The organism is Haloarcula sp. DT43 (genome assembly GCF_037078405.1).
In the GTDB taxonomy this organism is placed as follows: Archaea; Halobacteriota; Halobacteria; order Halobacteriales; family Haloarculaceae; genus Haloarcula; species Haloarcula brevis.
Genome location: NZ_JAYMGZ010000004.1, coordinates 502,736 through 558,044, shown reverse-complemented (window position 1 = coordinate 558,044; position 55,309 = coordinate 502,736). Strand labels below are relative to the sequence as shown.

Annotated in this window: 56 protein-coding genes and 2 pseudogenes (1 of these 58 only partly in view); 34 read left to right on the top strand and 24 right to left on the bottom strand. The window is 68.4% G+C overall.

The features are described 5' to 3' along the window. The 5 genes from VI123_RS17505 to VI123_RS17485 all read left to right on the top strand — a co-directional run. Window positions 1-17, top strand: partial view of an RNA-binding protein gene (locus VI123_RS17505; protein ID WP_336339347.1) — the end only. It extends 409 nt beyond the left edge of the window; only the last 17 of its 426 coding nucleotides appear in the window; its start codon lies off the left edge, out of view; it ends in the stop codon at window positions 15-17. Continuing rightward, the gene (locus VI123_RS17500; protein ID WP_336339346.1) at window positions 17-730 is read left to right on the top strand and encodes an RNase P subunit p30 family protein; all 714 of its coding nucleotides are present in this window, start codon (window positions 17-19) and stop codon (window positions 728-730) included. Before VI123_RS17505 ends, VI123_RS17500 begins: the two co-directional genes overlap by 1 nt. Window positions 731-956: 226 nt before the next feature. Next, window positions 957-1,442 (top strand): Rpp14/Pop5 family protein, encoded by a 486-nt coding sequence (locus VI123_RS17495; protein ID WP_336339345.1) that lies wholly within the window; start codon window positions 957-959, stop codon window positions 1,440-1,442. A gap of 2 nt (window positions 1,443-1,444) precedes the next feature. Then, window positions 1,445-2,218, top strand: coding sequence for an archaeal proteasome endopeptidase complex subunit alpha (gene psmA / locus VI123_RS17490; RefSeq protein ID WP_336339344.1), 774 nt, complete (start codon window positions 1,445-1,447; stop codon window positions 2,216-2,218). Between the two features lie 72 nt (window positions 2,219-2,290). Next, a complete protein-coding gene (locus VI123_RS17485; RefSeq protein ID WP_336339343.1) occupies window positions 2,291-3,019 on the top strand; it encodes a ribosome assembly factor SBDS in 729 nt (242 codons plus the stop codon). Window positions 3,020-3,025: 6 nt separating this feature from the next. On the opposite strand, the gene VI123_RS17480 is transcribed toward VI123_RS17485, so the two are convergent. Next, complete coding sequence (locus VI123_RS17480; RefSeq protein WP_336339342.1) at window positions 3,026-3,373, bottom strand: FUN14 domain-containing protein; 348 nt, start codon at window positions 3,371-3,373, stop codon at window positions 3,026-3,028. 182 nt (window positions 3,374-3,555) lie between these two features. Between VI123_RS17480 and katG the strand changes: the two genes are divergently transcribed. Next, window positions 3,556-5,751 (top strand): catalase/peroxidase HPI, encoded by a 2,196-nt coding sequence (gene katG, locus VI123_RS17475; RefSeq protein WP_336339341.1) that lies wholly within the window; start codon window positions 3,556-3,558, stop codon window positions 5,749-5,751. A gap of 162 nt (window positions 5,752-5,913) precedes the next feature. Next, on the top strand, window positions 5,914-7,224 hold the full coding sequence (gene hflX / locus VI123_RS17470) for a GTPase HflX (RefSeq protein ID WP_336339340.1): 1,311 nt from the start codon (window positions 5,914-5,916) through the stop codon (window positions 7,222-7,224). 1 nt (window position 7,225) lies between these two features. On the opposite strand, the gene VI123_RS17465 is transcribed toward hflX, so the two are convergent. The 3 genes from VI123_RS17465 to VI123_RS17455 are packed head-to-tail and all read right to left on the bottom strand — an operon-like array spanning window position 7,226 to window position 9,938. Then, a complete protein-coding gene (locus tag VI123_RS17465; RefSeq protein WP_336339339.1) occupies window positions 7,226-8,659 on the bottom strand; it encodes an NAD(P)H-hydrate dehydratase in 1,434 nt (477 codons plus the stop codon). Between the two features lie 40 nt (window positions 8,660-8,699). Then, complete coding sequence (locus VI123_RS17460; protein ID WP_336339338.1) at window positions 8,700-8,975, bottom strand: acylphosphatase; 276 nt, start codon at window positions 8,973-8,975, stop codon at window positions 8,700-8,702. A 54-nt stretch (window positions 8,976-9,029) separates the two neighbouring features. Further along, window positions 9,030-9,938 (bottom strand): DNA-3-methyladenine glycosylase family protein, encoded by a 909-nt coding sequence (locus tag VI123_RS17455; RefSeq protein ID WP_336339337.1) that lies wholly within the window; start codon window positions 9,936-9,938, stop codon window positions 9,030-9,032. 236 nt (window positions 9,939-10,174) lie between these two features. On the opposite strand from VI123_RS17455, the gene VI123_RS17450 reads away from it, so the two are divergent. Beyond that, window positions 10,175-10,618 carry a DUF555 domain-containing protein gene (locus tag VI123_RS17450; protein WP_336339336.1) on the top strand — a complete coding sequence of 148 codons (444 nt, stop codon included), beginning with the start codon at window positions 10,175-10,177 and terminating at the stop codon, window positions 10,616-10,618. A gap of 120 nt (window positions 10,619-10,738) precedes the next feature. Here the strand turns inward: VI123_RS17450 and VI123_RS17445 are convergent, their stop codons facing one another. Continuing rightward, entirely contained in the window at window positions 10,739-10,975 is a 237-nt protein-coding gene (locus tag VI123_RS17445) for a UPF0058 family protein (RefSeq protein WP_336339335.1), read from the bottom strand. 272 nt (window positions 10,976-11,247) lie between these two features. Here VI123_RS17445 and VI123_RS17440 point away from each other — a divergent pair, with 272 nt between their 5' ends. The 9 genes from VI123_RS17440 to VI123_RS17400 all read left to right on the top strand — a co-directional run bounded on the left by VI123_RS17440 (window position 11,248) and on the right by VI123_RS17400 (window position 20,667). Continuing rightward, a complete protein-coding gene (locus VI123_RS17440) occupies window positions 11,248-12,081 on the top strand; it encodes a VOC family protein (RefSeq protein ID WP_336339334.1) in 834 nt (277 codons plus the stop codon). Between the two features lie 148 nt (window positions 12,082-12,229). Next, window positions 12,230-12,868, top strand: coding sequence for an alpha/beta hydrolase (locus tag VI123_RS17435; protein ID WP_336339333.1), 639 nt, complete (start codon window positions 12,230-12,232; stop codon window positions 12,866-12,868). A gap of 102 nt (window positions 12,869-12,970) precedes the next feature. Next, window positions 12,971-14,065 (top strand): DUF3179 domain-containing protein, encoded by a 1,095-nt coding sequence (locus VI123_RS17430; protein ID WP_407067013.1) that lies wholly within the window; start codon window positions 12,971-12,973, stop codon window positions 14,063-14,065. Further along, the gene (locus tag VI123_RS17425; RefSeq protein WP_336339331.1) at window positions 14,055-14,663 is read left to right on the top strand and encodes a hypothetical protein; all 609 of its coding nucleotides are present in this window, start codon (window positions 14,055-14,057) and stop codon (window positions 14,661-14,663) included. Before VI123_RS17430 ends, VI123_RS17425 begins: the two co-directional genes overlap by 11 nt. Window positions 14,664-14,782: 119 nt before the next feature. Next, entirely contained in the window at window positions 14,783-15,967 is a 1,185-nt protein-coding gene (locus VI123_RS17420) for a vWA domain-containing protein (protein WP_336339330.1), read from the top strand. A gap of 35 nt (window positions 15,968-16,002) precedes the next feature. Then, the gene (locus VI123_RS17415; RefSeq protein WP_336339329.1) at window positions 16,003-17,241 is read left to right on the top strand and encodes a serine/threonine protein kinase; all 1,239 of its coding nucleotides are present in this window, start codon (window positions 16,003-16,005) and stop codon (window positions 17,239-17,241) included. Beyond that, a complete protein-coding gene (locus VI123_RS17410; protein WP_336339328.1) occupies window positions 17,238-18,407 on the top strand; it encodes a PP2C family protein-serine/threonine phosphatase in 1,170 nt (389 codons plus the stop codon). Before VI123_RS17415 ends, VI123_RS17410 begins: the two co-directional genes overlap by 4 nt. 60 nt (window positions 18,408-18,467) lie before the next feature. Beyond that, entirely contained in the window at window positions 18,468-19,412 is a 945-nt protein-coding gene (locus VI123_RS17405) for a double zinc ribbon domain-containing protein (protein ID WP_336339327.1), read from the top strand. A 40-nt stretch (window positions 19,413-19,452) separates the two neighbouring features. Further along, window positions 19,453-20,667 carry a zinc-ribbon domain-containing protein gene (locus VI123_RS17400; RefSeq protein WP_336339326.1) on the top strand — a complete coding sequence of 405 codons (1,215 nt, stop codon included), beginning with the start codon at window positions 19,453-19,455 and terminating at the stop codon, window positions 20,665-20,667. Between the two features lies 1 nt (window position 20,668). Here the strand turns inward: VI123_RS17400 and VI123_RS17395 are convergent, their stop codons facing one another. Genes VI123_RS17395 through VI123_RS17380 form a run of 4 tightly spaced genes read right to left on the bottom strand, consistent with a single transcriptional unit; the run spans window position 20,669 to window position 24,718 of the window. After that, window positions 20,669-21,217 carry a hypothetical protein gene (locus tag VI123_RS17395; protein WP_336339325.1) on the bottom strand — a complete coding sequence of 183 codons (549 nt, stop codon included), beginning with the start codon at window positions 21,215-21,217 and terminating at the stop codon, window positions 20,669-20,671. Between the two features lie 21 nt (window positions 21,218-21,238). Then, a complete protein-coding gene (locus VI123_RS17390) occupies window positions 21,239-22,927 on the bottom strand; it encodes a b(o/a)3-type cytochrome-c oxidase subunit 1 (RefSeq protein ID WP_336339324.1) in 1,689 nt (562 codons plus the stop codon). Further along, on the bottom strand, window positions 22,927-23,499 hold the full coding sequence (locus tag VI123_RS17385; RefSeq protein ID WP_336339323.1) for a cytochrome c oxidase subunit II: 573 nt from the start codon (window positions 23,497-23,499) through the stop codon (window positions 22,927-22,929). Before VI123_RS17385 ends, VI123_RS17390 begins: the two co-directional genes overlap by 1 nt. A gap of 4 nt (window positions 23,500-23,503) precedes the next feature. Next, complete coding sequence (locus VI123_RS17380) at window positions 23,504-24,718, bottom strand: halocyanin domain-containing protein (RefSeq protein ID WP_336339322.1); 1,215 nt, start codon at window positions 24,716-24,718, stop codon at window positions 23,504-23,506. A 167-nt stretch (window positions 24,719-24,885) separates the two neighbouring features. On the opposite strand from VI123_RS17380, the gene VI123_RS17375 reads away from it, so the two are divergent. The 5 genes from VI123_RS17375 to VI123_RS17355 all read left to right on the top strand — a co-directional run bounded on the left by VI123_RS17375 (window position 24,886) and on the right by VI123_RS17355 (window position 29,853). Beyond that, entirely contained in the window at window positions 24,886-25,062 is a 177-nt protein-coding gene (locus VI123_RS17375) for a hypothetical protein (protein ID WP_336339321.1), read from the top strand. A gap of 1 nt (window position 25,063) precedes the next feature. Further along, window positions 25,064-25,837 (top strand): sulfite exporter TauE/SafE family protein, encoded by a 774-nt coding sequence (locus tag VI123_RS17370; RefSeq protein ID WP_336339320.1) that lies wholly within the window; start codon window positions 25,064-25,066, stop codon window positions 25,835-25,837. Then, the gene (locus tag VI123_RS17365) at window positions 25,834-28,209 is read left to right on the top strand and encodes a heavy metal translocating P-type ATPase (RefSeq protein ID WP_336339319.1); all 2,376 of its coding nucleotides are present in this window, start codon (window positions 25,834-25,836) and stop codon (window positions 28,207-28,209) included. Before VI123_RS17370 ends, VI123_RS17365 begins: the two co-directional genes overlap by 4 nt. A gap of 605 nt (window positions 28,210-28,814) precedes the next feature. Beyond that, entirely contained in the window at window positions 28,815-29,126 is a 312-nt protein-coding gene (locus tag VI123_RS17360; RefSeq protein WP_336339318.1) for a hypothetical protein, read from the top strand. Window positions 29,127-29,391: 265 nt separating this feature from the next. Next, the gene (locus VI123_RS17355) at window positions 29,392-29,853 is read left to right on the top strand and encodes an SRPBCC family protein (protein ID WP_336339317.1); all 462 of its coding nucleotides are present in this window, start codon (window positions 29,392-29,394) and stop codon (window positions 29,851-29,853) included. Window positions 29,854-29,859: 6 nt separating this feature from the next. Here VI123_RS17355 and VI123_RS17350 read toward each other — a convergent pair whose 3' ends face one another. Beyond that, window positions 29,860-31,617 carry a MutS-related protein gene (locus VI123_RS17350; protein WP_336339316.1) on the bottom strand — a complete coding sequence of 586 codons (1,758 nt, stop codon included), beginning with the start codon at window positions 31,615-31,617 and terminating at the stop codon, window positions 29,860-29,862. A gap of 35 nt (window positions 31,618-31,652) precedes the next feature. Beyond that, window positions 31,653-32,261, bottom strand: coding sequence for a zinc ribbon domain-containing protein (locus VI123_RS17345; protein ID WP_336339315.1), 609 nt, complete (start codon window positions 32,259-32,261; stop codon window positions 31,653-31,655). A gap of 103 nt (window positions 32,262-32,364) precedes the next feature. On the opposite strand from VI123_RS17345, the gene VI123_RS17340 reads away from it, so the two are divergent. Then, window positions 32,365-33,102, top strand: coding sequence for a sporulation protein (locus VI123_RS17340; RefSeq protein WP_336339314.1), 738 nt, complete (start codon window positions 32,365-32,367; stop codon window positions 33,100-33,102). Here VI123_RS17340 and VI123_RS17335 read toward each other — a convergent pair. Further along, window positions 33,099-35,933: a DEAD/DEAH box helicase gene (locus VI123_RS17335; RefSeq protein ID WP_336339313.1), complete on the bottom strand. Its 2,835-nt coding sequence runs from the start codon at window positions 35,931-35,933 to the stop codon at window positions 33,099-33,101. The two genes, VI123_RS17340 and VI123_RS17335, sit on opposite strands and share 4 nt — an antisense overlap. Window positions 35,934-36,096: 163 nt before the next feature. On the opposite strand from VI123_RS17335, the gene VI123_RS17330 reads away from it, so the two are divergent. Further along, complete coding sequence (locus VI123_RS17330; RefSeq protein ID WP_336339312.1) at window positions 36,097-36,945, top strand: class 1 fructose-bisphosphatase; 849 nt, start codon at window positions 36,097-36,099, stop codon at window positions 36,943-36,945. Window positions 36,946-36,959: 14 nt separating this feature from the next. On the opposite strand, the gene VI123_RS17325 is transcribed toward VI123_RS17330, so the two are convergent. Genes VI123_RS17325 through VI123_RS17315 form a run of 3 tightly spaced genes read right to left on the bottom strand, consistent with a single transcriptional unit; the run spans window position 36,960 to window position 40,785 of the window. After that, entirely contained in the window at window positions 36,960-37,709 is a 750-nt protein-coding gene (locus VI123_RS17325; protein ID WP_336339311.1) for a metallophosphoesterase, read from the bottom strand. Between the two features lie 47 nt (window positions 37,710-37,756). Continuing rightward, window positions 37,757-39,508, bottom strand: a complete 1,752-nt coding sequence (locus tag VI123_RS17320; protein WP_336339310.1) for a hypothetical protein — start codon at window positions 39,506-39,508, stop codon at window positions 37,757-37,759. Next, complete coding sequence (locus VI123_RS17315; RefSeq protein ID WP_336339309.1) at window positions 39,505-40,785, bottom strand: Single-stranded DNA binding protein; 1,281 nt, start codon at window positions 40,783-40,785, stop codon at window positions 39,505-39,507. The genes VI123_RS17320 and VI123_RS17315 overlap by 4 nt, the downstream gene beginning before the upstream one ends. A 236-nt stretch (window positions 40,786-41,021) precedes the next feature. Between VI123_RS17315 and VI123_RS17310 the strand changes: the two genes are divergently transcribed. Together VI123_RS17310 and VI123_RS17305 are read left to right on the top strand one after the other, a co-directional pair. Next, window positions 41,022-41,486: a hypothetical protein gene (locus tag VI123_RS17310; protein WP_336339308.1), complete on the top strand. Its 465-nt coding sequence runs from the start codon at window positions 41,022-41,024 to the stop codon at window positions 41,484-41,486. 39 nt (window positions 41,487-41,525) lie between these two features. Then, window positions 41,526-42,185 (top strand): 2,5-diamino-6-(ribosylamino)-4(3H)-pyrimidinone 5'-phosphate reductase, encoded by a 660-nt coding sequence (locus VI123_RS17305; protein ID WP_336339307.1) that lies wholly within the window; start codon window positions 41,526-41,528, stop codon window positions 42,183-42,185. Between the two features lie 16 nt (window positions 42,186-42,201). Here the strand turns inward: VI123_RS17305 and VI123_RS17300 are convergent, their stop codons facing one another. Further along, entirely contained in the window at window positions 42,202-42,489 is a 288-nt protein-coding gene (locus tag VI123_RS17300) for a DUF7545 family protein (protein ID WP_336339306.1), read from the bottom strand. Between the two features lie 62 nt (window positions 42,490-42,551). After that, the gene (locus VI123_RS17295; RefSeq protein ID WP_336339305.1) at window positions 42,552-43,601 is read right to left on the bottom strand and encodes an NAD(P)/FAD-dependent oxidoreductase; all 1,050 of its coding nucleotides are present in this window, start codon (window positions 43,599-43,601) and stop codon (window positions 42,552-42,554) included. 100 nt (window positions 43,602-43,701) lie between these two features. Between VI123_RS17295 and VI123_RS17290 the strand changes: the two genes are divergently transcribed. The 3 genes from VI123_RS17290 to VI123_RS17280 all read left to right on the top strand — a co-directional run bounded on the left by VI123_RS17290 (window position 43,702) and on the right by VI123_RS17280 (window position 45,698). Then, complete coding sequence (locus tag VI123_RS17290) at window positions 43,702-43,986, top strand: DUF357 domain-containing protein (RefSeq protein ID WP_336339304.1); 285 nt, start codon at window positions 43,702-43,704, stop codon at window positions 43,984-43,986. Window positions 43,987-44,479: 493 nt separating this feature from the next. Next, window positions 44,480-45,451, top strand: a complete 972-nt coding sequence (locus VI123_RS17285) for a transcription initiation factor IIB (protein ID WP_336339303.1) — start codon at window positions 44,480-44,482, stop codon at window positions 45,449-45,451. A 67-nt stretch (window positions 45,452-45,518) separates the two neighbouring features. Continuing rightward, window positions 45,519-45,698 carry a DUF7836 family putative zinc-binding protein gene (locus VI123_RS17280; RefSeq protein WP_336339302.1) on the top strand — a complete coding sequence of 60 codons (180 nt, stop codon included), beginning with the start codon at window positions 45,519-45,521 and terminating at the stop codon, window positions 45,696-45,698. Here the strand turns inward: VI123_RS17280 and VI123_RS17275 are convergent, their stop codons facing one another. The 5 genes from VI123_RS17275 to VI123_RS17255 all read right to left on the bottom strand — a co-directional run bounded on the left by VI123_RS17275 (window position 45,699) and on the right by VI123_RS17255 (window position 48,646). Continuing rightward, window positions 45,699-46,103: a translation initiation factor IF-2 subunit beta gene (locus tag VI123_RS17275; RefSeq protein ID WP_336339301.1), complete on the bottom strand. Its 405-nt coding sequence runs from the start codon at window positions 46,101-46,103 to the stop codon at window positions 45,699-45,701. Window positions 46,104-46,237: 134 nt separating this feature from the next. Next, window positions 46,238-46,411 carry a DUF7556 family protein gene (locus VI123_RS17270; protein WP_336339300.1) on the bottom strand — a complete coding sequence of 58 codons (174 nt, stop codon included), beginning with the start codon at window positions 46,409-46,411 and terminating at the stop codon, window positions 46,238-46,240. A 161-nt stretch (window positions 46,412-46,572) separates the two neighbouring features. Further along, window positions 46,573-47,316, bottom strand: coding sequence for an FAD-dependent thymidylate synthase (gene thyX / locus VI123_RS17265; RefSeq protein ID WP_336339299.1), 744 nt, complete (start codon window positions 47,314-47,316; stop codon window positions 46,573-46,575). A gap of 75 nt (window positions 47,317-47,391) precedes the next feature. Continuing rightward, the gene (locus VI123_RS17260) at window positions 47,392-48,051 is read right to left on the bottom strand and encodes an RAD55 family ATPase (RefSeq protein WP_336339298.1); all 660 of its coding nucleotides are present in this window, start codon (window positions 48,049-48,051) and stop codon (window positions 47,392-47,394) included. 10 nt (window positions 48,052-48,061) lie between these two features. Then, the gene (locus VI123_RS17255; RefSeq protein ID WP_336339297.1) at window positions 48,062-48,646 is read right to left on the bottom strand and encodes a response regulator transcription factor; all 585 of its coding nucleotides are present in this window, start codon (window positions 48,644-48,646) and stop codon (window positions 48,062-48,064) included. Window positions 48,647-48,768: 122 nt separating this feature from the next. Between VI123_RS17255 and VI123_RS17250 the strand changes: the two genes are divergently transcribed. Then, window positions 48,769-49,344 (top strand): MBL fold metallo-hydrolase, encoded by a 576-nt coding sequence (locus VI123_RS17250; RefSeq protein ID WP_336339296.1) that lies wholly within the window; start codon window positions 48,769-48,771, stop codon window positions 49,342-49,344. Between the two features lie 30 nt (window positions 49,345-49,374). Here VI123_RS17250 and VI123_RS17245 read toward each other — a convergent pair whose 3' ends face one another. After that, complete coding sequence (locus VI123_RS17245) at window positions 49,375-50,199, bottom strand: ATPase (protein ID WP_336339295.1); 825 nt, start codon at window positions 50,197-50,199, stop codon at window positions 49,375-49,377. Next, window positions 50,196-50,465 (bottom strand): DUF5827 family protein, encoded by a 270-nt coding sequence (locus VI123_RS17240; protein ID WP_336339294.1) that lies wholly within the window; start codon window positions 50,463-50,465, stop codon window positions 50,196-50,198. The genes VI123_RS17245 and VI123_RS17240 overlap by 4 nt, the downstream gene beginning before the upstream one ends. A 140-nt stretch (window positions 50,466-50,605) precedes the next feature. On the opposite strand from VI123_RS17240, the pseudogene VI123_RS17235 reads away from it, so the two are divergent. The 4 genes and pseudogenes from VI123_RS17235 to VI123_RS17220 form a co-directional block, all read left to right on the top strand. Further along, window positions 50,606-51,541: pseudogene (locus tag VI123_RS17235) on the top strand (histidine kinase dimerization/phospho-acceptor domain-containing protein); the annotation flags it as partial. Between the two features lie 125 nt (window positions 51,542-51,666). After that, entirely contained in the window at window positions 51,667-52,884 is a 1,218-nt protein-coding gene (locus VI123_RS17230) for an RNA-guided endonuclease InsQ/TnpB family protein (RefSeq protein ID WP_336339293.1), read from the top strand. A gap of 44 nt (window positions 52,885-52,928) precedes the next feature. After that, window positions 52,929-53,111 (top strand): annotated as a pseudogene (locus VI123_RS17225) (hypothetical protein); the annotation flags it as partial. A 26-nt stretch (window positions 53,112-53,137) separates the two neighbouring features. Beyond that, window positions 53,138-55,246, top strand: a complete 2,109-nt coding sequence (locus VI123_RS17220; protein ID WP_336339292.1) for a beta-glucosidase — start codon at window positions 53,138-53,140, stop codon at window positions 55,244-55,246. Window positions 55,247-55,309 lie beyond the last annotated feature (63 nt).

Genomic DNA, 55,309 nt, shown 5'->3' with positions numbered 1-55,309 from the left:
TCCTAGAGGAGTTGTGATGTACGAGGCCGTCTACGCCCACCCCGACGGCGACAGCACCGTCGCTCGGCACGCGCTGACGGCCGCTGACTCGGGCTACGACGGCATCGTCGTCCGGAACCACGGCGACGAGTCCGCCGAGTACGACGCCGAGGCCATCGCCGACGAGTACGGGATAGACGTGGTCGAGGGCGTCGAGGTCCGGGCCGCGGACCCCTCGCGGGCCAGCGGCTTCGTCGGGAACTACCGGGACGACCGGTCCGTGGTCGTCGTCCACGGCGGGGACCGGCGCATCAACCGGTTCGCCGTCGAGCAGGCGACCGTCGACGTGCTCGCCCACCCGATGCGCGAGGACGGCGATTTCAACCACGTGCTGGCGAACGCGGCGGCCGACAACGGCGTCCGCGTCGAGTTCGACTTCGGGCCGGTGCTCCGGGCCTCCGGCGGCACTCGCGTCCGCGCTATCAAGGCCCTCCGGAAGCTCAGGGAACTGGTCGCAGACGCTGGCGCGCCCTTCGTCGTCTCGGCGTCGCCGAGCAATCACCTCCAGCTTCGCGCCCCGCGGGACGTCGTCGCCGTCGGCGAGACCGTCGGCTTCGACGCCGATGCGGTCCGCGACGGCCTGGCCGAGTGGGGCCGCGTCGCCGAGCGCAACCGCGACCGCCGGAGCGACGCCGTCGTCGAACCCGGTGTCCGCCTGGAAGACGCCGACTCGGACGGCGACACGGAGTAACGACCGACGGGCGCTCGCTCCGGCGAGGCTCCGGAGTTGCGACGGTCGCAACGCCTGCGGCGGTCGACCGCCGGACTGTTCGACGGAGGGGGTAGTGCCGACCACGGACGGCTGGCTCGCCCCCATCGACGTGCAAGCTGTACTGAGCGGGGCCGGTCAGTGAGCAGGCTGGGCCCTGCGCTGGCCCAACCACACCGCTCATTGCGTTCCGTCCCAACGTTGGGATATGAAACACCTCCCGAAACACCTCCGGCCCCGGTGGCGCTATCTCGCCGTCGGCATCGAGACGTGGCCGGACGCCGCCGTCGACCGCCGGGCGTTCCAGCGCGAGGTGTGGTACGCCGCCCAGAACCTGCTGGGCGACACCGGCAGCGCCGAGACGGACATGACCGTCCTCCAGTTCCGCGACTACGACGGCACGGCCGAGGCCATCGTCCGGACCAGACGCGGCCAGACCGACTCGGCACGGGCCGCGCTGACCTGCCTGAACAGCGTCGGCGACGACGAGGTTCGGGTCCGCGTCCGGGGGATTAGCGGCACCGTCCGCGCCTGTGAAGAAAAGTATATACGCGGGCCGCCGGAAGCCACTGAACAGAGACACGTCGTGTTCGAGAACGCAGACCGGAGCGCTACTGTTCGGCCGCCACGCTACGACGTCGAAACGGCCTCCGACGGCGCGTTCGTTGGCGCGACAGCACTCGATTTCCGATAACTATGCAGGGACAAAACCAACAGCAGGCCTACGACCGTGGGATTACTATCTTCTCCCCGGACGGACGCCTCTACCAGGTCGAGTACGCCCGCGAAGCGGTCAAACGCGGCACAGCAAGTATCGGCGTCAGGACGAGCGACGGCGTCGTCCTCGCCGTGGACAAGCGCATCCGGTCGCCCCTGATGGAGCGCTCCTCCGTCGAGAAGATTCACAAGGCCGACGACCACATCGGCATCGCCTCCGCCGGCCACGTCGCCGACGCGCGACAACTCATCGACTTCGCCCGCCGGCAGGCGCAGGTGAACCAGCTGCGCTACGGCGAACCGGTCGGCGTCGAGACGCTGACGAAGGAAATCACCGACTTCATCCAGCAGTACACGCAGGTCGGCGGCGCGCGCCCGTTCGGCGTCGCACTCATCATCGGCGGCATCGTCGACGGTGAGCCCCGCCTGTTCGAGACCGACCCCTCCGGGACGCCCTACGAGTGGAAGGCGCTGGCCGTCGGGGCCGACCGCGGTGACATCCGCGACTACCTCGAGGAGCACTACGACGAGGGAATGGACCTCGATGCGGGCGTCGACCTCGCGCTGGCGGCCCTCGCCTCTGTCACCGACGACGGACTCACGCCGGAAGGCATCGGCGTCGCCACGGTCGACGCCGAGACGGAGACGTTCGGGCAGTTGACCGACGAGGAGAAGCGAGCCCACCTCACGGAAGCCGACCTGCTTGCGGCTGCCGAGGACGCGGACGCGGACGAAGACGACACCGAGGAGTAACCGCCCCGGCCGCGGACCCTTTTCAGTCCCCACGCAGTAAGGCCTTTAACTGGCCCACTGCTACCGATGGGTATGATATCGCTTGACGAGGCGGTGACGGCGCGCCTCGAATCCCACGGCCAGCGGTTCGAGGTACTGGTCGATCCGGACGCTGCGCTGGCGATAAAGCGCGACGACTTCGACGGCGAACTCGAAGACGTCATCGCGGCAGAGGACGTGTTCGAGGACGCTTCGCGCGGGGACCGGCCGCCCGAGAACATGCTCGAAGAGGTGTTCGACACCACGGACCCGATGGCTATCATCCCCGAGGTCATCAAGCGCGGGGAGATTCAGATTACGGCCGACCAGCGCCGCGAGATGCAGGAGCAAAAGCACAAACAACTCATCCAGCGCATCACGCGCAACGCGGTCAATCCCCAGATGGACGACGCGCCGCACCCGCCCGAACGCATCGAGTCGGCACTCGAGGAGACCGACTTCAGGGTCGACCCGATGGAGCCCGTCGAGGCGCAGGTCGACGACGCCCTCGACGCGCTCCGGCCGGTCATCCCCATCCGGTTCGACGAGGTCACCGTCGCGGTGCAGGTCCCCGCCGACTACGCCGGGAGCGCACAGGCACAGATACGGCAGTTCGGCGACCTCGAACGCGAGGAGTGGCAGTCCGACGGCTCCTGGGTCGGCGTGCTGACGTTCCCGGCTGGCCTGCAAAACGACTTCTACGACGTGGTGAACGAACACACCAGCGGCGAGGCGGAGACGCGCATCATCAAAGACGAGGACGACATCAGTACGCGGGGCTGACGCCGCTTACCCCTTCTTGAACCCGACCAGGAACCCGGCCGTGAACCCGGCGCTGACCGGCAGCGCCGAGAGCAGCGACATGACCCAAGACGGCGGCTGCGCGGCCGCCGCGTCCCCGGCGGTGCCGGTCGCGTTCTGTGCGGCCCCGCCGATTGCGTTCCAGTTCACTTCGAGGATGCCCCGCGTCTCCAGGAATTTGAACAGCGCCAACTCGATACCGACGATGACGGCGATGAGCTTGGCGACCTTCTTGGCGGCGAACCCGATGATGCCACCGATGAGACCGCCGCCGCCGAACTCCAGCCCCATCTGCTGGAGGCCCAGCCCGTCCAGTTGCAGTACGAACTCGTCCATACCGCGTACCTGACTGTCTGCTTTTAAATCCTTTGTGCTCCATTCGGGAGCGAGCGGCGGCGGCAACGCGCCTCCGCTGGTCGGTGCCCGCAGAATTCAGGGATATCTTTTTGAGACGGTGCTATTTCTTTACTCATATCCAAAGATTTGTATCCGACGGACGAATCTTACTTACTGTTAAGATGGCGGAAACACCGAATACCGATACGGGAGCTACCGAAGACGGATACCCGAAGCGACCGAAGTCCAACCAAGAATGGTGGCCGAACCGGCTGAACCTGGAGATTCTCGACCAGAACGCCCGGGACGTCGGGCCGATGGAGGACGACTTCGACTACGCGGAGGAGTTCCAGTCGCTCGACCTCGACGCGGTGAAGTCGGACCTCGAAGAGCTGATGACGTCCTCCCAGGACTGGTGGCCGGCCGACTACGGTCACTACGGCCCGCTGTTCATCCGGATGGCCTGGCACAGCGCCGGGACGTACCGGACCGCCGACGGCCGCGGCGGCGCGGCCGGCGGTCGACAGCGCTTTGCCCCCATCAACAGCTGGCCCGACAACGCGAACCTCGACAAGGCCAGGCGGCTGCTCCTGCCCATCAAGCAGAAGTACGGCCGGAAGATATCCTGGGCCGACCTGATGATTCTCGCCGGGAACGTCGCCATCGAGTCGATGGGGTTCAAGACGTTCGGCTACGCCGGCGGTCGCGAGGACGCCTTCGAGGAGGACAAGGCCGTCAACTGGGGCCCCGAAGACGAGATGGACACCCAGGAGCGGTTCGACGAGCCCGGAGAGATACAGGAGGGGCTCGGTGCCTCCGTGATGGGTCTCATCTACGTGAACCCGGAAGGGCCGGACGGTAACCCGGACCCGGAGGCCTCCGCGAAGAACATCCGACAGACGTTCGACCGCATGGCGATGAACGACAAGGAGACGGCCGCGCTCATCGCCGGCGGCCACACCTTCGGGAAGGTCCACGGTGCCGACGACCCCGACGAGAACCTCGGCCCCGAGCCCGAAGCAGCCCCCATCGAGCAGCAGGGCCTCGGGTGGCAGAACAAGAACGGGAACAGCAAAGGCGGCGAGATGATAACGAGCGGTATCGAAGGGCCGTGGACCCAGTCCCCGACCGAGTGGGACATGGGCTACATCAACAACCTGCTCGAATACGAGTGGGAGCCCGAGAAAGGCCCCGGCGGCGCGTGGCAGTGGGCCCCCAAGAGCGAGGAGCTGAAAAACAGCGTCCCGGACGCCCACGACCCGGACGAGACGCAGACGCCGATGATGCTGACGACGGACATCGCGCTCAAGCGGGACCCCGACTACCGGGAGATAATGGAGACCTTCCAGGACAACCCCATGGAGTTCGGGATGAACTTCGCGAAGGCCTGGTACAAGCTGACCCACCGCGACATGGGGCCGCCCGAGCGGTTCCTCGGGCCGGAGGTCCCCGACGAGGAGATGCTCTGGCAGGACCCGCTCCCGGACGCCGACTACGACTTGGTCGGTGACGAGGCGGTCGCCGAGCTCAAAGCCGACATCCTCGACTCGGACCTCTCGGTCACCCAACTCGTCAAGACCGCGTGGGCGTCGGCGTCGACCTACCGCGACAGCGACAAGCGCGGCGGGGCCAACGGCGCTCGCGTCCGGCTCGAACCCCAGAAGAGCTGGGAAGTCAACGAGCCCGAAGAGTTGGAGACGGTCCTGGAGACGCTCGAAGACATCCAAGAGGCGTTCAACAGTGCGCAGACCGACGACACGCGCGTCTCGCTCGCGGACCTGATTGTCCTGGGCGGGAACGCGGCCGTCGAGCAGGCGGCGGCCGACGCCGGCTACGACATCGAGATACCGTTCGAGCCGGGCCGAGTGGACGCGACGCCGGACCAGACCGACGTGGAGTCGTTCGAAGCGCTCAAGCCGAAGGTCGACGGGTTCCGGAACTACATCGGAGACGACGTCGCGCGACCGGCCGAGGAAGTGCTGGTCGACAACGCGGACCTGCTGAACCTGACGGCCTCGGAGATGACGGCCCTGGTCGGCGGGATGCGCTCGCTGGGCGCGACCTATCAGGACACCGACCTCGGCGTGTTCACCGACGAGCCGGGGACGCTGACCAACGACTTCTTCGTGAACCTGCTCGACATGGGCACGGAGTGGGAGCCGGCGTCGGACGGCGGCCGCGTCTACGAGGGGTACGACCGCGACACCGGCGACCGCAAGTGGGAGGCCACGCGAATCGACCTCATCTTCGGGTCGAGCGACCGGCTACGGGCCATCTCGGAGGTCTACGGTTCCGCCGACGCCGAAGAGAAGCTCGTGCACGACTTCGCCGACGCCTGGAGCAAGGTCATGCGGCTCGACCGGTTCGACCTCGAATAGACCGAGGTCGTAGCCGTCGTTGGGTTGTCGGGCGGGCGTCGCGTCCTCCCGACCCGCCGTCGCCCGACGTATCCGCCATTCTGCCGTTCAGTCCGTTATCTCTCGACGGCTGTGTGCGCCTCCCGGGGGGTTAAATAATCGGACGCCGTAGTTCTGTAACGAGTGACGGCGACACACACCACGGAACGGGCGGTCATCGCGAAGCGCGTCGACAGCGGCACCGCCGACACCGAAGAGATACGGGACCTCGCCCGGGCGGCCGGCTACGAGGTCGTCGACGAGGTGACACAGACCCGGACGGAGGACCCGGCGTACCACCTCGGCGAGGGGAAGGTGACGCGGTTGAGCAACGCCGTCGCCCGCGAAGGGGCCGCCGTCGTCATCTTCGACAACCAGCTCGGTCCGTACCAGACGTACAACATCGGGAACGAGCTCCCGGAACGGGTGCGTGTCATCGACCGCTTCCGGCTCATCCTCGAAATCTTCGGCCAGCGGGCCCGGACGCGGAAGGCACAGCTCCAGGTCGAACTCGCGGAGCTTCGCTACGAACTCCCGCGGGCCGAGGCCAAGGCGAGTCTGGCAAAGCGCGACGAGCGCCCGGGGTTCATGGGCCTGGGCGAGTACGACGAGTCCCGCGAGGAGGACATCAAAAAGCAGATTTCCAACATCCGGGACGAACTCGACTCCATCGAAGAGACCGAGCGACACCGGCGGGAGCAGCGCCGTGAGTCCGGGTTCGACCTCGTCGCGCTGGCCGGCTACACCAACGCCGGGAAGTCGACGCTCCTGCGCCGCCTCGCCGACGACCTTGACGTCGACGAGAACGACGACTTACACCCTGACCTGGACACGACTGCCGAGAGCGAGGACCGGCTGTTCACGACCCTTGGCACGACCACGCGGCGCGCGGCGGTCGGCAAGCGCGAGGTGCTGGTCACCGACACCGTCGGGTTCATCCAGGACCTCCCTCACTGGCTCGTCGAGTCGTTCAAGTCGACGCTAGGGTCGGTGTACCACGCCGACCTCGTCTTGCTCGTCGTCGACGTCTCCGAGTCCGTCGAGGAGATCCGCGAGAAACTGGTGACGAGTCACGACACGCTGTACGAGCGCAACGAGGCCCCCATCGTCACGGTGCTCAACAAGACTGACACGGTCGACGACGAGGAGGTCCGCCGCAAGAAAGACGCCCTCTCCTCGCTGGCTCCGAACCCCGTCGCCGTCAGCGCCAAGCAGGGGCTCAACATCGACGACCTCGCCGAGCGCATCGACCGCGAACTGCCGGACTACGAGCGCGAGCGGCTCGTCCTCCCGATGACCGACGACACGATGAGCCTCGTCTCGTGGATTCACGACCACGCCAGCGTCGAGACGGTCGACTACGGCGACCAGGTTGTCATCGAGTTCGAGGCGCGGCCGGCCATCATCGAGCAGTCCCGGGCGAAAGCCGGTGACCTCGTCGGCGCGTCGGCCTGACTCAGTCTCGCTGCCACAGCACGCTCGGTATCTCCTCTAAGAGGTCCGTCGCGACCAGTCCGTAGCCGCGGTCTTCGACGACGCGGTCGCCGACGGTACCGACAGTGTAGGCAGCGATGGCGGCCGCGTCGAGCGGGGCCTGCACGCAGGCGAGCGCGCCCGTCACGCCCGCGAGCACGTCGCCGGTCCCGCCGACCGTCATCCCTGGATTGCCCGTGCGGCTGACGCGGGTCCGCTCGCCGTCGGAGACGACGTCGTAGGGGCCTTTGACCAGCAGCGTCTGGCCGACCTCCGACGCGAACGATTCCACGAGGTCCGCCCGCGCCCGCCAGTCCGCATCGGTTTCACCGCCCATGCCGCGGAGTTCGCCCTGGTGGGGCGTACAGACGAGTTCCGCGTCCGTCTCGATGTCCGGCACCACCGACAGGGCGTCGGCGTCGACGACTGCCGTGCCCTCGAACCTCGAGAGTAGCTCCGCGACCGCCTCCAGCGTCGCGTCGGCGTCGCCCAGTCCCGGCCCGACGACCAGCGTGTCGTGGTCCGAGGCCAGGTCGGCCAGGCGGTCGACGTGCGGTGGTGCGAGGTGGTCGCCGTCGAACGGCCGCAGGATGAGGTTCTCGCTGTAGGACTGTATCTCGCGGGCCACGACGGCCGGACAGGCGACCCGGACGAGGTCGGCCCCGCCCCTGAGCGCCGCCTGTGCGCTGAGCGCCGGCGCGCCGGTGTACGGCCCGCCGCCGACGACCAGCACCTCACCGTTGTCCCCCTTGTGGCTCGCGGGGTCCCGTTCGAGGCGGGTGAGGTCGCCCCGCTCGACGAACAACTCCGCCGCGTCGGGAATGCCGATGTCGGCGACGGTGACCGGCACGTCGAGGGCCGGCAGGCCCGGCTTGGTGTCGTGGAACGTGACGACGTGGTCGGGGGCGACGGCGTTGTCGGCCAGCCGTCCCGTCTCGGCGTCGAGACCGGAGGGCACGTCCACGGAGAGAACGGCCGCGGCCATCCCGTTCATCGCCGCGGCGGCCGTCGCTTCGGGCTCCCGGAGGTCGCCGGCGATACCGGTCCCGAGCATCGCGTCGACGACCACGTCGGGGGCGTCGAGGGCGAACGCCGTGGCGTCCCCGACCGTTTCCGTCGGGTACTCGGCGCGTTCGAGGGCGTCCCAGTTCTCCCTGGCAATCGTCGTCGAGATGGCGTCCGGACGGCCCAGCAGGAGGACGCGGAGGTCGTAGTCGTCGAGAAAGCGGGCGGCGACGAGCGCGTCCCCGCCGTTGTTCCCCCGCCCGGCGACGATAGTGACCCGGTCGCCGGGGGCCGCGAGGGAGCGAACCGCCCGGGCGACGGCGTGCCCGGACGACTCCATCAACTGTTTGCGCGGGACGCCGAGCGCGGCGGCGTTCTCGTCGACCACACCCATTTCGGAGCCGGTGAGCATACCCGCGGGTTCGCCCGCCAGCGAAGTAACTCTACGGGACTCACCACTTGACTTCGAAGCCGTCCAGCCCCTCGGGGTCCCCGTACTCGACTTCGACGTCGGTGACGTTCGCGCGTTCGCTCCCCTCGTGGCAGAACTCGACCATCGCTTCCACGTCGGCCTCGGGGCCTTCGAACACCGCCTCGACGCGGCCGTCGTCGAGGTTGCGGACCCATCCGTCGACGCCCTGTCCCTGTGCGCGCTCCCGCGTGGTCGCCCTGTAGTAGACGCCCTGAACACGACCGGAGACGAACACGTGTGCTCGCGTGCGAGCCATATCCGATGGGTCGCCCGCCGAGCCCGTTATACTGTCGGCTTCCGCAATACGTCGTCAGCTCTCGTCGCTGCCCGTCCGGAGGTAGTGGAACAGATACGTCTGCGTGTAGCCGGCGTACTCGCCGCCGAGCGCGGCCCGGATGGCACGCGACGTCTCGGCGTAGTTCCCCCGCTCGCAGTCCGGGTAGTACTCCTCGATGGTCGTCCGAATCCAGGTGTCAAGCGGGACCGCTTCGAGGTAGCCAAGCGAGAACAGCAACACGCAGTCCGCGACCTTGTCGCCGACGCCGACGAAGCGGGTGAGCGACTCCCTGGCGTCCTCGTAGTCGAGGCCGACGGCCTCCTCGGGGTCGGCGTCGCCGGTCGCCACCATCTCGGCGGTGCGCTGGACGTACGGCGCGCGGTAACCCAGCCCGAGCTCCCGGAGCCGTTCTTCCGTCGTTTCGGCCAGTGCCTCGGGCGTCGGATAGGCGCTGTACGTCCGGCCGTCGAACGCGACTTCCTCGCCGAACGCGTCACGTAGCGCCCGCTGCATGCCGTGAATCCGCGCGACGCGCATCTGGGCCGAGCAGATAAAGGAGATGAGCGAGCCAAACGGCGGGTCCTGCACGAGGCGCAGCCCCCAGAACGAGTCGTAGGCCGACCGGACCACGTCGTCGGCCGGTGCCGTCTCACGAATCGCGGGGAGGTCGTCCTCCAGACGGAGCAGCCGTCTGAGCGTCGCCTCGGCGTCGATTGTGGACTCCCATTCCAGGCCCCCGTCCCGCTGACGGACGCGGACGACCGCCGGCGACCCGTCTCGACGGACCGTAGTCCAGTACCACGCGTCGCCACCGGTCGCCCCCTCGCGCCCGTACATCCCCCCGTCCTCCCGGTTCCAGAGGTACGACTGCCCGCTCTCGACAGTTGCCTGCAGGTCGATACCGCCGGCCAGCGACCCAACGTCGATGACGCCCTGTTCCATCGTCCGTGTGGTATGGTCCCGGAAGTAATGGCGTTACGAGTTCCGCTCACGCGGGGCAGGTCCGCCCGGCCCGGTATCCACTGGCAGCTCTCCGTCGTCGCCTTTCGCCGTCGTGATGGGTCGGGTCGCTCGCGTGTGGACCGCCCGATAGCGCGTTCTACCGCCGAGTTACGCGGGGTGTGGCGACCCTCGTTTCGGGGCTAACCTTCATTATATTGGAAAAAGAACATACCAGTATGAATTGCCGAGTTGTCGTCGAGGCCGCAGTCCCAGTGTACGACGTGGCGTCTGCGGACGAGGCAGTTCGCATCGCCATCTCGAAGACGGGGGAGATGCTGAACCCCGACCTCAACTACGTCGAAATCAACATGGGGGACCGTCACTGCCCGCACTGCGGCGAGACACTGGAGCCTGCGTTCCTTGCCGCCGACGAGAGCCTCGTCGCGCTCGAACTGGAGATGACCGTGTTCAACGTCGAACGGGACGAACACGCCGCCCGAATCGCCCGCAAGGAAATCGGGCAACGGCTGGAGAACATCCCGCTGGACGTGCTCGAAATCGAGGAGATCCCGGAGGAGTCCGACGAGGACACCGATACCGAGGCCGACGACGAGTCGAGTCAATCGGCGGAGGACTCCGAGGACGTGTTGCCCGAGTTCGAGGAATTAATCGACGAATAACCCGGATACGCTGGACGACCGCCCGAACCGTACCCCCCTCTGCTGTGATTCTGACCGCCGTTCTCAGGTCGATAGCGGCACGGCTTTTCGGGGGAAACTGCGTAGAAACTACGGATACCGTTAGTCCGCGGCGGCAGAAACAGGCTCTTTGGCTTCGTCGGCCATCTCGGAGGCAATACCGTCAGCAATCGCAAAAACAGCGGCCTTGTGGTCGGTTTTCGACTTGTGAATCGATGTCGGCTTGACGCCCAGTTCCTCGTATTCGTCGTGGTCCACTTCGTTCCCGGATTCGGCTTCGTAGTGGTTCTGTACCTGTGCAAGCAGGCCGTGAAGGTGGATGAGCTCCTGCTTTTTCATAGTCAACCCAAGGTAACAACTCGAAGGTTATAGTACTACTCTGATGAAGGTTAACACACGACCCTGCCAGTACTACGTAATAGTTTATGATTATTTCTCGCGGCGAAATATGTTGGATTCGGATTAGGGGGCATTTTACTCCCTCTCTAAAGCCGTCGTCGCGTGCGACTGAGGCCCGAGCGGATGGGTCCGGTCGGACCGCCGCTGTCTCCCCGGCGCTGCTGTCGCCGACTGACGAACAGGGTTATGCACCGTCTACGCCTACCGCCCGTATGGACCGAGCGACACGTCCGTCGGAGACCGAAATCGGCCGGGTGGCGCTGACCGTCGCCGACCTGCCGCCGGTCGTCGAGTTCTACCGTGACGTCGTGGGACTGCAGGTCCTGGCGGCGGACGACGACCGGACGGTACTGGGCGCGGGCGAGGAGGAACTCCTGGTTCTGAACCATCGGCCGGACGCACCGGCGAGGGACGTGACGGGGACCGGGCTGTACCACGTCGCGTTCCGTGTTCCATCGCGGGCGGCGCTGGGCGATGCCCTCCGGCGTATCGACTCGGAGTGGACGCTGGACGGCGCGTCGGACCACGGCGTCAGCGAGGCGCTGTATCTGTCGGACCCGGCCGGCAACGGCGTCGAAATCTATCGGGACCGGCCCCGGGAGTTGTGGACCGAGACGCCGTCCGGCCACGTCGAGATGGTGACCGAGCCACTCGATACGCAGGGGGTCGCGGCCGCCGGGGTCGGCGACCAGTCGATGCCCGACGGGTCCGACATCGGACACGTCCACCTGGAGGTCTCGTCGGTGGCGGCCGCCCGGTCGTTCTACGCCGACGCGCTCGGACTGCGGGTCAGGGCCACGTACGACGGCGCGGTGTTCCTGGCGGCCGGCGAGTACCACCACCACGTCGGGGCCAACGTTTGGCAGGGCCGGTCCACGCCCAACCGGGGACAGGGACTGGCGTGGTTCGAGATGCGACTCCCCGACGACGCGGCCCTCGACACGGCAGCCGAGCGTCTCCGCCGGTCGGACTACGCCGTCTCCGAAACCGACGCCGGACTCGCGGTCCGAGACGGCGACGACATCGAACTCCGACTGCGGAGCTGAGGCGACGTTTCGGTCTACTGACCGATGTGCCAAGTCAAGTATCTCCGCGCGCTACCTGGGGTATGCACGCGACACGGCGGCTGGCGGCAGGTGCCGGACGAACGGGAACCGACGCGGACACGACCGGACGGGGCCGGGGAGGGCAGCGATGAGCGGCCCGCACCAGGGCCAACAGCTCGTGACTGCGGGGACCGCGCTGTCAGAGGCGAGCGCGGCGGCGGTCCTGGTCCACGGCCGTGGCGCGACCGCCCGAAGCATCGTCCAGATGGGGGCCGAGTTCCAGCAGGACGGGCTGGCGGTGCTCGCGCCCCAGGCCGCGCGCAACACCTGGTATCCGAACTCCTTCCTCTCGCCAGTCGAGCAGAACGAACCCGGCCGGACGTCCGGGTTGCAGGCTATCGAGGACGCCATCACCCAGGCCGAAGAAGCCGGGATTCCGGCTGACCGCGTGCTCGTCCTGGGCTTCTCTCAGGGGGCGTGTCTCGCCAGCGAGTTCGTCGCTCGCAATCCGCGCCGCTACGGCGGTCTCGTTGCCCTCAGCGGCGGTCTCATCGGTGAGACCATCGACGAGAGCGAGTACGAGGGCGACATCGAGGAGACGCCGGTGTTCATCGGCTGTAGCGACGTCGACCCGCACATCCCCGAAGAGCGCGTCCACGTCACGACCGCCGTCTTCGAGCGCCTGAACGGGGACGTGGAGGAACGCATCTACGAGGGAATGGGTCACGGAGTCAACGAGGACGAACTGGCGTACGTCTCCTCGATGGTCGCCGACCTCGTCAGCTGACCGCCCGCTGGCCCGTCCGCCGATATCGCCGGCTCGGCGTCCCATCGGTGGGTTACCGACCCCTCACCGCGAGACTTAGTGAGTGGGAACCGCACACATACTATGGACCGTTCCCGCCGGCAGTTCCTAATGACGCTCGGGGTCGGTGCGACGCTCGGCGGCGCAGGCTGTGTGGGGGGCGACGACGCGGCTACCGGGGGCTCGGCATCCGAAGCCGGAACCGCGGCGACAGACGGCAGTGCCGGCCCGAAACCCCCGACGGCGGACGACCGATTGTATCTGGCCTACGACACCGGAACGCTCGAAGCGAACATTGTGAGCGGCGGTGTTCCGAAGGACGGGATTCCGGCCATCGACGAACCGCAGTTTGCGGACACGCCACCGTCGGGACTCGAACCGGGCGACCCGGTGTTCGGCGTCGTCCGCGACGGGGACGCGAAAGCGTACCCGCAGTACATCCTCGTCCACCACGAAATCGTCAACGACGCCATCGCCGGCCACCCCGTCGCCGTCACGTACTGCCCGCTGACCGGCACCGCACAGGGGTTCGAACGCGGCCCGGTGGAGTTCGGCGTCTCCGGCCGCCTGGTGAACTCGAACCTGACGATGTACGACCGGGGCACCGACAGCTGGTGGCCACAGATACTGGCGACGGCGATTAAAGGCCCGCTGACCGGCGAGTCCCTGCGGGAGTTCCGGGTCGTCTGGACCACGTGGAAGCGCTGGGCACGCGCCTATCCGGAGACGGCGGTACTCACCGAGGAAACCGGCTTCTCGCGGCGCTACGGCGTCGACCCGTACGGCCAGTACAACGAGACGCGGGGCTACTATTCGAGTCCCCGGACGCTGTTCGAGCCGCTGCAGGGGGACAGCCGCGCGCATCCGAAGGCCGTTGTCGTCGGGACCCGGACCGAGACGGGCGCGCTCGCGTTCGACAAGGCGGCGCTGCTGAGCCAGCGCGTGTTGACCGGCCACATCGGCGAGACGCCGCACGTCGCCGTCGCCGACACCGACCTGGCGACGGGCTACGTGTACGCGAACCCGGAGTCGGCGACGGTCGAGGCGTTGGCCGACGGCTACACGCTCGACGGGACGACGTACGACGCCGACGCCCTCCCGCTGGACCGCTCGCTGGCCTTCGACGCGATGTGGTTCGCCTGGGCGGGGTTCTACCCGGAGAGTACGTATGTCGACTGACCGGCAGCCGGGCGAGGCAGGTCTGACTGCTGGATTCGAACGATTGGGTCGGAACACCGGGGTCGCGGTCCGGGGTGCGCTCGCTCGCCGCGACGGCCGGACGCTGTTCGCCGCCGCTGGACTCGCGTACTTCCTGCTGTATCTCGTCGGCCTCGGACACCTCGGGCTCGGCCCGCCGGACTACGCGGTGTCCGTCGTCAGTAACCCGCTCACCCGCGCGTTTCGGCCGGTCGGGCCGTTCCAGTGGGAGCCGATTGCACTGGTCGTCGTCGGCCCAGTCGAACTGCTCGTCGCGCCGTTGAACCTCCTTCTCGGAGGCGTGCTGGCGTCGCTGGTCGGACTCAACCTCGCGGTCTCCGTCGTCGCGTGGCGCGGCCCGTCGGCTTGCCGTCTCGGCCCGGGCGCGGGGGCCGCGTCAGGGCTGCCGGGACTGCTCTCCGGGGTCGCCTGCTGTGGCCCCACCGTGTTGCTCGTCGCCGGCGTCCAGGCGAGCGCCGGCCTCCTCTCGCTGTTCCGCTGGCTCCTCCCCATCAGCGTCGCGGCGCTGCTGGGCACGCTCCTCTGGGTCGGGAGCCGGGTCGAGCCGGCGGCGAAGTAAACAGTACCTACGGCCAGTGCCGGCCGGTAGTTGGGAGCTACCGGAGCCGGACGGCGGTCGGCCTTTTTTCCCAGATTTGAGGGAAACATATAATTACTTCCTACGACCCAACTATCAGTATGACCGCTACTGTCGTGACCGAGGTCAACCGACCGTACGTGCCGACGGGCGGGGCGAAACTGACCGCCGAAATCGAAGTCGAACCCGGGCGGTTGGAGGACCGTCCCACGCGACAGATAGCCCTCTGTATCGACGCCAGCGGGTCGATGGCCGGCGACGACATCGAGCAGGCACGCGCCGGCGCGGAGTGGGTGTTCGGACTGCTCGAAGCGGACGACTACGTCTCGATAATCGCCTTCGACAACGAGGTCACGACGGTGCTGGAGCCGACGCGGTGGGGGGCTGTCGGTCGCGAGGCGGCAGTGGACGCGGTCGCCGACATCTCCGCCGGCGGGGGCACCGACATGTACAGCGGCCTCCTGGAGGCGAAGGCGTCGCTACAGGGCCTCCCGAGCGACGACGCCACGGCCCGGCGAGTCCTGCTGCTCTCCGACGGGAAGGACAACTCCCACGACCCGGGGGCGTTCGGGACGCTGGCCCGCGAAATCGACAGCGAGGGCATCCGAATCAAAGCGGCCGGCATCGGGAGCGACTACCGCGAGGAGACCATCCGGACGCTCGGCACCGTCGCCCGCGGCGAGTGGACCCACTTGGAGGCTGCGGGTGACATCGAGTCGTTCTTCGGCGACGCGGTCGAGGAGGCCGGGACGGTCGTCGCCCCGGACGCCAGGATCGAACTCGACGTGGCCGACGGCGTCGAGGTCAGCGAGGTGTACCGCTCGCTCCCACAGACCCAGTCCGTCGAACCCGACTGGGAGGACAACGCGGCCGTCGTGCCGCTGCCCGACTTGCTCGACCGGGAAACCCAGCGGGTCGTGCTGAAGGTTCACGCACCGTCTCACGACGTCGCGGACTCGGTCTCGCTGGCCGAGGTCACGCTGACCGCCGGGGGCGAGACGACCCGCGGGGCCATCACCGTCGACTACACCGAGGACGAGTCGAAACTGGCCGCGCACAACGAACAGGTCGACCTGGACCACCGGCAGACCGTCATCAAGACGGAACTCGGCAAGGGCAACGTCGCCGAAGCACAGACCCAACTGGAGCGGATGACCCGCGTCCACGGCGAGGACACCGAGGCCGTCCAGACGGCCGAACGGGAGACCCGTATCGTGATGGAGGGCGGGCGCAAGGAACAGAACGACGCGACGAAAATCGTCACAGACGAGGGCATCCAGAAGTGACTCGCGGCGTCGCGGGCCGGAGAGCCGGGTGACGCATGCCCTGGGAACCCGAGAGCGGTGACATCGTCGCCGGCCGGTACGAACTCGGCGAGTTCCTCGGCAAGGGGGGGTTCGCGAAGGCCTTCCGCGCCAGAGACATCGAGACCGGGGCGTCCGTCGCCGTCAAGTACCCCAACTACACCGAATCCCAGAACGACCCCGACATCATCGAGGAGTACTTCGAGAAGGAGGGGCAGTCCCTGGAGCGCATCCGCCGAGCCGGCGGCCACGAGAACGTGATGGACTACTACGACCGGGTCACGGAGCGGGACGTTCCGTTCCTGGTCGTCCAGCTGATAGTCGATGGCATCGAACTCGACGGGGTCATCGACCGGCACGGCCCCATCGAGGACAGCGAGCAGGTCCGCCAGATAGGCATCGATCTCTCGGACGCGATGGGCTTTCTCCACGAGAACGAAATCGTCTACCGCGACCTGAAGCCGGAGAACGTGATGCTCACGCCCGACATCACGCCCACGCTCATCGACTTCAACACGGCGACCGGCTTCGACGCAAGCGGCGACCCCGCATCCGGGAACAGCGGGACGACGATTCTGGGGCCGTTCAAGCCCCGCGAGGTCGCGGAGGCCAGCCGGACGGACGTTCGCCAGGGGCCGTGGTCGGACGTGTACTCCATCGGGAAGATACTCCTGTTCCTGCTCAAGGGGAGCGTCCCGAAGAAAGACGGCGTGAACCCACAGGCGTTCGGGGCCGACTGCGACGACTACCTGGCCGACATCGTCGAGCGGGCCACCCAGACGCACTATCGCGACCGGTACCGGAACGCGACGGTCCTCAAGGAGGTCCTCGAACGGCGGGACCCCACGCCGCCCGCGACGGCGTCGGTGACTTACATCCAGGCCGACAGGCGGTTCACCGTCGAACCGGGCGACACAATCGGCCGACGGGGCGCGAGCGGTCCGCCGGCGTCGATAGCGATAGCGGACCCCCAGGGGGAGTACATCTCGTCGGTCCAGGTGCAGTTCGAAATCGAGGGCGGTGACTGGGCCCTCCGCGACCGGAGCCTCAACGGGACGTTCGTCCAGAAAGGGGCCGGCTGGCAGCGGGTCCTCTCCGCCGCCGGGCGCGAGCGCCTCCGCTCCGAGGGCGAGGACCCGACCGACAGACACGGGGCGGTTCCGCCCGAGTCGGTCACGCTCACGGACGGCGACCTGGTGTCGCTCGTCCATCCGACCTACGGGGTCACCTTCGAGTTCCATCCGGAGGAGTCATGAGATACAGCACGAACTACGACATCGGCGACCGGAAGCGAGGACAGGGCATCAACGAGGACAGCGTCTCACTCACGGTGTTCGAGGAAGGCCACCGCGACGGCTACCGCGGGCAGGACAGGCCGGCGGCACCGGCCACGGCGGAGGGCGGCGACCCGGTCGATACTGGGGCCGACGACCCGGTCGATACTGGGGCCGACGACGAGGCGGACGTGTCCGACGCCGACAGCGACGGGCGGCCGATGAACCGCTCGGCCGGCGTGTTCGTCGTTGCCGACGGTGCCGGCGGTCACGACGCCGGCGACGTCGCGTCCTACATCGCGACCACGACCGTCGCCGAACGGCTCGCGCCCGTGGCGATTCGAGCGGCCCGGAGCTACCCCGGCGGCTTCGACGTGGACGTGGCCCGTGACGTGCTCCCGGACCCGCCCGGCGAGCAGGACCTCGAAGCCGCCGTGGCCGAGGCGATTACCGCCGCCCATCGCGACATCGTCCGGTACGCCGACGAGACCGGCACCCAATCGTACACGACGGTCGTCGCGGGGGTCTACGCCGACGGGAAACTCCACTACGGCTGGGTCGGCGACAGCCGGGCCTACGTTGTCAACGGGGCCCGCGAGACGATTTCGCCGCTGACCAGGGACCACGCCGTCGTCCAGGAGTGGGTCGACAGCGGCGAAATCGACCCCGTCGAGGCCCACGTCCACCCGAACGGGAACGAAATCACGCGCGCGCTGGGCGGGTCCGGCTACGAGGACCCCGACGACGCGACCGTCGAGGTGGACACGCGGACGGTCCGGCTGTACGCCGAGGACACGGTGCTTGCGACCAGCGACGGACTCGTCGACGCCCAGACTGACGCTCCGGAACTGTACGAACAGTACGCCGAGACGGACCGCGCCGACGAGGCGGCCGAGCGCATCCGCGAGGAAGCCGTCACCGACGACGAGCTCCGGGACGCGGTCCTCGATGCGCCGTCGCTCGACGCGGCGAGCCGGACGCTCGTGTCGCTGGCGAACGACCGCGGCGGGAAGGACAACGTCTCAGTGCTCCTGTTCGCCGACAGCGCGCTCCCGGAAACGCCGGATGACGGCGGGCTGCCCGTCCGGAACATCGACCCCGACATCGACATCTCCGAGCGGGACACGGTCATCATGACAGACGAGTAGCGGGAAAGTTTCGCGGGGCAAGTATTTTATTTCTCGACTCTATACTCCCTAACGAAATTCATGCCTGAATCCGACCGCACGGTAAACTGCCCCATCTGCGACGAGGACTTCGACCCGACGGTCGCCGGCGGCTGGTGTACGAACCCGGATTGCGGTGAGTGGCAGCACACCGACCGGGCTGCCACCGACGACGGGGAGTCGGGCGACGCCGACCTGCTGGCAGCGGAGGCCGACGAGACGGCGGGGGCGGCCGGGAACGACGAACCGGCAGCGGACGGGGATTCGGGCATCGGGGCGGTCGAGGCCGACGACGCGGCGGAGACGGGGCAGGCGGCAGAAACCGACGCCGAACCGGCCGACGAGGACGACGACGCCGATGCACCGGCCGACGACGAGCCGGCGACGATTACCTGCCCGGACTGCGACCGGGAACTCGACGCCGACGCGAACTTCTGTATCGACTGCGGCACCGACGTACAGGACGTTACGCCTGGCGAGGAGGGGGCGCTCGACGCGTGCCCGTCCTGTGACACTGCGGTCGACGACGACGCCAGCTTCTGTGTCAACTGCGGGGAGAACCTGGACGCCCACCGCGACGCAGGCGGGGCCGCGGCGGCTGACTCGGGTCCCGAATCGCCGACGGCCGAACCGGACGACGCCGTCGACGCGCCAGTGTCACAGGCCACGGGCGACGCGACGCCCCCGGAGGGGCTCGTTCTCTCGGTCGAGGGGCGTGACATCACCGTCGAAGACGGGGCGAGAATCGGCCGGGAAATCAGGGCGGCGCTGTTAGACGCCGGGCGGCCGGAGGACGAGGCGGTCCGCATCCACCGCGAACACGTTCGGTTCGACCGCCAGCCGGAGGGGTACTACCTCGTCGACCTCGGGGACAACCCGACACGGCTGAACGGGACCCTGCTGCAGAAGGGCGACCGGGAACCGATACAGCCGGGCGACGAACTCGAACTGTCGGGCGTCGCCACGCTGACTATCCGGGCGGCGTGACCACCCACAGTTAAGCGGTCGGTCGGGAAACATGGGGCCGATGGCGCGTGGTCGATTACGGTCGGAACTCCGCGAGTCCGTCACGCTACTGCGGGCCGAAACCTGGCTGTTCGTCGGCGTGGCCCTGGCGTGGGTCGCCTACGGTGGCTGGGTGCTCGCGACCGGGGTCCTGGTAGCGCGGTTCCCGGCGCTCGAACGCACTGTCCTCGCGACGCTCGCTGACCGTTCGGTCTCACTTCGCACCGTGCTCGCCGCCGGGCTCTGGCTCGTCGTGCCGTCGCTGGCGGCCGTCGCGCTCGTCAACCGACGGCTCCGGAACGGCTACGGCAACCTCGTCGACGCGTACCGGTTCGACCACCCGAGCCTGTTGCTGGCGCTCCCCGGGTGCGTCCTCGTCGGCTGTCTCCTGCTCGGTGTCACGCTCGGCCAGCCGCGGCCGCTCACGGCGCTTGCGCTGTTCGGGACGGCGCATCTGGTCGTCCGGACCGTCGCCTACGGGCACCGCGTGTACACGCTCTCGTATCCGCCGCTCTTTTCGTTCCTGGTCTTCGTGACCGCGCTCTCTTTCGCTACGTACTGGCTGGTCGCGGCGGCCGGCGCGTCCGGCGTCCCGTCGACGCTATCCCCTTGGTTGACGCGGGCCGGCGTCGGTCCCGTGGCCGAAACGGTGCTCCGGCTGACGACCGTTGGGCCGGCCCGAGCCACCACGGTTTTCGTCGCCGGTCCCGGCGTGCTGGCGAGCGTGTACCTCCTGGCGCAACTACTGGCCGGGGCCGTCGTCAGGCTCCGTGCGCCGCTTGCCAACCCACAGCGCCGCCCGGACCAGCGGTTTCCCGTCATGCCGCCGGCCGCCGGGCCGCGAGACGGCGACGCGAACTCCGAACGGAGTGGCGAGTCCGAACCGGCGTCTCGGGACCACCCCGAGAGCGGGAGCGATACCGTAGCTACAGAGAGCGATGCGGACAAACCGGGCCACACCGGGACGCGGGTGTTCTCGCCCGAGGAGGTCGCCCGGACGAGCCCGCCCGCCACCGACTCGGCGGGGTCGTCGGATGCTGCCACCGGGTCGGAAGCGACACCGGACAGCGAGTCGGAACCGGACCCGGAGGCCACCGACGGGGCGTGGCTGGACGATACGGCCGTCTTCACGCCCGAAAAACGCGACACTGGGATGTCTTACTGCAGCGAGTGTGGCGAGTCGCTCCCGTCCGATGCTGACGCCTGCCCGTCCTGTGGCACCCCCGTCGGCGGGTGAGTCAGCGGTTCGACACGGGGATGTCCCCCAGCGTGACGTCGTACTGGGTCGACTGCGTTTCTCCGTCGTCCGGATACTCCAACACCGTTATCGAGACGGTGTCGGGCCGTTCGCCGGGGGGCAGGAGCCACGACCTGGTCACGGTCTCGGTCTGTCCCACGGACAGCTGGCCGGTACTCGCGGTACCGTCGACCGTCTCCCCGTTGCGGGCGGTGACGCTGTCGAGCCGGACCGCCGCCGGCTCGGTCCCGCTGTTGGTCGCGTTCACCGCGAGCGTGAACCGCCACCCCTCGTCCGCGGTGACCACCGACGCTGACTCGATGCGGGCCGAGACAGCCGAGGACTCGAGAATCGGGTCGCCGACGCCGGCACCGGCCGGCTCCGCGGTCGGCGTTTCGGGCACCACCTCGCCCCCGGGGTCACCCACCAAGTGATGGCCCAGCAGACTCCCGAAGGTCACGACCTCGATGAGGATGGGCAGACCGATTCCGACGATGATGAGGATGCGTAGCAGCGTTTTCTGCTCCGGACCGTCGACGTCTTCGAACATGCTGAGTGTAGTGGAGTCGTGTTAGACCGGAATCGGCGGACTACCGGGCGCGAGCAGCCCGTCAGCGACCATGCTGGCGAGCGGCGGCCCGTAGGCGATGACGATGAGCAGCAGGGCGATAGCCGTCCAGAGCTTGTAGTTGTCCAGGATGCGGGGGCTGTGGTCCGGCCCGGACAGCGGCTCGGGGATGTTGCTGTTGACCGATAGTGTCCCGCCCCGGCGGGCGAGCAGGGTGTCGGCCATGACGACGAGGAACATCACCGCGCCGACGAACAGCAGGAAGCCGCCGATAGCTATCTGGAGGCGCATCTCGCCGACCGTTCCGGCGACGCCCTCGAACGCGAACTCGTCGTAGGTGGGTTCGGCGGTCCGCCGCGGGATGCCGGCCAGGCCCGCGCGGTGCATGGCGTTGGACATCACCGCCATGCCCACGAACCAGACGTAAGGCTGGAACACGGCGAGGCCGCGCTGGCGGAGCTTCTTCCCGGTAATCTGTGGGACCAGCCAGTAGCTGATGGCCATCGCCGTCAGCGCGAACGCGGTCCCGACGGTGAGGTGGAAGTGGCCGGGCACCCAGATGGTGTTGTGGATGAGGTAGTTGATGTTCATCCCGGCGTTTATCATGCCGGAGAAGCCGCCGGCGGCGAACATCAGGCCGGCGAGCATACAGCCCGAGAAGGCCGGCTTGTCCCAGGGCAGGTCCCGCAGCCAGGAGAGGTAGCCGCTCGCGCCCCGCTGACGAGCGCCGTGCTCGACCGAGGCGACCACGGTGAACGCAGTCAACAGCGAGGGCAACAGCAGGAACATCGTGTTCGTCATCGCGATGAACTTGTAGCCCGACGGGATGCCGGGGTCGGTGTACTGGTGGTGGAAGCCGACCGGGGTCGACAGCAGCAGGAACGCGACGAACACGACGCGGGCCAGCGGGTCACTGAACAGCCGGCCGCCGGCCAGCTTCGGCAGAATCGTGTACCAGACGAGGTACGCCGGCATGAGCCAGAAGTACACGACCGGGTGGCCGAAGTACCAGAACAGCGTCCGGGTCAGCAGCGGGTCGACGTTCTGGATGAGCCCGAGCGACCACGGGATGAGGAAGGCGACGACCTCAACGGCGACGCCGATGGTGGAGATGTACCACATCAGCATCGTCGTCAGCACCATGAACGTCTGCAGCGGGATGCGCTCGTCGGGGTTGTCCTCGCGCCACTCCCACAGCGCCTTGAAGTACGCCGCGCCCCCTATCCAGGAGCCGACGATGATGAGCGCGGCCCCGATGTAGAACGCGGGGTGGGCCTTCATCGGCGCGTAGAAGGTAAAGAGCACGTCGGCTTCGAGGTCGTGCCCCAGAATCGACGGCGAACCGGCGATGCCGCCGATGATGGACACGGCCGCGAGCACCGTCCCCGTGAGCATTATCCAGAAGGCCGACCAGGCGATGCGGTGCGGGAGCTCGCGTTCGAGGCTGTTGGCGACGGCCCACGTGAACAGCCCCGAGATGAAGAACGTGGTGAACACGAGCGCCAGCAGGACGCCGTGGCCGGTCAGAATCGTGTAGTAGTCCGCCGAGCTGACGAACCCGCGGAACACGCCGGTGCGGTGCAGCGCCTGGACGACGCCAAAGAGCGCACCGATTCCGAGGGCGACGAACGCCACGATGAACTCGCTACGGACTATCTTCGACGTTTTCGGGTAGGAGTCGACGAACACCATCAGTTATCCGCCTCCTCCCCCGCCTGTGCGTCAGCCGCGGACTGGTCGATGTTCTCTTGCTGCATATCGTACTCCTCCGGCGGGACGACTTCGACGGAGCCGCCCATCGTGTGATGGGCCGCACCGCAGTATTCGTGACAGACGAGCCCGTACGTCCCGGGCTCGTTGAACCGGGCCGAGACCTCCGAGACCTGGCCCGGAATGACCATCGTGTTGATGTTGGTCTCGACCACGGAGAACCCGTGTGTCACGTCTGCACTGGTCACTCTGAACGTCACGTTCGCGCCCGCGGGCACGCGAATCGGCGTGTCACCGCTGCCGGGCACGAACTGGAACTGTCGAGCGACGACGTAGACGACGTAGTGGTCCTCGCTCTCCTGGTACACGCCGGGGTCGTCGAACTGTGTCCCGGTGTTCCCGTTCTGAACCGCCTGCGCGCTTATCTGTCCGCCCGAGTCGTCGACCATCCCGACACCGACGCCGACCGAGCCGTACGCGATGGTGGCGATGAAACCGACGATGAGCAGTATCGCTGCCCCGAGCCAAACCTTTTCGAATCTGTGAACCTGCATGATATCACCCGATTATCGAGACGCGACCGAGGAACTCGACGAAGTACATGAACACCCACAGCAAGCCGATTAACACGAAGTAGAAGGCGACCAGCGCCGCCGTCCCCTTCGGGTCGTACTCGTCGTGTCCCAGTTCGACGCTCGGCTCGGTCTCGGCGGCCTCCTCGACCGGTGTCGGACCGGTCGCCCGCTTGAGTTCGCCGCCCGCCTGTGACGGCACCCCGTTCTGCCGGCGTCGCATCGCGACCGCGAACACCAGCGGGGAGAAGAACGCGAGCAGGACCGACCCGGACAGGAGCCACTGCGGGCCCGACAGTTCGATACTGCTCCCCTCCTGTCCGCTGCCGCCGCTCCCGCCGCCGAGCGGGCCGCCGACGACCACAGCGCCCTTCATCCCGAGTGACTCGTGGGGCGTACAGACGTACCTGTACACGCCCATCTCCTCGAAGGTATGGCTGTAGGTCGTGCCGGCCTCGCTGACCGCGCCCCCAGAGTCCAGGGGGCCGTCGCCGTCGGAGACGACGTTGTGGCCGCCGCCCTCGCCGGTCCAGGACCACGTCACCTCGGTCCCGGGCGTCACCCGAACCGCGGGCGGGTCGAAGGCGAATGCGCCGTTGTTGCCCTGCGCGCCGACCGATATCTCGACGCTGTCGGCGTCGGTTCTGTCGACCGTGGTCCCGTCGTAGTTCGACACGCCCTCGAACCAGCCGCCGTAGTCCGGGTTCGCCGGCGGGCCTTGCGGCTGTTGACCGCCGGAGCCGCTGTCGCCGCCCGAACTGCCGGGCCGAACGACGACCGCGCCTTTCATCCCGAGGGCCTCGTGCGGGACGCAGACGTACTTGAAGATGCCCTCCGACTCGAACGTGTGGCTGTAGGTCGTGCCGGCCTCACTGACCGCGTCCCCGGAGTCGAGCGGGCCGTCGCCGTCGGAGACGACGTTGTGACCGCCGCCCTCGCCGGTCCACTCCCAGACGACCTCCGTGCCCGGGTTGACCATCACCGCGGCCGGGCCGAAGGCGAACGCGCCGTTGTTGCCCTGCGCGCCGACGGAGATGGTGACGGTGTCCTCGCCCCGGCGGTCGACGGTGCCGTCGTAGTTCGACACATCGTCGAACCAGCCGCCGTAGTCCGGTTCCTCCTGTGCTGTCGCCGTGCCGGTCGCGGCCAGCGCCGCTGTCCCGGCCGCGCCACCGACGAACTGTCGCCGACTCAGCGCCATCCTCGCACCCCCATCGCGCCGTTCGAATCCGGCACCCGACTACTCTTGGGTTCGTGCCATACCATACCTGAGAGGATTGTATATCTCATAAAAAAACCCATCACGGTGTTTTCAGGCGGCAGGAACGACCCGTCTGTTTTTATAACCCCTCTAACGTACGGCCAGGTATGTCTGCGTCAAGTCCTCGAATCGTGACGCTGTTGGCGCTGCTCGGGCTCGCGCCCGTCGCGTACTACATGCAGGGTACCGGGCGCTCCATCGTCGCGCTCTCGCTGGTCAGCGTCGTCATCATCGCCGGCAGCCTGTTCTGGATGACACAACCGACCGAGTCGAGCACCGCCTGACATGCCACTCGGGACGGCGGGGCTGAGTTCCGGTGAGACGGCCGGCCTCGCGGCCTTCGTCGGGCTGGGACTCGTCGGCAGCGTCCACTGCCTCGGCATGTGCGGGCCGTTAGTCACTACCTACGCCGACAGGCTGGACGACGGCGGGCCGGTGTCGGGCCACGAGATACGCCAGCACGCGCTGTTCAACACCGGCCGAACGCTGAGCTACGCGCTCGTCGGGACCGCCCTCGGCGCTGCCGGCGGCGCACTGTACGACGTGGCCGGGCTGGCACGCCTCGGTACCGTCGTCCGCGGCACCGTCGGTGTTTTCGTCGGGCTCGCCATCGTCTCCGTGGGCCTCGGCTACCTCTCGCGTGGCCGCGCCGTCGACGTGGCCCGGTCGCTGCCGCTCGTCGGGTACCTGTTCCAGCGGCTCTCCGCGTCGCTGGTCGCCAGGGTCGACCGGTGGGTCGACGGTCCCGGAATGGTCGCGCTGGGCGCGATGCACGGCCTGCTCCCCTGTCCGCTGCTGTATCCGGCGTTCCTGTACGCCTTCGCCACCGGCTCCGCGCTCACCGGCGGCCTCTCGCTGGCCGCGCTCGGCCTCGGGACGTTTCCGCTGGTGTTCGCCTACGGGACCGCCTTCGGCACGCTCTCGCCGGGACACCGGGCGACGCTGCATCGGGCGCTGGGCGTCGTTTTCATCGCGCTCGCGCTCGTCCCGCTGTCGAACGGGCTGGCGGCGTTCGGCGTCGCCGTTCCGAAACCACCCCTGCCGATGCCCTGGACATGACACACTGCACGCTCTGTGACCTGCCGGTCGAGACCCCGGTCACCGACGCGGTCGTCGAGGGGACGTTCTGCTGTCGTGGCTGTCTCGAAGTCGCGCGGACGCTCGACGACCCGGCGACCGAGACCCGCGACGCGGCCGACACCGGGCCGGACCCGGACGAGGCCGACGGCGAGACGGCCTTCCTCTCAGTCGAGGGGATGCACTGTGCGACCTGCGAGACGTTCCTGGAGGCGCGGGCTACGGACCACGACGGCGTCGCCGCCGCGGCCGCGAGCTACCCGACGGGGACGATGAAGCTCACCTACGACGCCGACGCACTCTCGGAGTCGGATCTCACGGACGCGGTGGCCGGCACCGGCTACGAGGCCAGCCTCCAGGCCACGGAGACCGACGACGAGTACGAACTGGAGGGGCGGCTCATCGTCGGCGGCTTCTTCGGGATGATGACGATGCTGTGGTACGTCCTCTTCCTCTACCCGGCCTACCTCGGGGTCGACTCGTCCCTGTTGCTGTTCGACCCGACGGGGCAGGCGGGCGCGTACCTGCTGTGGAACATGGCCGTCATGACCGGGGTCGTCGTCGGCTACACCGGCTGGCCGCTGCTCCGCGGGGCCTACGTCAGCCTGCGCGCCGGCCGGCCGAACATGGACTTGCTGGTGGCGATGGCCGCCGGGACCGCCTTCCTGTACAGCGTCGTCGCCGTCGTTTTGGGACACACGGAGGTGTACTTCGACGTGGCGACGGTCATCGTCATGGCCGTCTCCGTCGGCGACTACTACCAGGACCGGGTCCGGCGGCGGGCGCTGGACCGCCTCACCGAATTCACGACACAGCGGGCCGACAGCGCCCGGCGGCGCACCGACGCGGGCACCGAGGACGTCGCGGTCGGCGACCTCGACCCGGGCGACGAAGTCGTCGTCCGGTCCGGGGAGCGCGTCCCGGTCGACGGGACCGTCGTCGAGGGGACCGCGGCCCTCGACGAGTCCCTCGTCACCGGCGAGTCCCTGGCCGTCCGGAAGACCGAGGGCGACGAGGTCATCGGCGGGTCGCTGGTGACACAGGGCGGCGTCGTCGCCCGCGTCGGGCCGGACGCCGAGAGCACCGTCGACCGCCTGACGAACCTGCTGTGGGAGGTCCAGAGCACTCGCGGCGGCGTCCAGCGGCTGGTCGACCGCATCGCCGCCGTCTTCGTCCCGCTGGTGGTCGTCCTGGCCATCGTCGCCACCGGGGCGCACCTGGCCGCCGGCGCGACCCCCACGGACGCGATGCTGACCGGGCTGGCGGTACTCGTGGTCTCCTGTCCCTGCGCACTGGGGCTGGCGACGCCGCTTGCGACCGCGGCCGGCATCCGCCGGGCGCTGGACGGCGGCACCGTCGTCACCGGCGACGCGGTGTTCGAGACGGCGACCGACGCGGACGTGGTGGCCTTCGACAAGACGGGCACGCTGACGACCGGCGAGATGGAACTGCTGGAGCGGGCCGACGAGGCGGCGATGGCCCGAGCGGCCGCCGTCGAGCAGTTCGCGGACCATCCCATCGCCGAGGCGGTGACCGAGGCCGTCCCGACCCCCGACGCCGCCGTCTCGGAGTTCGAGCAACACCCGGGCCAGGGCGTCAGCGCGACGGTCGACGAGGACCGGGTCGTCGTCGGGACCCAGGCGCTGTTCGACGACCTCGGGTTCGAGGTGCCGAGCGACCTCCGGACTCGGTGTGAACGCGCGACCGAGAACGGACGCGTCCCGGCGCTGGTCGGCTGGGACGGCGAAGCACGGGACGTACTCGTCGCGGGCGACAGGCTCCGCCCGCACTGGGAGTCGGTCGTCTCGACGCTCGCCCGCGACCGCGACGTGGTTGTCATCACCGGTGACCGCCCCGAGGCCGCCGCTCCCTTCGACCGTCACGACGGCGTCGACGAGGTGTTCGCCGGCGTCCCACCGGAGGCGAAAGCCGAGGTCGTCGAGCGACTGCAGTCCCGCGGAACCGTTGCTATGGTCGGCGACGGGAGCAACGACGCGCCGGCGCTGGCTGCTGCCGACGTGGGTATCGCCATGGCGTCGGGCACGTCGCTGGCCGCCGACGCGGCCGACGCGGTCGTGACGACGGACGACCTGCGGGCCGTCCCGGACGTGTTCGCAGTGACGGCCGCGACCCGCACCCGGGTCCGCCAGAACCTCGCGTGGGCGTTCTGCTACAACGCCGTAGCGCTCCCGTTGGCCCTGCTTGGCGTCCTCAATCCGCTGTTTGCGGCGCTGGCGATGACGGCGAGCAGTCTGCTCGTCGTCGGGAACTCCACGCGGACGCTGGCGGGGACGGCGTCACACGCCGACGCAGAGCGCCCGACCGCGCCACAGCAACCCGCCGTGGCCGACTGACGCCCCGCCGTCGGCGCGGCTATCTGTCATTCGGTACCACCCGTGAAACAGATTTAATATATCACCGATACAGGGTTTAGACACGTCGCATTCACCGACGTGGTGACCCATGACCTACGCACTTCCCGTTCCCGCGCCAACGTCGTTCGCTCGCTGGCTGTACAGCGGGCGGTCGGCCATCGAACGTAGCCGCCATGCTACAGTCGAGTACGCACCCCTTGTCCGGGGACGGGCCGCCACGGACACCCGTTCGGTGAACAGTCCCTTCGTGGCACCGTAGACCGGTTCGCCGCCGTGGGACCGGCCGCCCACGCACGCCGCACTGCGGCGGCGATTCGTTTCGACGTACCGTCGAGCGACAGGGTCGTGTCCTCCGCTCCGGCAGGCACACGCCGCCCAGCGTGGCCTGCCGGCGGTCCGCCACACAGCCCAGCCAGTACCGTGTCGCGCAGCTGTCCAGCCGTCGGGTTCCCCATCGTCCCGGTGTGGGAATCCTGTCCCGGCCGTCAGGCCGGACGTACGCCCCCGCCACCCGCGCAGCCCAACCGACGCGACTCGACCGGCGAGTGCCCGCCCGGCCCGGTTCGACTCCGGCCGTCGGCGTTATGTCGCTGCAGGCGACCCCCCCGACCGAGGTATCGGCCGACGTATCACTGCGCGTCCCGCGTGGCGGGTCCGAGACCCTCGAAGCCGGTGTCGCCGACGTCCTCGCGGCCGTCGACGGCGTCGAAGCGGTAGCCGTCGACCGCGTGACCAGCGTCCGGCCCACCTGGACCGACATCCGGGTCGACGCCGACGTGTCGCTGACCCTCCGGGTCGACGACGAGCGGGACACCGCCGACGGCCGCACCGAACTCCTGCGGGAGGGGTTCGGCGTCGTGGCGGTCAACCGCGTCGACGTGACCGATGACGCGTGAGCGCGGCCCGCCGACCACTCCCTGTCTTCCCGAACCTGACATGCGGACCCGGGTCCCCGCCCGGCGCAGGTTCGACTCCTGCCGGGAAGGCCACACCGATGCACAGGAGATACCTCGCCGCCGTCATCGGTAGGCGGCGACGCGACTCGCACAGCACAGAACAATCACGGCGCACCCGGCGGCTGTAGCCCTCGGGACCGCCCTCGCTCACGCCGGCCTGCCGTTGGGCCGAGCCTGTGAGCCACTGGAGCGCGAAGCGTCGGGTATGACGGTCCACACGTCCGCCGACCGCTGGCTCGACGCGCCGGTCGAGACGGTGTTCGCGTTCATGGACGAGCCGTCGAACCAGGCGGCGGTCACGCCGAGCCTGACCCGCGCCGAGCGCATCGAGCGGCTGCCAAACGCCGGAAACCGCGCGGCCTACGAGTACACGATATTCGGCGTCACCTGCACCGGCGAGGTCGCGGCGTCGACGTACGAACCGCCCGAGCGCATCGTCTACGACCTGAGCGGCGACCTGTCGGGCCGCATCGCGTTGCGGTTCGAGCCGGAAGACGGCGGGACGCGGCTCACCTACGCGGTCGACTACGAGGTCCCGGGGCCGCTCCCCGGGCCCCTCCTCGCGCCGCTGGTCAGGTGGTACAACCGCCGGGAGGTACGGCGACTCCTGGCAAACGTCGCCGAGGCAGTCGAAGGCAACGTGCAGGCCACCGCCGGCACAGCGTAACCCCCGTTACTCGTCGGTCCAGAGCGCGTCCGAGAGCGTCCGCTGGACCGCCTCCTCGCCGACGGCCGTGGCGAGCGTCTCGAAACCGCTGCGCTCGACGGGGTCGGTGGCGTTGGCGACCAGCCGGGAGACGATGAACTCGGGCGTGGACTTGCCGACGGTGCCAAAGCGGGGCTGGTAGTCGACCTGGAGGTCAAGGTCCTGGTCCAGTCCCTCGGCGAAGATGCCGTCGGTGCGGGCTTCCGTCGGGAGGGGTTCGAGGTCGTCGGCGAGGTGCGTGACGAACACGCCCAGGGCGTCGCGGTCGACGGTCAGGGTCACCAGCCCGTGCAGGAGGTCGGCGGCGGACCCGGGCTCGGTGATGGCCTCGAACTCGTCGACGAGCATCAGCGTCCGGTCGCTCTCGGTCAGCGGCGGGACGACCGACCGCAGCGTCGATTCGAGGACGCCGGCGTTGAAGGAGGCGTGCCGGCGGTGGAACACCACGGTGTCGACGACGCTCACCTCGGCGGCTGCGGCGGGCACGGGCAGCCCCATCTGGGCGAGCAACTGGACCTGACACAGCGTCTCCAGCAGGGTCGTCTTCCCGCCGGAGTTCGCGCCGGTCAGGACGGCCACCCGGTCGCCGCTGGGCGGTCGGTTCGCCCGGTCTAGCTCCAGCGTGTGGTCGCCGATGGCGTAGGTGACCGGCTGGACGCTCTCGGCGTCGGCGATGGTGAGGTTGCGGGCCCGTTTCACTGCGATAGTCTTGCGGTCCTCGACGAAGGTGGGGCGGGTCAGGTCGAACGCGATGGCGAAGCGGGCCAGCGACACCGAGAAGGCGATGTCGTCCACCGCCTCGATTGCGGCGTCGATGTCCTCCCGGGCGGCCGCGAGGTCGTCCTCCAGCCGGTCGGCGACCGCCTGCTCGCGCTCCCGGACGTCGGTCCGCAGCGTGGTCCGGAGTTCCCGGAGCGCCACGTCGACGAAGTCCCGGGCGTCGGTCGCCTCGCGGGGCATCGCGTCCCGGACCCTGGCGGCGTCGACGCCGGTCTCGCTCGTGACGTGGCGCACCAGTGCGTCCTGGAACTCGTCGGGCCGCCGCGCGCCCTCCTGGACGGCCTCGACGACCTCCATCGAGGCGGCCGCGAGGTCCTCAATTTGCGCGAGCTGGTCGCGCAGGCGGTCCAGTTCATCGTCGGCCCCCTCGCCGACGGAGTCGCCGTCGCCCGCGAGACCGGCGAGCGCAGCCCGGCCGGTCGCCAGGGAGTCGCGGTCGAGGGCGGCGAGCGGCTCGAACACGCCGCTCTCGACGCCGGTGTCCCGGAGCGCGAGCGCCACGTCCACCGCGGCCAGTTCGCCCCCGGCGGCGTCGTAGTCCTCGAACGCGCCGAGGACGGCCCGCTGGGCTTCCTCCGCGAGGTCTGCCCACGTGTCCCGCGCTTCGAGCACGTCGTCTAAGCGCTCGTCCATCGCCTCGCGGGTCGGTAGCGGCGTCAGCACGCGGATGCTGTCGGCCGCGTCCTCGGTGACCGCGTACTCCTCGGCGAGGTCCAGCAGTTCCTTGTACACGTCGCGGGTGTCCCTGGTGGCGAGCAGGTCCATCGACTCGGCCCCGCTGGCCCGCCGGAGGATGCGCGTCGCTCGCCCCCGGGAGAGGCCGGCCGTGGTTAGCGCGCGCGTGTCCGCCGACTCGATGGCCTCGATGGCCCGCTCGACGCCCAGCGCCTCGGTGAGCAGCTCGGACGTCTTCGGGCCGATGCCCCAGTACTCCTCCAGTCGCATGCACGGGGTGACAAGGGCGGCCCGCTTAGGCGTTTTCAGTTCCCGGGCTCGTCGTCGTCGGGGCCGAACCGCTCGCGCAGCGGTCCCGGCTCGCCGCGGGCCTGCCGGTCTGCCCGGCGGGCCGCGCGGCGTGCGATAAGCGCCCCGAGCGCGGCCGGCACCGCGAGCACGAGCGACACGAGCGCGGTCCCCTCGGAGACCACCGACGGCCCGTCGGCCAGGAACACCTCGTAGCCGACCGCGAACACGACCACGGCCACGCCGGCGACGACGAGATACAGCCCGCGGGCAAGCACCTCGCTCGGATTCCGAAGCCGCGAGAGATACGCGGCCGGGCCGAGCCAGCCGGCGAGCAGGACGCCGACGGTCACGGGAACGGAGAGGCCGCCGGCGACGATGACGACGGCGTACAGCACGAGCGGCGCGACGGCGACGCCGAGCGAGAGCCCCGTCAGCGCCACGGCCCACGTCGGCGCGCCGGACTCCATCGACGCCAGGGTCTCGGCCAAGTGCTCGTCGAGCATCTCGGCCTGCTCGTCGCTGAGAAGCGCCGCCTCACAGCTGGGACAGGCCACCGCCGTCGGCTCCAGCGGCTCGCCACACTCGGGACAGGCCGGGTCGGACGCCTCGCGCCGCTCGGTCATACCACCCGTCGCGCGTGCACGGGCTTGAGTCCCGCGGCAGTCGCGGATTCTCTCGGTGCCCCCCGAAGTTTATGCCACATGGTGGGCGAATTCCACAACAGGAATGAAAGGCGTCCTCTCCCGAATCGGCATCGGGTCGGCCACCGTCGACACGATTCTCCCGACAGACACCGTCAGAGCCGGCGACTCGGTCCGGGCCGAAGTCCACGTCGAGGGCGGGACGACGGACCAGGAGGTCGACGCGGTCTACTTCGCCCTGGAGACCGAGTACAAGTCCGACGAGGGGTCGAAGGACGCAATCATCGACCAGTGGCAGCTCACCGAGCCGTTCACCATCGAGGCCGGCGAGGAGCGGCGCTTCGAGACCACTATCGACGTTCCCCGGGAGACGCCGGTGACCACACGCTCGACGGCCGTCGAAATCGAGACCGGCCTCGACATCTCGATGGCGGTCGACCCCGGCGACGCGGACTACGTCGAGGTCGAGCCGACGCGGCGCACGCAGGCGGTGTTCGACGCGCTGGCCTCGCTCGGGTTCTCGCTTCACGCCTCCTCCTGTGCGGCGACAGCCGGGAGCCTGTTTACGACCTCAACGACGTTCGTCCAGGAGTTCGAGTTCCGGCCCGAGAACGGCGAGTTCGCCGGCGAGGTCGACGAGGTCGAGGTCGTCCCGGTGTTCGGCGACGACGGGCTGGCGGTGTACGTCGAGGTCGACCGCAGCGCGGGACTGCTCTCGGAGGTGACGGATGCGGACGAACGGCACACGAAACTCACCGTCGACGCGGCGGACCCGGAAGCCGTCGAACCTCGGCTCGCGGCGGCGATTCGGGACCTGCGCTAGCCCCAGAACGACTGGGTGCGGGCGTACTCCCGTTCCTGTCGCAGGATGTCCCGGTAGAACTCGTCTTCGTCCTCGCGCAGGCGGTTGATGATGCGGGCGGCGTTGTGCGGGCCGACGCCGCGGGCCGCCAGCGCGACCACCGCCTGCTTCCCGTGGCTCTGGACCAGCGACCCCGACCGGTAGGCCCGCTCGGTCATCTTCTCCTGTTCCTCGTCCTTGTCCTCGGTTCGGACCGCCGAGACGACCTCCTCGGCCCAGGGATTGAGTGCGGCGATGCGGGTCGAGCCACACTGCGGACACGACGGCTGGTCGCGGACCCGTTTGACCTGCTGTTTGCGGTCCCACTCCTTGCAGTGTAAACACAGGAGGATGACGCGGTCGCTCTGGATGCGTTCCTTGACGGTCTGGATGACGCTCGCATCGGCGTTCTCCGGCGAGAGCAGTTCCCGCCCGGAGGAACTGCCGCCGGTCCCGATGGCCGTGTGTTCGCCCACCGTCTCCAGCGCCACGTCGCCACGCTGGATGTCCCGCAGCAGGTCGGCCGTCGCCTCGATGGCGAGGTCCTCGTGGCGGACCTCGCGAAGGGCCTCCTCGTACATCGGGGTGTCCTCCAGCGCGGCCAGCAGGCGGTCGCGGCCGAAGTCCGTCGACCCCCGGCCCCGCCAGCGCTTGAGCGAGCCGAACTTCGTGGCGACCTGCGCGAGCTTGAACTTCAGCGCGTCGGCGTTTTTCAGGCTGAGTTCGACCAGCGCCGGGAGGTGGTCGGGGTCGGTGTCCTCGATGACTTCGATGACGTCCCCGGCGGTGATGCGCCGCGGGACTTCGAGCGTAATCCGGTAGGGGTCGACCTCCATCGCGACCGACGAGCCGGCCCGCTGGCCGAGCAGGGCCGACAGCACCCGCCCCAGCGTCTCGTTGATTTTGTGCCCGTAGCAGGCGTTGACGACCACCTCCCGGCCGTGGAACTCGACGACGACGGTCGTGTCGTCCGGAATCGGCCCCTCGTGCTTTTCGACCTGCGAGAGGCCGTCGGCGACGGTGTCGGGGCCGGCGGCGTAGCGCGTCGCCACGTCCCGGGCGACGGCCTCGGTGTCGGCCCCGTCCTGTAGCTGTCGCCCGGCGACCCGCCGGAGTTCGCCGACCTCCGCCGCCACGGCTCTGGGGACGGGAATCTCCTGACCCACCCAAGAGGGGACCTCGCCGGCGGGGTCCTCGATGGGCGAGACGGTCACGACCTCCTCCTCCTCGTCGATGTTCGTGATGCGCCACATCTCCCCGCGCTGGACGAACACCTCGCCGGGCGTGGCGAAGTTGACGACGAACTTCTCGTCCAAGGTCCCGACCTGCTGGCCCGAGGCCACGTCCTCGACGTCGTAGGTGGCCTCGTCGGGAATCATCGAGAGGTTCTGATAGAAGTACTGCCAGGTCCCGCGGCGCTTCTCTACGGTGTCTCGGTCCTCGTCCAGCCAGACGACGTTGTTCGCCGCCAGTTCCTCGACGACCGCCTTGAACTGGCTCTCGTCGAGGTCCCGGAACGGGTACGCGCGGGTCAGTATCTCGTAGGCCCGCATCGCCCGGATTTCGCCGGTGTCCATCACCAGCCCGGCCACCTGGTTGGCGACGGTATCGAGGCTCCCGTCGTGGATTTCTGCCGGCTCGACGTCGCCGGCCTCGGCCTGTCTGGCGATGGCGAGCGCCTCCAGCGTGTCGTCGGCGTCGGTGGTGACGACCGTTCCGGCGGAGACTAGGTCCCGGCGGTGGCCGGCGCGGCCGACCCGCTGGACGAGCCGCGAGACCTGCCGGGGGCTGCCGTACTGGACGACGTGGTCGACGTGGCCCACGTCGATACCCAGTTCCATCGAGGAGGTACACAGCAGGGCGTCGAGGTCGCCCGCTTTGAAGCGGTCCTCCACGTCGATTCGGGCCTCTTTCGACAGCGAGCCGTGGTGGACGCCCAGGTCCGTCCCGAGTTCCTTGAACCGCGAGCCGAGCGCCTCGGCGGTCTGTCGCGTATTGACGAACAGCAGGACCGACTCGTGGTCGTCGATGCGGTCGGCGATGTAGCGGACGTGGCTCGCGGTGCTGGCGTCGGTCACGAGCGTGCTCGACAGTTCTTCGTCGCGGTCGGTGACCTGCGGGCGGACCACCTCGATGTCGAGTCGGCTCCCGATATCGACCTCGACGATGGCACACGACCGACCGCCGGTGAGAAAGCGGCCGACCTCCTGTGGGTCGCCGACGGTCGCCGAGAGCCCGATGCGCTGGAACCGGCCGGCCAGCTCCCGGAGCCGTTCGAGACCGATAGTCAGTTGTGCGCCCCGTTTGGCCGCGGCGAGTTCGTGGACCTCGTCGACGACGACGTGGGCCACGTCTTCGAGCGCCCGCCGGAGCTTCGACCCGGTGAGCATCGCCTGCAGCGTCTCCGGCGTCGTCACGAGCACGTCCGGCGGGTCGTCAGCCTGCTTCTGGCGCTGGTAGTCCGTCGTATCACCGTGGCGGACATCCACTTCGAGGCCAAGCGTCTCGCCCCACCAGTCCAGGCGCTGGCGCATGTCGCGGTTCAGCGCCCGGAGCGGCGTAATATACAGCGCCCCGATGCCAAATCGGTCCTCGGACTCGGCCAGCGCGTCGAAGACCGGTAGCATCGCCGTCTCCGTCTTTCCGGTGCCGGTCGGGGCGACCACCAGCGCGTCCCGTCCGTCGGCCAGGGTCGGAATCGCCTTCCGCTGTGGGTCCGTCGGCGTCGTGAAGCCACGCTCCGAGAGCGCACTGCGGACGGCCGGCCCGAGCGCGGTGAAGGCGTCGTCGCCGCGAGCGACCCCGTCAGTCATCGGCGCTCCCTAGCGGCTACACCGGGTTAAACACGTTGTGTCACCGCGTCCCGCACTGGCGCGGTGGGTCTCGTGGGCGCTGCCCGGGTACAGCCTTATGTCGCTGCCCGCAGACACGTGGGAGTATGACGGACGCATGTGCCCTTTCGGCCGGTGATGGCCTGTGAACACGCTCGACGAGATAGAACGGGCGGTCAAGGACACGGCCCACTACGTCAGCGGCAACCTGGCGAACTACGCCAACAGAGCGGCCGGCGAGAACCCCAGCGGCGAGCAACAGGTCGGCGGCGACGTGTGGGCCGACGACCTGTTTTTCGACGCGCTCGCGTACATCGACGGCGTCGGCGCGTACGCCAGCGAGGAGCGAAGCGACGTGGTCGACTGCGGCGAGGGCTACAGCGTCGCCATCGACCCGCTCGACGGCTCCGCGAATCTCGCGTCGAACAACTCCGTGGGGACGATACTCGGCGTCTACGACGCCGACCTGCCCGCGAGCGGGCGGTCGATGGTCGCCTCGCTGATGGTGCTGTACGGCCCCTACACGACGCTGACTATCGCCAGGACCGACCGCGACGTCGTCCAGGAACACCTCCTCCGGGACGGGCACAGCGAGCGCTGGGGCCAGTTCGAACTGCCGGCGGAGGCCACCGTGGTCGGTCTGGCGGGCAAGAAAAGCGAGCGAAGCGACGCGTTCAACGACATCGCCAAGTCCTTCGAGCGTGACCTGAAGCTCCGCTACGGCGGCGCGACCGTCGCCGACCTGGCGCAGGTGCTGGAATACGGCGGCCTGTTCGGGTACCCAGCGACGACGGTGTACCCCGGCGGGAAGCTCCGGATACACTTCGAATCGGCCCCGCTCGCGTACCTCGTGGAGGCCGCCGGCGGGGCGTCCAGCGACGGCTCGCAGTCCCTGCTGGATGTCGAACCGGACGGCCTCCACGACCGGACGCCAACGTTCCTCGGCAACACCGAACTGGTAGACGAACTCGAAGCGGGGCTCTCGGACGCGTAAGCGCCAGCGTCACATCAAATCCGCTGGTACGGGCCCAACCGCGTGCCGTCGAGCAGGAACGCCTCGACGCTGGTCATCCCTTCTGGCAGGAACGGCGCGAGGAACGACTGGCCGTCGACGTTGACCCACGTCCCGCCGGAGCGGTCGTTGAACGCCGGGAAGACGACGACGTCCGGCGCGTCCGGGACCGGCCGGTCGAACCGGTCGCTGAAGGGCTCGGTCGCCAGCGAGCCGCGGAGCCAGGCCCGCTGTTTCCGCGCCCCGCCGACGCTGTCCTCCAGTCGGACGACCGGGTGCTCGTGGCCGACACAGAGCACGTCGGCTTCGAGCAGGTCGGGTGCGGGCCAGGTGTGGCCGTGCGCGAACCCGACCGCGCCGATGCGGGTCCCGTGGCCCGGCGTCACCTCGGCGTCGGCCCCGAGGTCTGCCACCACGTCCGCCAGACCGCCGTCGTGGTTGCCCTTCACGACCGTCACGGGCACGTCCAGCGCCTCGAAGAGCGTCGCGAGCTCCGCGCGCTCCTCCTCGAACGGGTCGCCGATGGCGTGGCCCAGGTCGCCGACGACCACCAGCCGGTCGGCGCGGGCGCGGTCCAGACACGACAGCAGGCGCTCGCGGCGCTCGTCGGCGGTGGACTGCAGTTCGACGCCCTCGTAGCGCAGTCCCGCTTCGATGCCGGCGTGGTAGTCCGCCACCGCGAGCAGTCGCTCGTCGCCGGTGTCGACGGTCGCCGCCGGTGCGCTGGGGAGCGGTTCGACGCGCATCGGCACTCCGTTGGGTCGCGGGAGAGAAAAGGACCGCGGCTCGGCCGTCAGATGGGTGTGAGCTTGCCGTCCTCGGGCTCGTAGCAGCGCCCGCCCATCAGCGCGTCCTGGATGGCGTCCTCGACGGCGTCGGCGTCCGCGCCGTACTGGCTCGCGACCGTCGAGCGGAGTTCCTCGCGGTCGGCCCCGCTGCCGTCGTCGAGGTCCTGCATGACCTCCATGACGGCGTCTTCGAGGTCCACGTCCTCGGCGGCGTCCTCGCCAGCGGCGTCGCTGGCGGCCGTCTCGTCGGCTCCGGCGTCGGTCGCGGTCTCGGGGGTCTCGACGGGCGCGTCGCTGGTGGCGGCGTCGGCGGTGGGTTCGGGCGATGCGTCGCCGGCCGGTGCGCCGGGCGATTCGGGGGCGGGCTCGGCGTCGGCGGCGTCGGCTGGCGCGCCCTCCTCGGCCGCGTCGGCCAGGTCTTCGGGGTCCGGCGTCTCGATGTCGGCCTCGCCGGGCTCGTCGACCTCGGTCCCGCTCTGGAAGTCCGTGCCGTACTCCTGTTCTATCTCCTCGCGCTCGTCGTCGTCCAGTTCGAACTCGGTGTCGAAGTCGCCCAGGTCGCCGTCGTCGTCGGGTTCGGACGACGCGTCGGCCACGTCCTCCGCAGGCGCGTCGGTCGACGGCTCGTTCGCTACCGGCGAATCCTCCACGGGCTCGCTCGATGCGGGCGTCGAGGCGTCCTCGGTTGCGGCGTCGCCGGCGGTCGTCTCGTCCGCCGCCGCGTCGGTCGCGGTCTCGGGGGTTTCGACGGGGGCGTCGCTGGTGGCCGCGTCGGCGTCCGGTTCGGGCGACGCGTCGCCGGCCGGCGCGCCGGGCGATTCCGGGGCCGGTTCGGCGTCGGCGGCGTCGGCTGGCGCACCCGTCTCGGCCGCGTCGGCCACGTCGTCCGTCGTCGGTTCGCTCTCGCCAGCCGCCCTCTCGCTTGACCCGTCGGCGTCGGAGACAGCGTCCGACGCCGACGCGTCGGCAGTCGCGCCGTCACCCTCCGCACTGGCCGACTCGGAGGCCGTCACGGTTGCGTCGATGTCCGCCGTCGCCAGCACCGGGAGCGGGTCGTCGGTCCCGTCCCCGGGGGACAGCGACAGGCCGACGGCTTCGTCCGTGTCGCCGGCGACGACGCGGGCGGCGTCGAGCGCCGTCGTCCGGAGCGCATCGAGGTAGTCGCCGGTCGTGCCGTAGTGGTCGAGCGCCAGCGCGATGCCGGCGGCGGCGCTCTCGTCGACGCCGTCTTCGAGGAGCGCGTTCCGGAGGTCCTCGCCGGCGAGCCCCGTCTGTTTCGCGCCGGCCATCCGGCCGATGCGTGCCACGGTCTGCTCGGCCGCCTGGACGACCCAGCGGTCACGCGTGTCGGCGTCGACCTCGCTGATGCTCTCGGGCCGGACCGAGGTGAACACCCGGTCGCTGTCCTCCGGCTGGAAGGTACGGGCCTTGCCCGTGACGGCCACGAACATCGGCGGCTCGGCGGCTTCGAGGAAGGCCAGTTCGTCGGGCTGGTACTGGCCGGCGTAGACGACGAACGGGCCGGTCGGGTCGACCACCCGGGCGCGCAACACGTCGTCGTTGACCTGTTCGAGTTCGGTGAGGACGCCGACGAGGAACAGGCGGTTGACCCGCGCGCCGGTCGGCGTGACGACGTAGTTCGGGGCCCGTTCCTCGTCGGACTCCGAATACGAGAAGTCGGCGTCGTCGAACTCCGCGGCGAACAGCCGGTGGGCGACCTCCCGGCGGCCGGGGCCGCTGTCGCCGGACTCGCTCATGGCTCGGCCTCCCGTAGCAGGGTCCGCGCACGCGCCGCCGGGTCGTCGTCGGCCTCGGCGAACGTCGAGGCGGTGAGGTTCGCGCCGTACTCGTCGACCGACAGCGACCCGCGGACGACGTACTCCCGGCCCACGATGCGGTCGGCGATGCGCTCGGCGACGACTTCCTTGTCCATCGCGTCCCGGGCGTGCTCGCGGGCGTCGTCGAGGTCACCGCCGTAGACTCTGGCGGTCAGGTCGTCGTCCAGGACCGCGGTGACGGTTGCGGTCCCGTCGTCGAGAATCGCCTTCGTCCGGAGGTCGTCCTCGCCCTCGACAGCGCCGTGGGAGCGACACTGCCCGTTCTGGACGACGCGGCCGCACTCGGGACAGCGCTCGATGAGCCCCGAGCCGTCCCGCACCTCGATGACGTTGCCGGCCAGTTCCACGTCGAACAGGCCGCCGCTCTCGACGGCCTCGCGGACCGAGAGCCGCGGCGCGTCTTCGGCCACCTCGACCGTGCGGTCCAGCGCGGTCACGGTCGAGAACTCCGAAACGTTCACCGACGGCGCGCCGCGGAACTCCCGGACGAACGTCTCTTCGAGACGCACCGACGCCCCTTTCTCGATTTCCCCGTGGGGCTCCCAGTCGGTGAAGGGGAGTCGGCCGCTCTCGTCGCCGAGGACGCCGCTTAAAATCGTCGTCTCGCCGTCGCGGCCGTCGATGACCTTCTGCTCGCATTCCAGCACCTGCACCTCGACGGTGATGCCGCGGTCGCCCGGCGCGAGGTCCTGTAAGGCCGCGTGGCCGCCCACGTCGTAGTCGATGTTGAGCGTCTCGTCGACTACCTCGGGGTCGGTGCTGTCGCCGAGGTTCAGTTCGGGCTGGCCGTCCCACTCCCGGACGCCGGCGTTGCCAAGCCGGACGGTCTGGCCCGGCTGGAGGTCGCCGGAGAAGCCGTCCCACGCGGTGTAGGAAATCTTCCCCGTCTCGTCGGCGAGTTCGCCCTCGCGGATGACGTGCTGTTCCCCGTTGTACTGGATGGACCGGCGACCCGACGTGAGCACCACGGCGGTGACCGTCACGTTCGAGTCGTCGGTCGAAACCTCGTTGATGGCCTTGCTCGACGGCGTGGCGTCGCCGCCCGAGCCGCCGTCGCCGTACTTCCGTCTGAGGCTCTGCTTGGCCTCGTCCATCGGGACGGAGTAGTTCACGAGGTTCTCCAGGTCGCGTGTGACCTCCTCTTTGTCAACACCGAGGTCGGAGGCGAGCTCCTCGGCATGGTCTTCGAGAGACATCGACCGACGGTTCGGTGGGCGCACTCAAAAGCGTTGTCTGCCGGCAATCGCCCGCCGTCCGCGCTCGGGCAAATCGCCCACAATTCTTATCTGTGATACTGTAATCTCTAGGGTACGATGGAAAACCGCATTTCAGGGCTTTCAGCGTGTTCTCCTTCCTGTTTTGGAAGTATCAGGTCGGCCGGGATGCACGACTTCGCGACCGAGACTCCCGGCGGTCGGCCGGAGCCGTAACCGTGGGGAGCATCTTCGGATCCAAGCCGTCCGACGCCCACGTCATCTGGCGGAGCGGTCGGAACGACGACGGCAAGAAGAAGTTCGACTTCGAGTACCTGGAGCTGTGGGCCGCCCACTTCGGCGTCGACTTCGAGCAGTGGACCCGCGTCGACCACGACCGCGGCGACGAGCCCCGCGAGCAGTTCGCCTGCGTGTTCCGGTGGGCGACGACCGGCGGGCAGGAACTCTCGGTCGGCGACGAGGAGTGGACGATGGGCTCGCAGCGAAAGCCCCGGACGTTCCTCGAAATCGACGAGAAGGGGCTGGTCCGGCTCCGGGGCTGGACCACCGAGACGACGCTCGACGCCGACGAACTGGTCCTGAACAAGACGGTGTTGAAACTGAAAACCGCGGACGGCACGGTCCGGAAACTCGATGTCCGGAAGCTCTCGACCCGCCCCGAAACGGCCCCCTCCCAGCCGTAACCCAAAAGCCGTTTGCCCCGCCGCGAGCACGTGTCGAGTATGCACGTCGTCGTCAACGCCGCGATGAGTGTCGACGGGAAGCTCTCCTCCCGCCGCCGCGAACAGATAGCCATCTCCGGGCCGGAGGACTTCGACCGCGTCGACCAGCTCCGGGCCGACAGCGACGCGGTGATGGTCGGCGTCGGCACGGTCCTGGCCGACGACCCCTCCCTGACCGTCGACGACGCCGACCGCCGCGCGGCCCGGGTCGAGCGCGGCGACCCGGAGAACCCCGCCCGCGTCGTCGCCGACTCCCGCATCCGGACGCCGCCGGACGCCACGGTCCTGGACGGCCGCGCACAGACCTACCTCCTCGTCAGCGAAGCCGCGCCGCCGGACTTCATCGAGGAGATGGAAGACGCCGGGGCGTACGTCATCGCCGCCGGCCAGGACAGGGTCGACCTCCGGACCACCCTCGCCAAACTGGAGGGCGACGGCATCGACCAGCTCATGGTCGAGGGCGGCGGCGAACTCATCTTCGGCCTGCTAGAGGAGGCGCTGGTCGACGAACTCTTCGTCTACGTCGGCCCGAAGGTCATCGGCGGCCGGGACGCGCCGACGCTGGCCGACGGCGACGGCTTCATCGAGGACTTCCCGGAGCCGGAACTGGCCGGCGTCGACCGGGTCGACGACGGCGTGGTGTTGCACTGGCAGTTCTGAGAACTGGCCCGCAGAATCAGTGGTCGTGGCCGGTCAGCTCGGCGAAGGACTGGCCGAACCGCTCCTCGAACAGCTCGCTCGTCTGCTCTTCGAGCGCGACGATTTGCTCGTCCGGCTCGCCCTGTGCGTGGTGGACGGCGCTGTGAATCCGCTGGGTCATGCCGAACATCGCGATGTCGCCGACGACCTGGGGGTCCGTCTCCTCGGGCGACTCGCGGAGGATGTCCACGAGTTCGCTCGGGACTGTGAGTTCGTCGGTCTCCTCGCCGTCGTCGATGGTCAGCGTGACAGTGTCGGGTGCCATGCCACTGTCTCCGGGGGCTGTCCTAAAGGGTCTGTGGATGTGTGACCGGAAACGCGACCGTGCTAGTCGTCGGCTTCCGCGGCGGCTTCGGACTCCGCCTCGGCGGCGGCTTCTGCCTGGGATTCGAGGTACTCGTCGGCGTCGATGGCGGCCTTACAGCCCATCCCGGCGGCGGTGACGGCCTGCTGGTAGTGGTAGTCGACCACGTCGCCGGCACCGAAGATGCCGTCCACGTCGGTCGCGGTCTGGTCGCCGCCGGTGCCGCCGTGGGTCTGGATGTAGCCGGTGTCGTCCAGTTCGACCCCGGTGTCTTCGAGGTAGTCCGTGTTAGGCGTGTGGCCGATGGCGATGAAGACGGCTCCCACGTCGAAGTCGAAGGTTTCGGTCCCGTCGTCGTCGAGCTTCTCGCTGGGATAGCCCTCGTCGTTCCGTGCGAGGGTGACGTGGGTGACCCCGTCCTCGGGGGAGCCGTGCATCTCCAGCAGTTCGGTGTTGCGCATGATTTCGATGTCGCCCTCGTCGACCTTCTTCTGGACGCGGTCGATCCAGTAGTCCTCGGCGCGGAACTCTTCGCGGCGGTGTGCGATGTAGACGGTGTCGGCGAACTTCGTGAGGAAGTGGGCTTCCTCCATGGCCGCGTCGCCGCCGCCGACGACGAGCATGTCCTCGCCGCGGAAGAACGCGCCGTCGCAGGTGGCACACGTCGAGACGCCGTAGCCCATCAGGTCGTCCTCGCCGGGGACGCCCAGCGTGCGGGCGCTGGCCCCCGAGGCGGCGATGAAGGCGTCGCAGGTGTAGATGTCGCCGTTGGACAGTTCCACGCGGAACGGGCGCTCGCTGTCGTCGATGTCGGCGACGATGCCGTGTTCGAGCTCCGCACCGAACCGCTCGGCCTGCTCTTTCATGTTGTTGATGAGGTCCGGGCCGGAGAGTCCCTCCGGGAAGCCGGGGAAGTTCTCGACTTCGCTGGTCAGCGTGAGCTGTCCGCCCGGTTCGTCGCCCTCTAGGACGAGCGGGTCGTTGTTGCTTCTGGCGGCGTAGATGGCCGCTGTCAGTCCCGCCGCGCCCGTGCCAGCGACGATGAGTCGTCGGTGTTCGACCGGTTCTGTCATTGGCCAAGCTAGACTACCGGGGCGTATTTAGCTTGTGTTGTCGTGCGCCAAACCGGAACTGTGGCGACACGCTTAGGCCGCTGCCGCCGCTGCTGGGGGTATGGCCGCCGACCTCGAAGAGAAGACGGACCGCTACGAGGGACTGCTCGCGGAGGCACTCGACGCGGCGTCAGTCGCGCCGCCGGACGGGACGCCCATGCACGACGCCGCCCTGGAGTGTGCGGAGATGGCAGCGTCGTACCTGGAGGACGGTCGTCACTTCAGGGACGACGACGACCTCGTCAACGCCCTGGCGTCGTTCTCGTACGGGCACGCGTGGCTGGACGCGGGCGCGCGAATCGGCCTCTTCGACGTGCCGACCGACGGCCACCTGTTCACTGTCTGAACTGTCCGACGACGGCCCCGTCCACTATTGGCTGAGCGGTCGTCGGGACGTCTCTCGGGTCCTTGCCGTCGCCGACGCGTTCGTATCTGGTACGTAGACGTAACAAAACTGTGTCAACTGGTAACATCGCTTTTTATATCACATCACCCCCCCACGATGTGCGGAACCACACCTCGATTCCCGCCGACCCGACGATTCCGGGACCGGCTCGCCGCCCCATTCCACGGGGCGTTCGTCCCGCGGTGAGGGCCCGCAGGCCGTCGGCGAACCGACGGCGTCACGGGGCACGTTCCGAGCGTGCGCCGCTGGCGGCGGGCGGCGAAAACCGCCAAGGATATATACCGATGATCCGAGGCGTGCGACACGCTATCACGGCGTTGTCTGTCGATTCTGAGGCGAAAGGTTTATATACTTTACGGACTAACTATAGGGTAAGACAGTTCCCCAAACGGTCTTAAAATTTCTGCACCCGGCAGAACACAACACCCCAATCATGAGCGAATCAACAACCCGGACGACCACCCGAGAACGAGACGAGCGAATAACCGAACAGTCGACGGAATCGGAGGCCGTCGAGGCCTGCCCCGAGTGCAGCGGTAACGTCGTCACAGACACCGAACACGGCGAGACGGTCTGTGAGGACTGTGGCCTGGTCATCGAGGAAGACGAGATAGACCGCGGGCCGGAGTGGCGCGCGTTCAACTCCGCCGAGAAGGACCGCAAGTCCCGCGTCGGCGCGCCGACGACGAACATGATGCACGACAAGGGCCTCTCGACGAACATCGGCTGGCAGAACAAGGACGCCTACGGGCGCTCCCTCTCCAGCGAGCAGCGCCAGAAGATGCAGCGGCTCCGGACCTGGAACGAGCGGTTCCGGACCCGCGACTCCAAGGAGCGCAACCTCAAGCAGGCCCTGGGCGAAATCGACCGCATGGCCTCCGCGCTGGGGCTCCCGCAGAACGTCCGTGAGACGGCCAGCGTCATCTACCGGCGCGCCCTGGGCGACGACCTGCTCCCGGGCCGCTCTATCGAGGGCGTCGCCACGTCGGCGCTGTACGCGGCCGCCCGCATGGCCGGCAATCCCCGGTCCCTCGACGAGATGGCCCGCGTCTCCCGCGTCGAGAAGATGGAACTCACGCGGACCTACCGCTACATCGTCCGCGAACTCAGCCTCGAAGTCCAGCCGGCCGACCCGGAGCACTACCTCCCGCGGTTCATCTCGGACCTCGGCCTCTCGGAGGAGACACAGCGACAGGCCCGCGACCTCGTCGAGGGGGCCCGCCAGTCGGGGCTGCTCTCCGGCAAGTCGCCGGTCGGCATCGCCGCCGCGGCCGTCTACGCCGCCGCGTTGCTGACAAACGAGAAAGTCACCCAGAGCCAGGTCAGCGACGTGGCCGACATCTCGGAAGTGACCATCCGAAACCGCTACAAGGAACTGCTCGAGGCCGAGGACCTTCCGGCCTGAGCCGGGGAACAGACCGTGGGGAGACGACAAGGCTTTTTATGATGGGCTATGTGTGTGAGTAACATACATGGAGGAAGCGTACGTGCGGTTGCTCTGTCCCGAGTGTAAGAAGGACTGGGAGTCGACACCGACGGCCCTGCCGCGACACGACACGACGTTTCACTGTCCCAACTGTCACGCGAGCCACCGGCTCGCCGTCTTCACGCGCACGGAAAACGACTTGCGGACGCTGAAAGGGCTGCAGTAGCTACTCGCTCGTCGCCGAGCGTGCGCCACACGCCTCACAGCGGAGCAACAGCGCCCCCTGCTCCCGTTCCAGTTGGGTGTCCGGCAGGCCACACTCCGAGCAGAGCACGAACTCGTCGACGTACTCGTCGATAGCGGCCCCGATGCGGCCGGCGTCGAACTCGCCGGTCAGCCGCGCCCGCCCGCTCTCGTCGATGTGGCCGCTCGTCCCGAGGTCGTTCTGGAGGAACTTCATCACGTGGTCGTCCTCGCGCCCGAGCCGGGAACACGTCGACTGGAAGTTCTCGTAGACGGTGGCGTTCCCCTCCTGTCGTACGTCCGGGTCCGGCACCTCGAAGCGTTCGCTCGTGCCCTCGATGTCGGGTGTCTCTTCCATCGCCCGGTCGAGCATGTCGTCGTACTCCATACCCGTAGGTCACGGAGCGGTCGACAAAAACTTTTCATACGGATTGTCGGGGCGGCTTTCCGGTCACTGTCGACCCGCGGGCCGGCACCGTCCGGAGATAATCCACAGAAGCCGTACTCGCCGGTGGCCGCCCGTCAGCGCCAGGCGGCGAGTGTACAGGTGTCGTCCGCTACCATCGAGACCCAGGTGTCGTCGTGGGCAATATCGGCGATGACAAACCGCTGCTGGCCGTCGACGTCGTCGACAGCACACATCACATCAGACGCAGTTCCCGACCGACGGGTGGGACGTTCAACCTCGTAAGACACAATTGTTCATTTAGGATGTGCGGTAATGAATGTGTCGTACTCGTTTCGTCTTTTGATACTCCGACGGTCGCCGGCTCCCCCGGCCAGACGACGCCGGTCGCGCAATTTCCGTCGTGCGTATCAGGGCCGATTGCACGACTGCCGTTCGGCGCTGGCGGCCGTCAGGGCGCGAGCCGGTTCTTGCGGCCTTTCATCTCCCGCTCGTAGTACTCGAAGGTCAGGGGACACCAGTCGGCCGCCAAGTCGAGCATCTCCTCGGTCATCTCCCGTATCTCCCACTGGGCGTCCGCCGCGGCCCGCATGTCCGCCACGTGCATGAGCATCCGGGCGTTCATCGACATCACGATGTTGACCTTCGTGCCGATGGGCAGGACGAACCGGGCGTCCTCCGGCGGCATGCCCAACTCGAGCAGGTCCTGATAGGACTCGACCGCCTGCTCGATTGTGTCTTTGAATATCTCGGTCCGCTCCTCGAACTCCTCGTCGGAGACGCTCGCTTTCTTCTGGTTTCGCCCGACCCAGTCCGGGTCCGTCGCGGACGGCGGCGTCACGACCAGTTCGCCCTCGCGGACGGCCTCGGGGTCGACGTCGTCGAAGGAGACGTACCGCATCGACTGCACGTCGAAGGAGACGTGTCGGTGCCGCGTTATCTGGGCCATACAGGAGCGGGAGACGCCCTCGACGGCGAAGGTCACCTGCGCGTGCTCGAAGGGGCCGAAGTGACCGTGGTCCAGCAGGTGCCCGATGAGCGTCTCCTTCTTCTCTTCGAGGGTATCCCCGTCGACCTCGGCCATCGTCGCCTCGAACGACTGGCTGCCGACGGAGGTGTCGCTGTAGTCGTTGCGCGCCGCCTTGCAGATGAGCGCTTCGGGGTCGTCCGTCGCCTCAAGAAGCTTTACGTCCATATCGGGTGGGTGACCCGGAGCGGGAAAATACTTCCTCACCGGGTCGAGACGGCGTCCGGACCACCTGTGGGCCGGTCAGATTTTCTGCCAGTCGGTCGGTTCGCCAGCGAGGCCGAGCACGCGGGCCTCGCGGCCGCCGCCCTCCGCGTCGCGCACGTCTATCATCCCGTCGAAGGCCTGCTTGATGACCTGCAGGGTCTGGTCGTCGTGGGCCCCGGAGTCGATGGTGAACACGCCGATGTACCCCGCGGAGTCCAGCCGCGAGGACAGCACGTGACAGAACTTGAACACGGTCTTCTTGTCCGTGTATGTCAGCATCGTCGACAGCGAGACGAGCGCCAGCCGGCCCCGCTCGTTGCCGGCGTTGTGCAGCCCTTCCAGGGCCTTCGTGATGCCGATACCGATGCCGGTGAGGTCCCCGGGCGAGGAGACGTGGTGGACGTGGGCGTTGCCGATTGCGTCCTCGTCGGTGCCGCCCTCCCCTCGGCAGTCGATGACGCCGAGCTGGGAGTCGTCGAGGTCGGGGACGAGCGAGCGGAACTCCTCGACGACGCTGCCCGCGCCGTCGCCGGTCGTCACGACCACCGCACCGTCCCCGTTGCCCATGCCGTCGGCAAGCATATCGTATGCGAGCCGTTCCTTCCCGCTCATTGCTGGGCCGGAAATCAGGATGCTGGACCCTGGCCGGACCTCCCTGAGCGCATCGAACTCTAGTACTGAGGTGAGATCATACATTGTTTGTCGCTCAGTTGTCTTCATCGTCGCTCAGTCCGCGAAGCGTTGCGATGAAATCGGAGTCGTCTTCGATACCGCCGAGCGTCTCCGAGAGGTCGTCTCGCATCCCCGCGATTTTCTGGCTCAGTTCGTCGTACTGGTCGCTTTCGGCCAGTTCCGCGCTTGACTTCGTCGCTTCGAGTGTCGCCTGCTTCTCGACGAGCGCGTAGTACTCCTGTAACAGGGAGTCGTACTCGGAGCGGTCGAGCAGGTTGTCGACGGTCTCGTGGAGCTGTTCGCTCCGAATCGGCTTCGAGAGGTACGCGTCGAATCCCATCTCCAGAATGTCGAAATCGGGCTCGACGGCGGTTACCATCGCCACCCGACAACCGAGGTCCCGCTCCCGGATGCGCTCCAGTACCTCGTCCCCGGAGAGGCCGGGCATCATCCGGTCGAGCAGGACGACGTCGACATCGGCGTCCAGTTGCTCCAGGCCCTCGTCGCCGTTCTGTGCCATACGGACCTCGTATTCCTGTTGCAGCCACAGTTTGTACGTCTCGGCAACGTCTGGTTCGTCTTCGACTATAAGCACTACAGGTAGGTCCGAATCTGACATGATGTTCTACTATCCCCCGTTTGCATATCCACGTACATAGCCCTGTGGGTGCGTCGCTGGGCTGCGTTTCCGGCCGTACTGGAACGATACCCACATCCGAGACGACGGTCAATAGGCGGGTAATGATTCGAAATCTCGCCCGTGGGCAACAGGCGTTCACGAGCAACGTGTTCCTCGTCACGGGGGCCCGAACCGTCCTGGTCGACGTCGGCAACGAGTTCGACGTCGTGTCGGCCGTCGATGAACACGTCGACGACATCGACGCCGTCGCCGTCACCCACACCCACTACGACCACGTGGAGAACCTCGACAGCGTCGTCGACGCCTACGACGTGCCGGTGTACGGCTACGACACCGACCAAGACGGCATCGAGCACGCCATCGCCGACGCGGAGACGATACAGCTCGGCGACCACGACTACCGGGCGCTGCACACGCCCGGCCACAAGAACGACCACCTCTGCTTCTACTCGGCGGATGCCGGCGTCCTGTTCGCCGGGGACCTCGTGTTCGCCAACGGGAGCTTCGGCCGGACCGACCTCGAAGAGGGCGACCGGGACCTGCTCGTCGACAGCATCGAGCGGGTGCTGTCCGTCACCGACGAGGGCTTGGCGGAGATGCACACCGGCCACGGTCCGAGCGTCACCGACGCGCCGTACCGGGACATCGAACTGGCGCTGCAGGCCGCGAAATTCTGAGCCCGTCGCGGTCGGCCGCGACAGCCGTTCTCAGTCGAACGCACAGGCCAGCAGGGCGTCGTAGGCGTGGCCGTACGCGTCGGCGACGGCTACCGGGTCGCCCCGCTGGTCGCTGTCGAGAGCGGGCAGGCGCACCGCGGCGACCTGCTCGATGAGGTCGACGACCTTGGGCACCCGCTCCTCCAGTTGGCCGTCGCCGGGGCCGCCGGTGGCTATCTGGCAGGCCTTGCTGTACCGGTCGCCGTCGTAGATGCGCGCCCGGCCCGGTTCGACGACGGCCACGGCGTCCGGTTCGACGCCCGACAGCGGCCGGGCCACGTCGCCGTAGGACTCGACGACCGCCCGGTCGGCCGACTCGATGTCCGTGGCGAGCGACTCCAGGGCCTCGACGTGCATCACCCGCATCAGGTCGTTGAAGTCGGCGACCGAGGTGACCCGCGGCGCGTCGGCGAGCGGGAGCCGGTCGGCGACGGAGTCGGGCAGGTCGACGGTCCCGTTGACGACGTACTCGACGCCCGGGTCCGAACTCGGGCGGCCGACCCGGTCGACGACGAACTGCTGGTTCTCCTTCCCGAGCAGGCCCGTCTCCGCCCCCGGCGAGGGATGCCACAGCCGGTGAATCGGATTGATTTCTTCGGGGACCACGTCGCCCGGGGACGCGGCCGCGAGGCGCTTGGCGTCCTTGCCGTACAGCCGCCCCTCGCCCGTCGCTCGTTGGTAGTCGTCGTGGTCGAACCAGTAGTTGTTGCCCGCTCTGGGCTTGAACCCCTGGGCGCTGGTCCGTTCGAGCAGGCCGACGCTGAACGTGGTCTTGCCCGCGTCGACGCGGTCGTTGCCGGCGACGAGGAGGTTCATTGCTCGGCGAGGCCGTACAGCCCGACCACGTCGTCGTCCTGCGGGTCGGCTATCACGAGGTCGTCCTGGTTGTATATCATCCACGGGATGGCCCAGTCGATGAACACCGACTCGTTGGCCTCGCTGAGTTCGGCGTCGGCCGGGAGGCCCTGCAGGAGGCGGGCCAGCTCCGGGATGGTGTACAGTTTGTCGGGGTCGAGAACGTCGGCGGGTTCGTGGAGTTCGAACGACAGCAGGTCGTCGAACTCACGTTTGTCGACAGGCATACCCGCGGGTATGCCGAGCGAGTGGGTAAATCCCTCGAAGCGGCGGAACCCATTTACTCGCCCGGGCGGATTGTACAGCAATGGCCACGCTGCTCGTCGCGTACGCCTTTTTCCTGCTGGTCGTGGCCGTCGTCATCGGGACGCTGTCGGCCTACGCCTGGGGCCGGCTGCTCGACATCTCGCCGGTCGCGTATCGGGAAGTCGTCGAGTCGCTCAACAGCGCCGTGTTCGTCGTCGACACGAACGACACGATAATCGAGGCCAACGACGCCGGCCGCCGACTGCTCGGCGGCGGTCCCGTCGTCGGGGAGTCCGTCGCTACCGCGCTCGAAGCGTCGCCGGAGCTACTCGGAAAGTACCGCGGCCTGAACGACGACGCCGCGGAGACGCAGGCGGTCATCGAGCAGGAGGGCCGGTTCTTCGACGTGCAGCTCTCCCCGCTGTTCGATTCCCGGGACGCCCTGGTGGGGCGCGTGTTCCTCGTCCACGAAATCACCGAGCAGAAGCAACGCGAGCGGGAGCTCGAACGCCGGAACCAGCAGCTCGACCAGTTCGCCGCGGTCCTCTCACACGACCTTCGGAACCCGCTGAACGTGGCCTCCGGCCGCCTGGCGCTGGCGCGGGAACGGAACGACCCCGAGGAGTTCGACCGCGTCGAGGCGGCCCACGAACGGATGAGTACCCTCATCGGCGAGGTGCTCGCCTTCGCCCGCGACGAGCAGACGACCGACGCGACCGAGCTACGGCTGTCCGCGCTGGCGGAGGCGGCCTGGCGGCACGTCGACACCGGGTCGGCGACACTGCAGGTCGGCACCGACCGCACGGTCGTCGGCGACCGCGACCAACTCCTCCAGCTGTTCGAGAACGTGTTCCGCAACAGCGTGGAGCACGGCTCCACGGGTAGTCGGACGGGGGCCGCCGACAGCGCGGACCACGAGACTGCGAGCGGGCGGTCGGCCGACGCCGCTGACGGGGCGGTGACGATACGCGTCGACGCCACTCCCGACGGGTTCACCATCAGCGACGACGGCCCCGGCGTGTCACCGGAGCAGCGGGAGGCGGTGTTCACAGGCGGTACGAGGCGGATGCTCCGACCCTTGAGGTCGGGGAGGAAGCCGACAACCGATGACACAAACCACGCGACGATGGCTGGCCGACTCCCCCACGTATAAGTAACACCAGCAGTATATGTGAAATCACAGTGGAATACCGTCGTACCGCCGTCATCAAACTCGACACTCCCGAAGGAGCCAACGATTCGCTTCGAGAGACGGTCGAGCAGTTCAAACACTGCGCCAACACCGCGAGTGAGTGGTGTTGGCGCGGCGACGACGGATACCACGTCACATCCAAAGCTAAAGCCGAACGTGCCCTTTACGACCAACTCCGAGAGGAAACCGACCTCACCGCCAACCTCGTCCAGAAAGGTATCAGGCGGGCCGTCGAAGCCGTCAAGAGCGGAGTCGAACGCCTCAAACGTGGAGAGAACACGTCACGACCCCACTTCTCAGCGGACAGCGCGGTGTACGACAAGCGGAGTGCGACGTTCCACCGCGACCACGTTTCCCTTTCGACCGTAGATGGGCGCGTCGAGTGTGACTACATCCTCCCCGACGACTCGGAGACACCGCCGACCAAGTACGTCTCCGACGAGGACTTCGAGTTTCGGATGGCTCACCTCCAGTACCGCGACGGTGACTGGTATCTCCACACCTCGATGCGGAAAGTCGACCCCGACGAGGAATCGTCTGAATCCGAGTCCAAGCACAGAACAGTCCTTGGTGTGGATTTGGGCGTCAACAACCTCGCCGTCGCTTCGACGGGGCGATTCTGGTCGGCAGACGAGTTCAACCACTGGCGTCGTGAATACGAGAAACGCCGGGGTTCGCTCCAGCAGTGTGGTTCGCGTCACGCCCACAAAAACATCGAATCAGTCGGGCAGAAAGAGTACGGACGCTTCGAGATATACCTGCACACGGTGGCGAACGAACTTATCGAGGAGGCCGTCGAAAACGATTGTTCGCACATCGTGTTCGAGGATTTGACCCACATTCGGGAGAACATCCCTGAGGCGACGTGGCAACACGTCTGGGCGTTCCGACGCCTCTACGAGTACGTCGAATACAAGGCCGAAGAACAGGGCATCGAAGCCGTGCAGGTTGACCCGCGGAACACGTCGAATCGGTGTTCAACGTGTGGGTTTACCCACGACGATAATCGGTCGGGAGAGTCGTTCGAGTGTCAGCAGTGTGGGTACGAGAACCACGCCGACTACAACGCCTCGAAGAACATCGGTTTGCAGTATCTCCGTCGCAGGCAAAACGCAGGCGACGGAGGCGCACCCGTAGATGTGCGCTTGAATCGCGGGACGTTGAACGTGAGTGGGGAATACGCACCCCCTGCCTCGATTGAGGCATAGAACGGGAGTCCACGCGAAAGCCTCGGGGCTTAACCCCGAGGCGATTTACACACGGCGTCACCAGCTCCGAGTCGGGGACCGGCCTCCGACTGGCCATCGTCCAGCACGTCGTCGAGTCCCACGGGTGGACCGTCGAGATGGCCGAGAGCCGGTCGGGCGGCGCGAAGCTCGTCGTCTCGGGGCTGGAACACGAGGCCGCCGACCGGCCGACGCAGTCGACAGTATAAGGCCCGCTCGGCTGTGAACTGCCGGTATGACTGACGACCACATCGAGGCGCTGCTCGACCGACTGTCCCGGACACAGCAACTCGCGCTCGTCCGGGGCGCGACCGACCCCGAGGGCACGGCGACGGGGTACCTGCCGGGCGTCGACGAGGCCGGGATTCCGCCCTTTCGCCTCGTCGACGGGCCGCTGGGAATCCGCGCCGAGGGCGAGCGTGCGACCGCCTTCCCCGCGTCGATTGCGACCGCGGCGGCGTTCGACCCCGACCTCGCCCGGCGACAGGGGGCGGCGATGGGGCGCGAAGCGGCGGCGCTCGGACAGGACGCGCTGCTCGCGCCCGGCGTGAACCTCGTCAGAGTCCCGCAGTGTGGCCGCAACTTCGAGTACCTCTCCGAAGACCCGGTCGCCGCGGGCGACATCGGTGCGGCCCTCGTCGACGGCATCCAGTCCGCGGGCGTCGTCGCTACCGTCAAGCACTTCGTGGCCAACAATCAGGAGACCCATCGAACGACCGTCAGCGCCGAGATAGGCGAGCGGCCGCTCCGCGAGCTGTACCTCCCGCCGTTCCGCGCGGCCGTCGACGCCGGCGTCGGCTCGGTGATGACGGCGTACAACCGGGTCAACGGCACGCACATGAGCGACCACGAACGGCTCGTCGGCGACGTGCTGAAAGGCGAGTGGGGGTTCGACGGCTACGTCGTCTCGGACTGGTACGGGCTGGAGAGCACCGTCGGCGCGGCCAACGCCGGACTGGACCTGGAGATGCCCGGCGTGGCGGCTCCGGGGGCGGCCGACGGCGACGAGGGCTTCGAGTGGCCCGACGGCATCCCGGACGCGACGCGCGCGGGCCTGTTCGGCGACCCGCTCGCCGACGCCATCGACGCCGGCGAGGTGCCGGCCGACCGCCTCACGGACATGGTCCGGCGGGTGCTCGGGCAGATGGACCGGTTCGGCCGGCTCGACGGGAGCCAGGGGACGGGCGACGACGCGGGCGAACTCGACAGCCAGCGCCACCGTGACCTCGCCACGGAGGTGGCGGCCCGTGGGACCGTCCTGCTCGACAACGACGGCGTCCTGCCGCTCGACGACGGGGCCGACGTGGCCGTCATCGGGCCGAACGTGGACGAGCCGAAACTGGGCGGCGGCGGCTCCTCGGAGACGACACCGTTCCGGTCGGTGTCGCCGGTCGAGGGCATCGAGGCCCGCGCCGAGGGCGACGTCTCGTCGGCGGTCGGCGTCCCGCGGATAGCGTCCGTCTCGCTGTTCGACCTCCTGCCGTTCGTCGGGGAGGACGGGGACGCCGGCGAGGACGACACCGCAGAGCGGGACCCGTCGCTCGACGACGCCGTCGACGCGGCCGCGGCGGCAGACGTCGCCGTCGTGTTCGTCCGCGACGCGACGACGGAGGCCCGGGACCGCGACTCGCTGGCGCTACCGGGCCGGCAGGACGACCTCGTCTCGGCCGTCGCCGCCGCCAACGAGAACACCGTCGTCGTGGTCCGGTCCGGCGGCCCCGTGGCACTCCCCTGGCGCGAGGACGTGGCCGCGGTCCTCGAACAGTGGTACCCCGGCCAGGGCGACGGCGACGCGGCGGCGGCCGTCCTCTACGGCGACCGGGACCCGAGCGGCCGGCTCCCGGTGACGTTCGCGCCTGAGAGCGAGTACCCGACCGCCGCGACCGAACGGCGGTTCCCCGGCGTCGACGACGAAGTTCACTACGACGAGGGCGTGTTCGTCGGCTACCGCCACTTCGACGACGCGAACGCGTCCCCGACCTACCCGTTCGGCCACGGGCACTCCTACGCGGCCTTCGAGTACGGCGACGCCGAGGTGGTCGACGACCAGACCGTCTCGGTGCTCGTCGAGAACGTCGCCGACAGGCCGGGCCGGGAGGTCGTCCAGGCCTACGTCCGGCCGCCGGCCGTCGACGGCGTCGAGCGACCCGAGCGCGAACTCGCCGGGTTCGAGGCAATCCGGCTGGACGCCGGCCAGCGGCGGACGGTGACGCTTTCGCTCGACGACCTCGCGTTCTCGCGGTACGACTCTGATTCCGGCTGGACGGTCGACGAGGGAACGTACACGGTCGAACTCGGCCGGTCGTCGCGGGACGTTCGGACGACTGTGGCGTTCGACCGATAGCCCCGCCACGTGGTCCGAACCACCCGTTCGTCTGCCGAAACGGGTCTGAGACGGGGAATCCGC

Bases quoted from the DNA above. Each gene is read 5' to 3' on its own strand.
- VI123_RS17415 (WP_336339329.1), top strand. From the start codon at position 16,003: ATGCCCTGGGAACCCGAGAGCGGTGACATCGTCGCCGGCCGGTACGAA.
- VI123_RS17320 (WP_336339310.1), bottom strand. From the start codon at position 39,508: ATGAGCGAGTCCGGCGACAGCGGCCCCGGCCGCCGGGAGGTCGCCCAC.
- VI123_RS17440 (WP_336339334.1), top strand. From the start codon at position 11,248: ATGGACCGAGCGACACGTCCGTCGGAGACCGAAATCGGCCGGGTGGCG.
- thyX (WP_336339299.1), bottom strand. From the start codon at position 47,316: ATGGACGTAAAGCTTCTTGAGGCGACGGACGACCCCGAAGCGCTCATC.
- VI123_RS17375 (WP_336339321.1), top strand. From the start codon at position 24,886: ATGTCTGCGTCAAGTCCTCGAATCGTGACGCTGTTGGCGCTGCTCGGG.
- VI123_RS17430 (WP_407067013.1), top strand. From the start codon at position 12,971: ATGGACCGTTCCCGCCGGCAGTTCCTAATGACGCTCGGGGTCGGTGCG.
- VI123_RS17445 (WP_336339335.1), bottom strand. From the start codon at position 10,975: ATGAAAAAGCAGGAGCTCATCCACCTTCACGGCCTGCTTGCACAGGTA.
- VI123_RS17500 (WP_336339346.1), top strand. From the start codon at position 17: ATGTACGAGGCCGTCTACGCCCACCCCGACGGCGACAGCACCGTCGCT.
- VI123_RS17465 (WP_336339339.1), bottom strand. From the start codon at position 8,659: ATGCTCACCGGCTCCGAAATGGGTGTGGTCGACGAGAACGCCGCCGCG.
- psmA (WP_336339344.1), top strand. From the start codon at position 1,445: ATGCAGGGACAAAACCAACAGCAGGCCTACGACCGTGGGATTACTATC.
- VI123_RS17290 (WP_336339304.1), top strand. From the start codon at position 43,702: ATGGCCGCCGACCTCGAAGAGAAGACGGACCGCTACGAGGGACTGCTC.
- VI123_RS17495 (WP_336339345.1), top strand. From the start codon at position 957: ATGAAACACCTCCCGAAACACCTCCGGCCCCGGTGGCGCTATCTCGCC.
- VI123_RS17400 (WP_336339326.1), top strand. From the start codon at position 19,453: ATGGCGCGTGGTCGATTACGGTCGGAACTCCGCGAGTCCGTCACGCTA.
- VI123_RS17255 (WP_336339297.1), bottom strand. From the start codon at position 48,646: ATGTCAGATTCGGACCTACCTGTAGTGCTTATAGTCGAAGACGAACCA.
- VI123_RS17315 (WP_336339309.1), bottom strand. From the start codon at position 40,785: ATGTCTCTCGAAGACCATGCCGAGGAGCTCGCCTCCGACCTCGGTGTT.
- VI123_RS17220 (WP_336339292.1), top strand. From the start codon at position 53,138: ATGACTGACGACCACATCGAGGCGCTGCTCGACCGACTGTCCCGGACA.
- VI123_RS17350 (WP_336339316.1), bottom strand. From the start codon at position 31,617: ATGCGACTGGAGGAGTACTGGGGCATCGGCCCGAAGACGTCCGAGCTG.
- VI123_RS17335 (WP_336339313.1), bottom strand. From the start codon at position 35,933: ATGACTGACGGGGTCGCTCGCGGCGACGACGCCTTCACCGCGCTCGGG.
- VI123_RS17280 (WP_336339302.1), top strand. From the start codon at position 45,519: ATGGAGGAAGCGTACGTGCGGTTGCTCTGTCCCGAGTGTAAGAAGGAC.
- VI123_RS17240 (WP_336339294.1), bottom strand. From the start codon at position 50,465: ATGCCTGTCGACAAACGTGAGTTCGACGACCTGCTGTCGTTCGAACTC.
- VI123_RS17395 (WP_336339325.1), bottom strand. From the start codon at position 21,217: ATGTTCGAAGACGTCGACGGTCCGGAGCAGAAAACGCTGCTACGCATC.
- VI123_RS17390 (WP_336339324.1), bottom strand. From the start codon at position 22,927: ATGGTGTTCGTCGACTCCTACCCGAAAACGTCGAAGATAGTCCGTAGC.
- VI123_RS17295 (WP_336339305.1), bottom strand. From the start codon at position 43,601: ATGACAGAACCGGTCGAACACCGACGACTCATCGTCGCTGGCACGGGC.
- VI123_RS17365 (WP_336339319.1), top strand. From the start codon at position 25,834: ATGACACACTGCACGCTCTGTGACCTGCCGGTCGAGACCCCGGTCACC.
- VI123_RS17245 (WP_336339295.1), bottom strand. From the start codon at position 50,199: ATGAACCTCCTCGTCGCCGGCAACGACCGCGTCGACGCGGGCAAGACC.
- VI123_RS17300 (WP_336339306.1), bottom strand. From the start codon at position 42,489: ATGGCACCCGACACTGTCACGCTGACCATCGACGACGGCGAGGAGACC.
- VI123_RS17385 (WP_336339323.1), bottom strand. From the start codon at position 23,499: ATGCAGGTTCACAGATTCGAAAAGGTTTGGCTCGGGGCAGCGATACTG.
- VI123_RS17275 (WP_336339301.1), bottom strand. From the start codon at position 46,103: ATGGAGTACGACGACATGCTCGACCGGGCGATGGAAGAGACACCCGAC.
- katG (WP_336339341.1), top strand. From the start codon at position 3,556: ATGGCGGAAACACCGAATACCGATACGGGAGCTACCGAAGACGGATAC.
- VI123_RS17250 (WP_336339296.1), top strand. From the start codon at position 48,769: ATGATTCGAAATCTCGCCCGTGGGCAACAGGCGTTCACGAGCAACGTG.
- VI123_RS17485 (WP_336339343.1), top strand. From the start codon at position 2,291: ATGATATCGCTTGACGAGGCGGTGACGGCGCGCCTCGAATCCCACGGC.
- VI123_RS17380 (WP_336339322.1), bottom strand. From the start codon at position 24,718: ATGGCGCTGAGTCGGCGACAGTTCGTCGGTGGCGCGGCCGGGACAGCG.
- VI123_RS17305 (WP_336339307.1), top strand. From the start codon at position 41,526: ATGCACGTCGTCGTCAACGCCGCGATGAGTGTCGACGGGAAGCTCTCC.
- VI123_RS17285 (WP_336339303.1), top strand. From the start codon at position 44,480: ATGAGCGAATCAACAACCCGGACGACCACCCGAGAACGAGACGAGCGA.
- VI123_RS17425 (WP_336339331.1), top strand. From the start codon at position 14,055: ATGTCGACTGACCGGCAGCCGGGCGAGGCAGGTCTGACTGCTGGATTC.
- VI123_RS17435 (WP_336339333.1), top strand. From the start codon at position 12,230: ATGAGCGGCCCGCACCAGGGCCAACAGCTCGTGACTGCGGGGACCGCG.
- VI123_RS17450 (WP_336339336.1), top strand. From the start codon at position 10,175: ATGAATTGCCGAGTTGTCGTCGAGGCCGCAGTCCCAGTGTACGACGTG.
- VI123_RS17340 (WP_336339314.1), top strand. From the start codon at position 32,365: ATGAAAGGCGTCCTCTCCCGAATCGGCATCGGGTCGGCCACCGTCGAC.
- VI123_RS17455 (WP_336339337.1), bottom strand. From the start codon at position 9,938: ATGGAACAGGGCGTCATCGACGTTGGGTCGCTGGCCGGCGGTATCGAC.
- VI123_RS17355 (WP_336339317.1), top strand. From the start codon at position 29,392: ATGACGGTCCACACGTCCGCCGACCGCTGGCTCGACGCGCCGGTCGAG.
- VI123_RS17260 (WP_336339298.1), bottom strand. From the start codon at position 48,051: ATGTATGATCTCACCTCAGTACTAGAGTTCGATGCGCTCAGGGAGGTC.
- VI123_RS17410 (WP_336339328.1), top strand. From the start codon at position 17,238: ATGAGATACAGCACGAACTACGACATCGGCGACCGGAAGCGAGGACAG.
- VI123_RS17345 (WP_336339315.1), bottom strand. From the start codon at position 32,261: ATGACCGAGCGGCGCGAGGCGTCCGACCCGGCCTGTCCCGAGTGTGGC.
- VI123_RS17460 (WP_336339338.1), bottom strand. From the start codon at position 8,975: ATGGCTCGCACGCGAGCACACGTGTTCGTCTCCGGTCGTGTTCAGGGC.
- VI123_RS17405 (WP_336339327.1), top strand. From the start codon at position 18,468: ATGCCTGAATCCGACCGCACGGTAAACTGCCCCATCTGCGACGAGGAC.
- VI123_RS17370 (WP_336339320.1), top strand. From the start codon at position 25,064: ATGCCACTCGGGACGGCGGGGCTGAGTTCCGGTGAGACGGCCGGCCTC.
- VI123_RS17480 (WP_336339342.1), bottom strand. From the start codon at position 3,373: ATGGACGAGTTCGTACTGCAACTGGACGGGCTGGGCCTCCAGCAGATG.
- VI123_RS17325 (WP_336339311.1), bottom strand. From the start codon at position 37,709: ATGCGCGTCGAACCGCTCCCCAGCGCACCGGCGGCGACCGTCGACACC.
- VI123_RS17420 (WP_336339330.1), top strand. From the start codon at position 14,783: ATGACCGCTACTGTCGTGACCGAGGTCAACCGACCGTACGTGCCGACG.
- VI123_RS17360 (WP_336339318.1), top strand. From the start codon at position 28,815: ATGTCGCTGCAGGCGACCCCCCCGACCGAGGTATCGGCCGACGTATCA.